Source organism: Tenacibaculum tangerinum (genome assembly GCF_029853675.1).
In the GTDB taxonomy this organism is placed as follows: Bacteria; Bacteroidota; Bacteroidia; order Flavobacteriales; family Flavobacteriaceae; genus Polaribacter; species Polaribacter tangerinum_A.
This window is the reverse complement of sequence record NZ_CP122539.1, coordinates 2,735,416-2,793,086: the sequence shown is the minus strand read 5'-3', so window position 1 is coordinate 2,793,086 and position 57,671 is coordinate 2,735,416. Positions and strand designations below refer to the sequence as shown.

The 57,671-nt window shown below is 34.0% G+C and carries 53 protein-coding genes and 2 pseudogenes (3 of these 55 cut by a window edge); 24 read left to right on the top strand and 31 right to left on the bottom strand.

What is annotated here, in order from left to right; translation table 11 throughout:
• The 5 genes from P8625_RS12465 to P8625_RS12445 form a co-directional block, all read left to right on the top strand.
• Positions 1–1,978: the 3' portion of a carboxypeptidase-like regulatory domain-containing protein gene (locus P8625_RS12465; RefSeq protein WP_279650776.1), read on the top strand. Its footprint begins 782 nt before the window's first position; only the last 1,978 of its 2,760 coding nucleotides appear in the window; its start codon lies beyond the left edge, outside the window; it ends in the stop codon at positions 1,976–1,978.
• Positions 1,979–1,989: 11 nt separating this feature from the next.
• Positions 1,990–3,957: a DUF5689 domain-containing protein gene (locus tag P8625_RS12460; RefSeq protein WP_279650775.1), complete on the top strand. Its 1,968-nt coding sequence runs from the start codon at positions 1,990–1,992 to the stop codon at positions 3,955–3,957.
• A gap of 90 nt (positions 3,958–4,047) precedes the next feature.
• On the top strand, positions 4,048–4,932 hold the full coding sequence (locus P8625_RS12455; protein ID WP_279650774.1) for a metallophosphoesterase: 885 nt from the start codon (positions 4,048–4,050) through the stop codon (positions 4,930–4,932).
• A 264-nt stretch (positions 4,933–5,196) separates the two neighbouring features.
• On the top strand, positions 5,197–6,399 hold the full coding sequence (locus tag P8625_RS12450; RefSeq protein ID WP_279650773.1) for a porin: 1,203 nt from the start codon (positions 5,197–5,199) through the stop codon (positions 6,397–6,399).
• A 72-nt stretch (positions 6,400–6,471) separates the two neighbouring features.
• Positions 6,472–8,733: an inorganic phosphate transporter gene (locus P8625_RS12445; protein WP_279650772.1), complete on the top strand. Its 2,262-nt coding sequence runs from the start codon at positions 6,472–6,474 to the stop codon at positions 8,731–8,733.
• A gap of 56 nt (positions 8,734–8,789) precedes the next feature.
• On the opposite strand, the gene P8625_RS12440 is transcribed toward P8625_RS12445, so the two are convergent.
• From P8625_RS12440 to P8625_RS12415, 6 genes are all read right to left on the bottom strand, one after another.
• Positions 8,790–9,662 (bottom strand): acyl-CoA thioesterase, encoded by an 873-nt coding sequence (locus P8625_RS12440; protein WP_279650771.1) that lies wholly within the window; start codon positions 9,660–9,662, stop codon positions 8,790–8,792.
• Positions 9,659–10,810 carry a GNAT family N-acetyltransferase gene (locus P8625_RS12435; protein WP_407704781.1) on the bottom strand — a complete coding sequence of 384 codons (1,152 nt, stop codon included), beginning with the start codon at positions 10,808–10,810 and terminating at the stop codon, positions 9,659–9,661. Before P8625_RS12435 ends, P8625_RS12440 begins: the two co-directional genes overlap by 4 nt.
• Positions 10,811–10,931: 121 nt before the next feature.
• Entirely contained in the window at positions 10,932–11,888 is a 957-nt protein-coding gene (locus P8625_RS12430; protein ID WP_279650769.1) for a hypothetical protein, read from the bottom strand.
• Positions 11,889–11,998: 110 nt separating this feature from the next.
• Positions 11,999–12,451 carry a hypothetical protein gene (locus P8625_RS12425; protein WP_279650768.1) on the bottom strand — a complete coding sequence of 151 codons (453 nt, stop codon included), beginning with the start codon at positions 12,449–12,451 and terminating at the stop codon, positions 11,999–12,001.
• Positions 12,452–12,556: 105 nt separating this feature from the next.
• On the bottom strand, positions 12,557–15,658 hold the full coding sequence (locus P8625_RS12420; RefSeq protein WP_279650767.1) for a leucine--tRNA ligase: 3,102 nt from the start codon (positions 15,656–15,658) through the stop codon (positions 12,557–12,559).
• A gap of 259 nt (positions 15,659–15,917) precedes the next feature.
• Entirely contained in the window at positions 15,918–16,568 is a 651-nt protein-coding gene (locus P8625_RS12415) for a hypothetical protein (protein WP_279650766.1), read from the bottom strand.
• A 245-nt stretch (positions 16,569–16,813) separates the two neighbouring features.
• On the opposite strand from P8625_RS12415, the gene P8625_RS12410 reads away from it, so the two are divergent.
• The gene (locus tag P8625_RS12410) at positions 16,814–17,815 is read left to right on the top strand and encodes an SAM-dependent methyltransferase (protein ID WP_279650765.1); all 1,002 of its coding nucleotides are present in this window, start codon (positions 16,814–16,816) and stop codon (positions 17,813–17,815) included.
• A gap of 65 nt (positions 17,816–17,880) precedes the next feature.
• On the opposite strand, the gene P8625_RS12405 is transcribed toward P8625_RS12410, so the two are convergent.
• The 9 genes from P8625_RS12405 to P8625_RS12365 form a co-directional block, all read right to left on the bottom strand.
• On the bottom strand, positions 17,881–18,423 hold the full coding sequence (locus P8625_RS12405) for a DUF2911 domain-containing protein (RefSeq protein WP_279650764.1): 543 nt from the start codon (positions 18,421–18,423) through the stop codon (positions 17,881–17,883).
• A 143-nt stretch (positions 18,424–18,566) separates the two neighbouring features.
• On the bottom strand, positions 18,567–19,346 hold the full coding sequence (locus tag P8625_RS12400) for an ABC transporter permease (protein ID WP_279650763.1): 780 nt from the start codon (positions 19,344–19,346) through the stop codon (positions 18,567–18,569).
• Entirely contained in the window at positions 19,339–20,046 is a 708-nt protein-coding gene (locus P8625_RS12395) for an ABC transporter ATP-binding protein (protein WP_279650762.1), read from the bottom strand. The genes P8625_RS12400 and P8625_RS12395 overlap by 8 nt, the downstream gene beginning before the upstream one ends.
• Complete coding sequence (locus P8625_RS12390) at positions 20,039–21,244, bottom strand: nitrous oxide reductase family maturation protein NosD (protein ID WP_279650761.1); 1,206 nt, start codon at positions 21,242–21,244, stop codon at positions 20,039–20,041. The genes P8625_RS12395 and P8625_RS12390 overlap by 8 nt, the downstream gene beginning before the upstream one ends.
• A 28-nt stretch (positions 21,245–21,272) precedes the next feature.
• Entirely contained in the window at positions 21,273–21,692 is a 420-nt protein-coding gene (locus P8625_RS12385; RefSeq protein WP_279650760.1) for a nitrous oxide reductase accessory protein NosL, read from the bottom strand.
• Positions 21,693–22,292: a hypothetical protein gene (locus P8625_RS12380; protein ID WP_279650759.1), complete on the bottom strand. Its 600-nt coding sequence runs from the start codon at positions 22,290–22,292 to the stop codon at positions 21,693–21,695.
• A 143-nt stretch (positions 22,293–22,435) separates the two neighbouring features.
• The gene (nosZ, locus tag P8625_RS12375; RefSeq protein ID WP_407704779.1) at positions 22,436–24,358 is read right to left on the bottom strand and encodes a Sec-dependent nitrous-oxide reductase; all 1,923 of its coding nucleotides are present in this window, start codon (positions 24,356–24,358) and stop codon (positions 22,436–22,438) included.
• A 51-nt stretch (positions 24,359–24,409) separates the two neighbouring features.
• Complete coding sequence (locus P8625_RS12370; protein ID WP_279650757.1) at positions 24,410–24,925, bottom strand: cytochrome c; 516 nt, start codon at positions 24,923–24,925, stop codon at positions 24,410–24,412.
• Between the two features lie 21 nt (positions 24,926–24,946).
• Positions 24,947–25,525: a fasciclin domain-containing protein gene (locus tag P8625_RS12365; protein ID WP_279650756.1), complete on the bottom strand. Its 579-nt coding sequence runs from the start codon at positions 25,523–25,525 to the stop codon at positions 24,947–24,949.
• Positions 25,526–25,578: 53 nt separating this feature from the next.
• Here P8625_RS12365 and P8625_RS12360 point away from each other — a divergent pair, with 53 nt between their 5' ends.
• Entirely contained in the window at positions 25,579–25,929 is a 351-nt protein-coding gene (locus P8625_RS12360) for a hypothetical protein (protein WP_279650755.1), read from the top strand.
• Positions 25,930–26,020: 91 nt separating this feature from the next.
• Here the strand turns inward: P8625_RS12360 and tyrS are convergent, their stop codons facing one another.
• Positions 26,021–27,325, bottom strand: coding sequence for a tyrosine--tRNA ligase (gene tyrS, locus P8625_RS12355; protein WP_279650754.1), 1,305 nt, complete (start codon positions 27,323–27,325; stop codon positions 26,021–26,023).
• 63 nt (positions 27,326–27,388) lie between these two features.
• Between tyrS and P8625_RS12350 the strand changes: the two genes are divergently transcribed.
• Positions 27,389–28,390 (top strand): NAD-dependent epimerase/dehydratase family protein, encoded by a 1,002-nt coding sequence (locus P8625_RS12350; protein WP_279650753.1) that lies wholly within the window; start codon positions 27,389–27,391, stop codon positions 28,388–28,390.
• A 2-nt stretch (positions 28,391–28,392) separates the two neighbouring features.
• On the opposite strand, the gene P8625_RS12345 is transcribed toward P8625_RS12350, so the two are convergent.
• From P8625_RS12345 to P8625_RS12335, 3 genes are read right to left on the bottom strand one after another with little or no spacing between them, the layout of a single operon-like run.
• On the bottom strand, positions 28,393–28,869 hold the full coding sequence (locus tag P8625_RS12345) for a DUF4296 domain-containing protein (RefSeq protein ID WP_279650752.1): 477 nt from the start codon (positions 28,867–28,869) through the stop codon (positions 28,393–28,395).
• Entirely contained in the window at positions 28,870–30,207 is a 1,338-nt protein-coding gene (locus P8625_RS12340) for a dihydroorotase (protein ID WP_279652959.1), read from the bottom strand.
• Between the two features lie 4 nt (positions 30,208–30,211).
• A complete protein-coding gene (locus P8625_RS12335; RefSeq protein ID WP_279650751.1) occupies positions 30,212–30,934 on the bottom strand; it encodes a polyprenol monophosphomannose synthase in 723 nt (240 codons plus the stop codon).
• A gap of 77 nt (positions 30,935–31,011) precedes the next feature.
• Here P8625_RS12335 and P8625_RS16415 point away from each other — a divergent pair, with 77 nt between their 5' ends.
• The 4 genes from P8625_RS16415 (at position 31,012) to P8625_RS12320 (ending at position 35,606) form a co-directional block, all read left to right on the top strand.
• Positions 31,012–31,650, top strand: a complete 639-nt coding sequence (locus P8625_RS16415) for a DUF4271 domain-containing protein (RefSeq protein ID WP_407704740.1) — start codon at positions 31,012–31,014, stop codon at positions 31,648–31,650.
• Between the two features lie 14 nt (positions 31,651–31,664).
• Positions 31,665–32,411 carry a uroporphyrinogen-III synthase gene (locus tag P8625_RS12330; protein ID WP_279650750.1) on the top strand — a complete coding sequence of 249 codons (747 nt, stop codon included), beginning with the start codon at positions 31,665–31,667 and terminating at the stop codon, positions 32,409–32,411.
• A gap of 126 nt (positions 32,412–32,537) precedes the next feature.
• Positions 32,538–33,422, top strand: coding sequence for a sterol desaturase family protein (locus tag P8625_RS12325; protein ID WP_279650749.1), 885 nt, complete (start codon positions 32,538–32,540; stop codon positions 33,420–33,422).
• A 90-nt stretch (positions 33,423–33,512) separates the two neighbouring features.
• Entirely contained in the window at positions 33,513–35,606 is a 2,094-nt protein-coding gene (locus P8625_RS12320; RefSeq protein ID WP_279650748.1) for a S46 family peptidase, read from the top strand.
• Positions 35,607–35,887: 281 nt separating this feature from the next.
• Here the strand turns inward: P8625_RS12320 and P8625_RS12315 are convergent, their stop codons facing one another.
• The 3 genes from P8625_RS12315 to P8625_RS12305 are packed head-to-tail and all read right to left on the bottom strand — an operon-like array spanning position 35,888 to position 39,068.
• Complete coding sequence (locus tag P8625_RS12315) at positions 35,888–37,120, bottom strand: POTRA domain-containing protein (protein ID WP_279650747.1); 1,233 nt, start codon at positions 37,118–37,120, stop codon at positions 35,888–35,890.
• Positions 37,121–37,172: 52 nt separating this feature from the next.
• A complete protein-coding gene (locus tag P8625_RS12310) occupies positions 37,173–38,177 on the bottom strand; it encodes a glycoside hydrolase family 113 (protein WP_279650746.1) in 1,005 nt (334 codons plus the stop codon).
• A gap of 21 nt (positions 38,178–38,198) precedes the next feature.
• Positions 38,199–39,068: a transporter family protein gene (locus P8625_RS12305; protein ID WP_279650745.1), complete on the bottom strand. Its 870-nt coding sequence runs from the start codon at positions 39,066–39,068 to the stop codon at positions 38,199–38,201.
• Between the two features lie 139 nt (positions 39,069–39,207).
• Between P8625_RS12305 and P8625_RS12300 the strand changes: the two genes are divergently transcribed.
• The 9 genes and pseudogenes from P8625_RS12300 (at position 39,208) to P8625_RS12260 (ending at position 51,166) form a co-directional block, all read left to right on the top strand.
• On the top strand, positions 39,208–40,551 hold the full coding sequence (locus P8625_RS12300) for an NAD(P)/FAD-dependent oxidoreductase (protein ID WP_279650744.1): 1,344 nt from the start codon (positions 39,208–39,210) through the stop codon (positions 40,549–40,551).
• Position 40,552: 1 nt separating this feature from the next.
• Positions 40,553–42,175 carry a 4Fe-4S binding protein gene (locus P8625_RS12295; RefSeq protein WP_279650743.1) on the top strand — a complete coding sequence of 541 codons (1,623 nt, stop codon included), beginning with the start codon at positions 40,553–40,555 and terminating at the stop codon, positions 42,173–42,175.
• Positions 42,165–42,641, top strand: coding sequence for a toxin-antitoxin system YwqK family antitoxin (locus P8625_RS12290; RefSeq protein ID WP_279650742.1), 477 nt, complete (start codon positions 42,165–42,167; stop codon positions 42,639–42,641). The genes P8625_RS12295 and P8625_RS12290 overlap by 11 nt, the downstream gene beginning before the upstream one ends.
• Positions 42,642–42,644: 3 nt before the next feature.
• Positions 42,645–43,349, top strand: coding sequence for a glycosyltransferase family 2 protein (locus tag P8625_RS12285; RefSeq protein WP_279650741.1), 705 nt, complete (start codon positions 42,645–42,647; stop codon positions 43,347–43,349).
• Positions 43,349–44,838: pseudogene (locus P8625_RS12280) on the top strand (cellulose synthase family protein). The gene P8625_RS12285 and the pseudogene P8625_RS12280 overlap by 1 nt, the downstream one beginning before the upstream one ends.
• Entirely contained in the window at positions 44,839–46,194 is a 1,356-nt protein-coding gene (locus tag P8625_RS12275; protein WP_279650740.1) for a mannosyltransferase, read from the top strand.
• A 424-nt stretch (positions 46,195–46,618) separates the two neighbouring features.
• A complete protein-coding gene (locus P8625_RS12270) occupies positions 46,619–49,624 on the top strand; it encodes a LamG-like jellyroll fold domain-containing protein (RefSeq protein WP_279650739.1) in 3,006 nt (1,001 codons plus the stop codon).
• Between the two features lie 276 nt (positions 49,625–49,900).
• The gene (locus tag P8625_RS12265) at positions 49,901–50,320 is read left to right on the top strand and encodes a transposase (protein ID WP_279650738.1); all 420 of its coding nucleotides are present in this window, start codon (positions 49,901–49,903) and stop codon (positions 50,318–50,320) included.
• A gap of 42 nt (positions 50,321–50,362) precedes the next feature.
• Positions 50,363–51,166 carry a transposase gene (locus tag P8625_RS12260; protein WP_279650737.1) on the top strand — a complete coding sequence of 268 codons (804 nt, stop codon included), beginning with the start codon at positions 50,363–50,365 and terminating at the stop codon, positions 51,164–51,166.
• 322 nt (positions 51,167–51,488) lie between these two features.
• Here P8625_RS12260 and P8625_RS12255 read toward each other — a convergent pair whose 3' ends face one another.
• The 7 genes from P8625_RS12255 to panB all read right to left on the bottom strand — a co-directional run bounded on the left by P8625_RS12255 (position 51,489) and on the right by panB (position 54,922).
• A complete protein-coding gene (locus P8625_RS12255) occupies positions 51,489–51,866 on the bottom strand; it encodes a hypothetical protein (protein WP_279650736.1) in 378 nt (125 codons plus the stop codon).
• Between the two features lie 11 nt (positions 51,867–51,877).
• Positions 51,878–52,159 carry a TM2 domain-containing protein gene (locus tag P8625_RS12250; protein ID WP_279650735.1) on the bottom strand — a complete coding sequence of 94 codons (282 nt, stop codon included), beginning with the start codon at positions 52,157–52,159 and terminating at the stop codon, positions 51,878–51,880.
• 71 nt (positions 52,160–52,230) lie between these two features.
• Positions 52,231–52,689: a DUF1801 domain-containing protein gene (locus tag P8625_RS12245; RefSeq protein WP_279650734.1), complete on the bottom strand. Its 459-nt coding sequence runs from the start codon at positions 52,687–52,689 to the stop codon at positions 52,231–52,233.
• Positions 52,690–52,713: 24 nt separating this feature from the next.
• Complete coding sequence (locus P8625_RS12240) at positions 52,714–53,652, bottom strand: 2-hydroxyacid dehydrogenase (protein WP_279650733.1); 939 nt, start codon at positions 53,650–53,652, stop codon at positions 52,714–52,716.
• A gap of 32 nt (positions 53,653–53,684) precedes the next feature.
• The gene (locus P8625_RS12235; RefSeq protein ID WP_279652958.1) at positions 53,685–53,837 is read right to left on the bottom strand and encodes a four helix bundle protein; all 153 of its coding nucleotides are present in this window, start codon (positions 53,835–53,837) and stop codon (positions 53,685–53,687) included.
• Positions 53,838–53,902: 65 nt separating this feature from the next.
• Positions 53,903–53,974, bottom strand: coding sequence for a four helix bundle protein (locus tag P8625_RS12230; protein ID WP_279652957.1), 72 nt, complete (start codon positions 53,972–53,974; stop codon positions 53,903–53,905).
• 129 nt (positions 53,975–54,103) lie between these two features.
• Entirely contained in the window at positions 54,104–54,922 is an 819-nt protein-coding gene (gene panB / locus P8625_RS12225; protein ID WP_279650732.1) for a 3-methyl-2-oxobutanoate hydroxymethyltransferase, read from the bottom strand.
• Between the two features lie 164 nt (positions 54,923–55,086).
• Between panB and P8625_RS12220 the strand changes: the two genes are divergently transcribed.
• The 3 genes from P8625_RS12220 (at position 55,087) to P8625_RS12210 (ending at position 57,191) form a co-directional block, all read left to right on the top strand.
• A complete protein-coding gene (locus P8625_RS12220) occupies positions 55,087–55,560 on the top strand; it encodes a nuclear transport factor 2 family protein (protein WP_279650731.1) in 474 nt (157 codons plus the stop codon).
• Positions 55,561–55,598: 38 nt separating this feature from the next.
• The gene (locus P8625_RS12215; RefSeq protein WP_279650730.1) at positions 55,599–56,171 is read left to right on the top strand and encodes a sigma-70 family RNA polymerase sigma factor; all 573 of its coding nucleotides are present in this window, start codon (positions 55,599–55,601) and stop codon (positions 56,169–56,171) included.
• 378 nt (positions 56,172–56,549) lie between these two features.
• Positions 56,550–57,191 (top strand): O-methyltransferase, encoded by a 642-nt coding sequence (locus P8625_RS12210; RefSeq protein ID WP_279650729.1) that lies wholly within the window; start codon positions 56,550–56,552, stop codon positions 57,189–57,191.
• 17 nt (positions 57,192–57,208) lie between these two features.
• Here P8625_RS12210 and P8625_RS12205 read toward each other — a convergent pair.
• Positions 57,209–57,671 (bottom strand): annotated as a pseudogene (locus tag P8625_RS12205) (IS982 family transposase); its annotated part runs 26 nt beyond the window's last position; the annotation flags it as partial.
• Positions 57,630–57,671, bottom strand: partial view of a transposase gene (locus tag P8625_RS12200; RefSeq protein ID WP_279652950.1) — the final stretch only. It continues 108 nt past the right edge of the window; the window shows 42 of its 150 coding nt (coding positions 109–150); its start codon lies beyond the right edge, outside the window; its stop codon occupies positions 57,630–57,632. The gene P8625_RS12200 and the pseudogene P8625_RS12205, both read right to left, overlap by 68 nt.

The window sequence follows — 57,671 nt, the reverse complement described above, 5'->3', positions numbered from 1 at the left end:
TGGAAGTAGAAGAGCAGGTAACGAAGGGTATGTTGACGGTACTTTTTACGATGCCAACTCTATCTTTTTAGCTATTGAAAAGAAAATCAGTGACGCCCACAGTGTAAACTTAACGGTAATTGCTGCTGAAAATGAACGAGGAAAATCATCACCAAATACACAAGAAGTATTCGATATTAAAGGTATTCGTTACAACTCTTTTTGGGGAAAACAAGGCGATAAAAACAGAAACTCAAGAGTTCGAAGAATTTATGAGCCTATTGTGATGTTAAATCATTATTGGAATCTTTCTGAAAACACCACATTAAATACAAATATTGGTTTCCAATTTGGAGAGATAGGAAATAGTCGTTTAGACTATAATGGGGCGAATAATCCAGACCCTACCTACTACAGAAAACTACCAAGCTGGTTCTTATCAGACCCTAACGGACCTGATTATGAAAATGCTTATAAATCATTAACTAGTTTTCAAAATGACGGACAAATTGATTGGGATGAGTTGTATATTGGTAATGAAGGAAGTCCAGAAAATGCTCGTGTGATTTTATACGAAGATAGAAATGACGATCAGCAATTAACGGCTAATATGATTTTGTCTTCTGAGTTAACTGAAAATATTACCCTTACCGCTAGTGGTGAATATAGAAGATTGCATTCTGAAAACTTTGCCACACCTATAGACATGCTAGGTGCGAACGGGTATTTAGATGTTAATACTTTTGGCAATACTTTCAACCAACAGCAAAGTAATGTATTAACTCCTAATAGAACCATTGGTTTAGGAGATCGTTTTAAATACAACTACAACTTCGAATCTGAAATATACGGTGGTTTTGCTCAATTACAATTCAAGTATAATAAAGTAGATTTTTATGTAGCAGGGCAAGCAAATAATACTACGCACCAAAGAGAAGGTTTATTTCAAAATGGCTATTTTCCTGATAATTCTTACGGAAAATCAGACAAGTTAGACTTCTTTAACTACGGAGCTAAAGGAGGGCTTACCTATAAAATATCTGGACGTCATTTAATCGATGTTAACGGAGGGTATGTTACCAAAGCACCATCATTACGCAACTCGTTTGCTAACTCGAGAGCCAACAATATTACCGTGGCAGATGTTGCTGAATTAAACAGTGAAAAAATCTTAACAGGAGATTTGAGCTATGTGTTTAGAAGTCCTTTACTAACTTCAAGAATTACTGGATATTACACAGATATTAAAGATGCTACCGAAATTTCTTTCTTCTTTGCCGATGGTATTGGAGGAGATACTTCAGCTTTTATTCAAGAAATATTAACAGGTATTGATAAAAGACACTTTGGTGTTGAATTAGGTATTGAAGCACAGGTAACTCCAACTATCAAACTAAAAGGAGCGGCGAACATAGGGCAATATACCTATAACAACAATCCAAACCTTATAATTACAACCGAAAATGCTTCTACCGAAGGTTTCGTTAATGGTAAAAGAGATTTAGGAAAAGCCTCTCTTAAAGATTATAAAATTGCTGCAGGTCCTCAAAAAGCCTATTCGTTAGGTTTTGAATATAGAGACCCAGACTACTGGTTTGTTAGCCTTACCGCAAACTATATGGATGAAGCCTATGTAGATGTTTCTCCTATTAGAAGAACGAGTAACTTTGTAAGTGATGTCGATGGGCAAGCTTTTGCTGATTATGACCCAGTATTAGCAAGACAATTGTTACAACAAGAACAATTTGACGATTATATTGTAGTGAATGCTATCGGAGGAAAATCTTGGAAAGTAGGAAATAGAAAATATATTGGTTTGTTCGCCAGTGTTACTAACCTTTTTAACCAAGAATATAAAACTGGTGGATTCGAACAAGGGAGAAATGCCAATTATCGCCAGCTTAGAGATGATCATGCCAACGGAACACCAAGCTTTGGCAACAAATACTGGTATGGTAGAGGTACTACCTATTTCGTAAACTTAAATTATAGATTCTAAAAAAACTCAAAATGAAAAAAATAAATTTATACAAGATTTTTGCAATCCTTTTTATTGCAATTTCTGCTTCGTGTGTCGATCACAACGATTTTGAATTACCAACCATTGGACCCGATAAAGAATACGCTAACTTACAATCGTTAGACGAAATTGTAGCCCAATACAACGGTGAACCTGTAGTATTTACAGAAGATGTTACTGTGTATGGATATGTAGTTTCTGATGACAGAGAAGGAAACTTTTTTAAATCAATCATTATTCAAGATAAACCAGAAAATCCAACCGTTGGTTTAGAAGTAAGAATAGACGATACCAATTTAGGCGCTCGTTACAATGTAGGTAGAAAAATATACATTAAACTAAAAGGTCTTGCTTTAAGCAAATACTTCACCTCTTTCCAAATAGGTGTTTTAGATGGAAATAGCACTGACAGAATCGATACTAATGAATATATTAATTATATTGATAGATCTTCTGAAATTGCAGAAATAATTCCTACCAATCTAACTATTGGTGAAATAACAGATAGCCATATTAACACCTTAGTTAAAATTGACGGATTACAGTCTGAAGAAAAGGGATTAACTTATGCAGATCCTGATAATACATTCTCAGTAAATAGATACTTCGTTAGTTGTGAAACTTTTGAGTCTATTATTATGAGAACCAGTGGTTTTGCTACGTTTAAATCGTATCCTATTCCAGATAAAAAAGGAAGTATCACGGCTATTGTAAACAAATTCAGAAGCGATTATCAGTTATTTATTAGAGACACCAACGATGTAAACTTTACAGAAGAATACGGTTGTAATAACAATCCTACAGAAGCTTCTTTAGCAGATGTAAAAGACTTGTATACAGGAAGTGAAACTACCATTACCCAAAACTTAAAAGTAAAAGTAGTAATTACTTCAGATCTTTCAACAGATAATATTTCGAATCAAAATGCTTTTGCTCAAGACGCTACCGCAGGTATTGCATTACGATTTAGCGATGCTTACGATTTAAAATTAGGTGATGAAGTAGAGATTGCTATTGGAGGTGCTAAATTGAGTGAATTTAGAGGTTTATTACAATTAAACATTGCTCCATCAAGTATTATTAGTGCATCAGCAGGTACCTTACCTACTCCAGAAACAATTACCATCGAGCAAGCTTTAACTGGAGACTATGAAGGAAAACTAGTGCAAATTGAAGGAGTACAATTCAAAGATATTACCGGAACTTATGGAGGTTCTAATACATTTACTTCAGACTGTACTAATGAATTAACAACCTTTGTAAGAAGTCAAGCTACGTTTGCTAGTAATGCTGTAAGCGATAAAAAAGGAACACTTACAGGTGTAATGTCTGACTTTAACGGTCCTCAAATTTACTTAAGAAATGAAGCTGATGTAAACTTTACCGAAGACTATGCTTGTGGTTCTACTGGTGGAGGTGGTTCTTCAAACACTATTTTCTTCTCTGAATTAGCTGATCCAAATAACAATCCAGCTGCTAGATTCATAGAAATATACAATGCAGGTACAGAAAGTGTTGATTTAACAGGATGGGTAATTAGAAGATACACTAATGGTAATCCAGAGTCTACTTCATCAATAGATTTAACTGGTAGTACAATTAATGCTGGTCAGGCATTTGTAATTGCTGCACAAAAAGATGCTTTTGAAACTGCTTTCGGCTTTGCTCCTGATTTAGCTGCTGAAACTGGAGGGCCTGCTGATTCAAATGGTGACGACAACATAGAATTAGTTGACCCAAGTGGTAATGTAGTTGATGTTTTCGGTGTACCTGGTGAAGATGGTTCAGATACAAATCACGAATTTGAAGATGGTAGAGCATACCGCAAAGCTTCAGTAACACAAGGGAATGCAACCTATACATTCTCAGAGTGGGATATTTGGAATGATACTGGGGCAGCAGGTACAACCAATGCACCTCAAGATGCTCCTGGAGCTTTTACTCCTAAAGTAAGATAATCCAACATTTTTTAAAAAAGTTAAAAACCCAAGTTTTAAAACTTGGGTTTTTTTATGCATCTTTATTCCCTACTATTAACTTTTACAAAAATGTTTTCCAAACAACGAATAACAAATGCTTTTAAAAATGCAAAAGAGCTTCCTTTAAACGAGAAGTCTAAATATATTTTATTTTCCGATTGCCATAGAGGCGACAACAGCTTTGCCGACGATTTTTCACACAACCGAAAAATATATCACTATGCGTTGTCTCAGTATTTAAAAAAAGGATTCACCTACATAGAGTTGGGTGATGGCGATGAACTTTGGGAAAATACGTTTGTAAATATTTTCAATACGAATAAAAACATCTATTTGCTACTTAGAGAATTTCATAAACAAAACAAGTTGTATTTTATTTGGGGAAATCACGATATGAGTTATAGAAACCCAAGTATAGTTGCCAAAAATTTCCACTCTTTTTACGATACTATTGATGGAAAAGAAAAAGAATTAATGCCCAATGTTTCTTTTTCAGAAGCCATTCGACTCGTACAAGAAGATGGTAAAAGTATTTTCTTGCTTCACGGACACCAAGCCGATTGGTTTAATTATAGTTTTTGGAAAGTAAGCAGGTTTTTGGTTCGTGTCTTATGGCGACCTTTGCAAATTCTGGGTATTAAAGACCCCACAAGTCCTGCACAAAACTTTACAGAGCTAATTAAAGTAGAACGCCGTCTTGAAAGATGGATGAAGAGTAATGATAACCAAATGACCATTACTGGACATACACATCGCCCCAGATTTCCTTCTAAAAATGAACTCCCATATTTTAACGATGGTAGCTGTGTACACCCTAGATGCATCACTGGTTTGGAAATTGAAAATAATGAAATTACCCTCATAAAATGGCATGTCATCACCCATAAAGACGGCACCATGCAAATTACCAAAACAGTACTAGAAGGACCACAAGAAGTAAGCAATTATATCTAGTAGCGTAACACTAATTTAACCAAAGAGACTACTTACATAACAGTTTTTTAAATTACACTTAATATTCTTTTCAAGGAAAGAAAATAACTTTGCTTTGCCTCGCTTTGAGGCGTACAGTCATTATAAATTTATTAGTTTTGTCGACTATTTATTTGACTTACAGCTACTGCCTTGTTTTCAAGGCAGTTTTTTAATGTTAGGTTAACACTAACTTAACATAAAGGTTGGTTATTTGCCGCGACAAAACTAATAAATACACAACTAATGAACATTAAAACAGCACTTACGTATGTAAGTATGTTTGTAGTACTATGCATTCAAGCACAACAAACAAATGCACCTAAATTTGGCAAAGGATTATTTAATTTAGCAGGAAAAGATAGCACATGGTCTATGAATATGAGTGCTAGAATTCAATTTTTGGCAACTGCTGATTGGGATTCTAACAAAAACGGACTGTACAATCCCTCTTCTTCAATGCTAATAAGAAGATCTCGTTTAAAATTTCATGGTTTTGCCTTCTCTCCAAAATTACAATATAAGATGGAACTTGGCTTATCTAATAGAGATATAAGTGGCGCTTCAGAGTATACAGGAAATGCCCCTAGGTATATTTTAGATGCGGTTTTAAAATGGAATTTTTACGAGAATTTTGTATTGTGGTTCGGACAAACAAAATTACCAGGTAACCGAGAACGTGTTATTTCTTCTGGTAATATGCAATTAGTAGATCGTTCTTTATTAAATAAGAGATTTAATATTGATCGAGATATGGGAATGCAGTTAAGACATCATTTTAAATTGTCTGATCAATTCATCGTTAGAGAAGCGTTCGCTTTTTCTCAAGGAGAAGGAAGAAATATAACGGTAGGAAACTTAGGGGGGCATCAATACACAGCCCAAATAGAGCTTTTGCCTTTCGGAAAATTTGAAGGCAAAGGAGATTATGTAGGAGGAGATTTAAAAAGAGAAGAAACTCCTAAACTTGCCTTAGCCATGAGTTATGATTTTAACAATAATGCCGTTAAAAATAGAAGTAATCAAGGGAGTTACATGGTAAATGATGAAGGGTATTACCAAACCAATATTACTACCTTCTTTATAGATACGATGTTTAAGTATAAAGGTTTCTCATTTATGGGAGAATATGCGTACAGAGATGCCGAAGACCCTATTGCCAAGAACTCAGACGGTACGCTAACAGGAGACATCGTACAAGTAGGTAGTGCATTGAACCTGCAATCAGGGTACTTATTCGCTAAAAACTGGGAAGTATCAGGTCGATTTACCAATATTTCTTTAGATGAAACTATTACAGGAAAAGGAAATGAAAATCAATACACAATAGGTTTATCAAAGTACATTGTTGGACACAAATTGAAAGTGCAAACCGATATTAGTTACTTAGATGTAGCGACAGCTACCAACGAATTAATGTATCGATTACAAGTAGATATTCACTTTTAAATAATAACATAAACATAACATAAGAGCGTTTATGTGTGACTAAATTTGCAAAACTTAATTAAAAACTAAAAAATGGGAGATCCATATATTTTAATGCTAGTCGCTTTAGCTGTTTTAGCTATAGTCGATTTGGTTGTAGGAGTTAGTAACGATGCTGTTAACTTTTTAAATTCAGCAATCGGTTCTAAAGCAATTAAAGTAAGAAATATTATGATAATTGCTAGTGTCGGTGTGTTTTTTGGAGCTGTTACTTCAAGTGGTATGATGGAAGTAGCACGTAAGGGAATTTTTAACCCTAGCATGTTTATGTTCCAAGACATCATGTTTATTTTTATGGCAGTAATGATTACTGATATTTTATTACTCGATATCTTTAACTCGTTAGGAATGCCTACCTCAACCACAGTTTCTATTGTATTTGAATTATTAGGAGCAGCAGTATGTGTTTCATTGATAAAAATTGCAGCCAATGATGCCCATTCAATTTCTGATATTTGGAGCTATATCAATCACAAAAAAGCCATTGAAATAATTAACGGTATTCTACTCTCCGTAATTGTCGCCTTTTCGGTAGGAGCAATCGTACAGTTCTTTTCCCGTTTAATTTACTCGTTTAATTTTGAGAAAAGACCTACCTATATAAACTCGCTATTTGGTGGTTTTGCCATTACAGCAATTACGTACTTTATCATCATCAAAGGAATGAAAGGAACTCCTTTTTATAGCGATGTAAAACACTTAATTGAAGGAAATACTGTACTTATTGTTGCTGGTAGTTTTGTTCTTTGGAGTATGGTATCTTATCTTTTAATACAATTTTTTAAGGTTAATATCTTAAAACTAATTATTGGTATTGGTACCTTCTCACTAGCAATGGCGTTTTCTGGTAACGATTTGGTAAACTTTATTGGGGTACCTATTGCTGCTTGGAACTCATACCAAGCTTGGGAAATCTCTGGTGTTGCACCTGATGCCTTTTCTATGGGCATCTTAGCTAAAAAAGTGCCTTCTAACGTATGGTTGTTATTGTTAGCTGGTGCCATTATGGTAATTACCTTATGGACTTCAAGCAAGGCTAGAAACGTTATTAAAACAGGTATCGATTTATCTCGCCAAGGAGACGGACATGAGAAGTTTCAACCAAATGCATTATCAAGAATTGTTGTAAGAGGTGCTATGGGAATTAATGCAGCTATTAGCTTTTTTATCCCTCAGAAAACGTTACAATTTATTGATTCTAAGTTTCAAAAACCCGTAATTGAATTACCAAAAGATAAAACTTATGAAATGCCTGCTTTCGATTTGGTAAGAGCAGCTGTAAACTTGATTGTCGCTGGTATTTTAATTTCTATTGCAACCTCTATGAAATTACCTTTATCAACTACCTATGTAACTTTTATGGTAGCCATGGGTACTTCGTTAGCTGATAGAGCTTGGGGACGTGAAAGTGCGGTGTATAGAGTAGCTGGTGTAATTAATGTAATTGGCGGATGGTTTTTAACTGCCATTACAGCTTTCTTAACAGCTGCTTTAATAGCTTACTTAATTAGCTGGGATATGGTAATGATTCCTGTATTATTACTTGTAGTAGCTCTTCTAATTGCTAGAAATACCTTACAACACAGAAAAAAATCGAAAGAAGAAAAGAAACAGGTATACATGGAAAGAGCTGAGTTGATTACCATTAACGGGGTAATTGAAGAAAGTTCTGACCATATTTCTGGTGTTGCCAAACGTATTAACAAACTGTATTCTAGCGTGGTTGATGACCTTGCAAAACACGATTTAGTTAAGTTGCGTAAAACAGATAAACACGTTACAAAACTAAACGATGAAATTGATAATTTAAAAGATGGCGTGTTCTACTTTATCAAATCACTAGACGATACGTCTGTGCAAGCCAGTAAATTTTACATCTTAATCCTAGGCTATTTACAAGACGTAGCACAATCTATTAGTTATATTTCTAGAGCAACGTATAAGCACGTTAACAACAATCATAAACACCTTAAAAAAGGTCAAATTAAAGATTTAAAAAGTATCGATAATACTCTTTCTAAGTTATTAGATGATATCAGTACTACTTTTGAAAATAGAAGTTTTGATAATTTGGAACATATTATTAACGAAAAGAAAGAATTGTTGAAAGATGTTTCTATGTCTATTGAAAAACAAGTAGATCGTATTAGAACAGATGAAACAAGTCCAAAAAATACTACTTTATACTTTAGTATTTTAATAGAAACACAAGATTTAGTTTCTGGAATCATGAGTTTACTAGAAACCTATGAAGAGTTTCACATTAGTACAAAATCTGCTGATTTAGAAAATTAGATAAACTAAAAAAGTCGAGCCTTACAGCTCGACTTTTTTTATAGTTATTTGCAAAATTAGTACACTTCTCTTATCGGGCGCATCAAACCCTCTTGCGCAACAGAAGCAATCAACTTTCCACTTCTTGTATACATATTTCCACGTGCAAAACCACGAGCACCATAAGTACTAGGACTTTCCACAGAAAACAACATCCAATCGTCAAAATCAAAATCGCGATAAAACCACATCGAATGGTCTAAACTTGCCATTTGTGTGTTTCCAAAATTAGCAACACTCGCATTCGGATTTAAACACGCTGTTAAAATATTATAGTCTGATATATAAGTTAATAGTTGCTGTTTAATACTTAATGGCAACTCCAATGCCTCTCCTTTTAATTTAAACCACACATCTACTAATGGAGGTAAATCTTTACGGTCTAACGGATTTACAATTTGTACAGGTTTAAAATCAACAGGACGTTCAATACTTAAAAAAGCCTTCATTTTTTTTGGTAAGAAAGCCCCGAATTGGTCTAACATATCTGTCCAACTTAACAATTCTTCAGGTTGTTTTACATCCTTTTTTATAGGTTTTTGGTGTTCGTATCCTTCCTCCTTTTTATGAAAAGAACACGAGAGAATAAAAATAGTTTTATCATTTTGGTGTGCCGTAACTCTACGAGTAGAAAAGCTACCTCCGTCGCGAATTGTTTGTACATTGTACGTTATGGGTAGTTCTAAATTTCCTGCCTCTAAAAAATAGGAATGCAGCGAATGTAATATACGCTCTTTTGGCGTTGTTCTATAGGCGGCATTTAATGCTTGAGCTAGTACCTGACCTCCAAAAACGTTTGGACTTCCTATATCTTTGCTAACTCCATTAAAATTACCTTCCCCTAAGTCGTCTAGAGTAAGTATCTGTAATAGTTCTTGTGTATTTTTCATTGGCTAAAAGACGATACGTTTTTATACTTTTTTTCTTTAAAAGGCTTAATTAACCTGAATTCTGTTGGTTGAATTTTCTTCAAAAATAAACTCAAAATACGATTTGGAATACTTTTTTTATGCCTTAAATAAATTGTTAAATTTTGAGGTACTGCACCGACTGAGCTTTTAATTTCACCAGCGGTTCTTCCAAAATTAATAGTTTCGATGTTATTTTCAATAGCTAATAGTATATAATCATAGAGCATACGTTGGTATATTGCATACGTTTTGTTAACAGTGTAATCAATTCCCACAAAATGGGCATCAAGGTTCTTATCAGTAATCATACCCGATAAAAAACCTGCCAATTTATCTTCTAACCAATACGCTTTAATCACATAGTTCTCTTTTAGGCTTTCTTTTAAAGAAAGGTAGGTTTCTATATTAAAATGTCCCAAGTTAAAACTCGCCTTATTAGACACACTTTTGTATAACGAATTCATCTCTGGTAACAGTTCCTTCAAAGACGCAGTGGTTACTTCCTCTATCCGCAAATGGGAACTTAATTTGAATGCTTTTTTTGCTTTTACCCTATATTTTGTTTTCAGTGCTGCCAAATAATCATCAAAAGTATGCCATTCTTTCTCTAAGGCTAATACCATATTTGAATCTACATTAAATGAATTATAGCCCACACTGTGCAGTGCATCGGTAATAAAAAGCGATTCATCTACAAAATCTTTCAGCATAAAAGCGTCGATTTTTTCTTTAGAAATGTCTTTTTCAAAAACCACTATAGCCTTTGCTAACTGTTTTACAACTTGTTTTTTATCTTGATCTTTTTTGATAAAAATACCGTGCTCTCCACTCACAAAAGTATTACCGCAAGTAAGTATTTTAACTGGTTTTCTTGATGAGTTCAACCGTAACTTTCTACCGACACATCGTACCCATTCTATTGCCGACTGTAGGTCGTTTTGAACATTATCTAAATAAAAACCGACTACCTGAATCGTGGCAAAAGCAATCGCTTCATCTTGTTCATTGTAAAGTAAAATATATGAAAACTGAAGCTGCTGATTATTTTTTTCTAACGCTTCTAAATAGGCTGGTTGAAAATATAAATTGTGCGAGCAATTAAGTTCTTTCCAAGCTTTTTCTGGTATCTCTTTTACCGAAGAAAAGTAGTGTACATCAAATGATTTTTTTTATACGATAAAATAATAACAGCTTTTACGATTTGCGCCTAAATTAGTAAAAGTTTGGCAAATACACTACGAATCTATTTTACGTCACTCCGTTATTCCAAACAGGTACTTTTAAACACCTACTTATGGTAACCATATCGCTTAGCAAGTACTCTTTGTCTCCGTGATTTAATAAATTGTAACGCTCTCCTTGTTGCGTGACCAAATTTACTTCGTAACAGTAGTAACTTCCCGATGTATTTCCCTCCACAAATTTTGATAATACTTGCAATGCGTATGCTTGCTGAAAGGGAATTACCTTGTTTTCAACTATAATTTTTCTCTTTTTAGTGTTGACATATACTTTTGCTCCGAAAGACACTAATAAAAAGGCGCCTACCAGTAAAAAAGGACCTCCAGATGTAAAAAAGAGTTTTCCTCCTTCCATAAATGTTAACGGTTCTTTTGAAAAATCAAAAAAAGCTATAAAAGACCAAACCACATAATTTAAACCCATTAAAAAGAAACTCCATGCTACGAATTTCAGATAAGAACTAGAGGTGATTTTATATCCAAAAGCCGTTTTTCGCAAGCGTTCACTTAAAAAATTACTTCCCGAACTCTTCATAGCATTCCAAGAAAGATGTTGCCCAATAGCATCGGTTGTATAATCGTCAAAAGTAAATTCTATCTGTTTGTTTTTTGGCGATTTTTTCTTTTTTTGCGCCCAATAACTAGCCCCAAACATTCCTGTAAACATAAAAGCCAACACCGCTAGCATACCGCCAGTTTTATAATACGTGTATTGCTCTTTTTTGATACCTAATTGATGGATTGGAACGGTAATTTCAAGACGCTTTATCGTATTCAAGTCTTTTCTTGTGGGGTTGGGAAGCTGTTTCAGCGAATCTAATTCTCGTACACTTTGCTGCATCGCTGTTTTTCTATGCTGGAATGAACTATACGTGTTTTGCAGTTGAGGTATGACTACAAAAACAAAAATTCCGATAGGTATGATTGTAAAAAGCCATGTACTACCAAAAGATACTTTTTTCATTTATTATATTTTGGAAAGCGAATTTGAGAAAAGTTTTGTTTTCAATTTTGAACCATAAAAAATACTTTTACATCAAGTCGTAAAAGTATTTTAATATTACATGTATTTTATTACTGACAATAAGGAACTGTAAAAAAGCCTTCTACCTCGTTATCAGCAGAGGAAATTGCTTTTATTTTTACGGTAAGTTCGGTATCTGTAATTCGTACGAGTTCAACAGTTCCATTGAAGTAGTTTAAAGGAGTAACTCCTTTCTTACGAAACACTACATTTACATCGTTGTAAATACCAAGCGCTGTACTCACATAGGTTGAAATTTCTAGATCGTAATCGAAAATATCAGAACTACAGTCAGCCGCTATATTCGTAATATGTACTGAAACTTCATTATTCCCAGAGGGGAATGCTTTTCCTCCTTTAGCTTCAAACCTTTGTCCTTGCACTGTTCCTGATAACTCTGTATTGGCAATTCCTGAGATATCTTTATCACTATCAGAACAACTACTCATTACCAAGGTTAAACATACTAAAACGGCATAGCTAATTTTAAAAATCTTTTTCATTCGATGAAAATTTAACGTGTTTTACAGTGAGCTAATTTAGTTTAAAAATAAAAATCCACAAACAAATTAATTGCGTGTGGATTTTCACTATTTATAATGTACGTTTTATCCTACAATATTAATAATTCTTCCTGGAACAATAATCACCTTTTTAGGGGTACGTCCTTGTAACTGTGCCTGTGTTTTTTCGTGTGCCATCACCGTTTTTTCAATATCGTCTTTGCTCATATCTAACGGTAATTCTAGCGTAAAACGCATTTTACCATTAAAAGAAATAGGGTAATTCTTCGAGCTTTCTACTAAATGCTTTTCTTCAAATTTTGGAAACGCTGCAGTTGCAATTGATTCGCTGTGCCCTAGCTGACTCCATAATTCCTCCGCAATATGTGGTGCATACGGAGAAATTAACACCAATAAGGGTTCTAAAATAGCACGTTTGTTGCATTTTAAAGCGGTTAACTCATTTACCGCAATCATAAAGGTAGAAACAGAGGTATTGAACGAGAAGTTCTCGATATCTTCTGCTACTTTCTTAATGGTTTTATGCAAGGTTTTTAACTCGTCTTTAGTTGGTTCTTCGTCTGAAACGTTGATACCATTTTCATCGGTAAATAATTTCCATAATTTCTTTAAGAAAGAATACACGCCTGAAATTCCTGAAGTTTTCCAAGGCTTGGTTTGCTCTAAGGGCCCTAAGAACATCTCAAATAGCCTAAGGCTGTCTGCACCATATTGCTCACATATCAAATCTGGATTCACCACATTATACTTCGACTTTGACATTTTTTCAACTTCGCGACCTACAATGTATTTACATGAACTATCAATTATATCTTCATTGGAATCAACAATAAAACCATCTTCTAATATGAAAATTGAATTATTATAATCTTCATATTTTTTGTCTTTAATAAATTTTTCTAGATCTAATTCATCTGTTGTTCCTTTCAGTAAAGAAATATCAACACGAAGTGGTATACATCTTCTCAGATTTATTTTTAGATATAGTTCTGATTCTTTTAAGTCGTTTGAAAATTTGGAATTAATTTCATCCAAAAGTTTATCCTTAATCAAATCATGATACCTCTTAGTATAATCTTCTGATATTGTTAACAACTCTACTTCTGATTTAGAAATTAGAACTGGTCTTTTAATAACATAATTAAATATTTCTTTAGTATCAATTCCTTTATCGCTAGCAACAATTGGTTTTATATCTGCCCTATATACAAAAGCACTTGTCCCTAAAATCATTCCTTGGTTGATGAGTTTTTTTGCAAACTCTTCTACAGGTACATAACCTCTATCAAACAAGAATTTTTGCCAGAATCGTGCATATAGTAAGTGTCCTGTAGCATGTTCCGATCCTCCGATATATAAATCTACTTCTTTCCAATACTCCACCGCTTCCTTGCTTACAAATTCTCCTTCATTGTTTGCATCCATATAGCGATTAAAGTACCAAGAACTTCCCGCCCATCCTGGCATCGTGTTTAGTTCTAGTGGAAACACACTAGTGTGATTTATTAAATCATTAGAAACTACTTGATTCTTTTCAACATCCCATGCCCAAACCTCAGCATTTCCCAACGGTGGTTTTCCATCTTCGGTAGGTAAATATTTTTCTACTTCTGGTAACTTGATTGGTAAATGTTCGGCAGCAATCATTTGAGGCATTCCGTCTTTGTAGTATACTGGAAAAGGTTCTCCCCAATAGCGTTGACGACTGAATACGGCATCGCGCAAACGATAGTTTATTTTTCCATAGCCAATACCGCGTTTTTCCAATTCATAAATCACCGTTTTCATGGCCTTCTTATACGGAAGTCCGTTTAAGAAATCAGAATTTGCAATGACGGTTTTTTCTTTATCGGCAAAGGCTTCTTCAGAAATATCTACGCCTTCAAAAATATTCGGAATTTCCAATCCGAAATGTTTAGCAAAATCATAATCACGTTGGTCACCACAAGGCACTGCCATTACTGCCCCTGTACCGTAGCTTGCCAGTACATAATCACCAATCCAAATAGGTACTTGTTTTCCTGTAAATGGGTGTAAGGCATACGCTCCTGTAAATACTCCTGAAATCGTTTTTACATCTGCCATACGATCACGCTCTGAACGTTTTGCAGTTGCCGTTACATACGCTTCTACCGCTTCTTTTTGTTCAGGAGTCGTGATTTTCGCCACCAATTCGTGTTCTGGGGCTAAGGTCATAAAAGACACGCCGAAAATAGTATCAGGGCGTGTGGTAAATACATCAATCTGGTGGTTGAGCGTAGTCGAAACCACATCTTGGTCGCTTCGACTACGCTCAGCGTCCAAATTAGGTACCTCAAAAGAAACCATCGCTCCTTGACTTCTTCCAATCCAGTTAATTTGAGAGTCTTTTAAGGGCTGTGGCCAATCAATCGTTTCTAAACCGTCTAACAAACGTTGTGCATAGGCAGAAATTCGCATGGACCATTGGGTCATTTTTTTGCGAACTACTGGGTGTCCGCCCCGTTCAGAAACACCATTTACAATTTCATCATTGGCCAATACGGTTCCTAAAGCGGGACACCAGTTTACCTCGGTATCTGACAAATAGGTTAAACGGTATTGTAACAGTATTTCTTGTTGTTCTTTCTCAGAAAAGTTGTGCCATTCTTCCGCAGAAAAAACAGGAATATCGTCATCAGAAACTGCATTCACATTTGCATTTCCTACTGCTTCAAACTTCGCAATTAAGGTTGAAATGTCTTCTGCTTTGTCAGTTTCTTTATTATACCAAGAGTTGAATAGTTGGATAAAAATCCACTGTGTCCATTTATAATAGTTCGGATCTGAAGTACGTACTTCACGCGACCAATCGAATGAGAATCCGATAGTATCTAACTGACGACGGTAGGTTTTGATATTCGTCTCCGTAGTAATAGCTGGGTGTTGTCCTGTTTGAATGGCATATTGCTCGGCAGGTAATCCGAAAGAATCATATCCTTGTGGATGCAATACATTAAATCCTTTATGACGCTTGTAACGTGCATAGATATCTGAGGCAATGTAACCGAGTGGATGCCCAACGTGTAAGCCTGCTCCTGATGGATACGGAAACATATCTAACACATAATATTTAGGTTTCTCAGCATTGTTTTCAGCTTTAAACGTACCTTTTTCTGCCCAGTACTTTTGCCACTTTTTTTCTATTTCTCGGTGATTGTATTGCATTGTTTTAATTTATTCCTGTCGTTACGAGAAATGATACGAACAAAGTAACCTTACAGACTGCTTCGTGTTCCTTTCGATTACGCTCAATGTAGCACTTCGCAATGACGTGATTTTGAAGCTGCAAATTTACAGTTATTGTTGGTAAGTAAAAAGTTTAACGCTTTAATCCTTTTGATATAACCTCAACGAACATAAAAAAACCTTGCAAATTGTAGAATTTACAAGGTTTGAAAAATTTCTTTCTCTTCGACTCATCAGACTATAGCAAGTCTGGATCTGTTAAAATTACTTTTAATGTTCCTCCTCTTCCTGAGCGTTGAATATTACAAATACGTTCTTTTTGAGCAGGTCCTAAGGGTAATGAAGGACAGGGTTTATCTCCTACCAATTGAATACAATCGGTACAGTTTACTGGAAATACTCCCGGGTTTTCTGAGTTTTGCTGTAGTGCTTTATTAAAAATTCTTGAAATAGGTGTTTTATTAGGACCATAATTCCAACCTCCATCGCTGTCTACTTCCATGGCAATAAAGCTATTTACACCATTCACGCAACTTATATCAAATGCTTCTGCACATGGGGTGTTGGGGTTAAGGGTAAACTCGGCAATACTGGTTCCTTGTGCACCGTGATTAAAATCTGCTCCAGATACAGGACATTGTGGCTCTATATAGAAACAGATATTGCCACTAAAGCATGCTCCTTTTGGGTCAAACTCTTGTGTTTTTCCTGCTCCTAATTCAAACTTTGCCATGAGTTTATTTACCTTGGTTAAAAAACTAAAATCTGAGATTCCAACAGGTGAAGGGCAGCATTTATTTGCGCTATTCGAAGCGGCAAAGGTTACGTACACCTCTACGGATTTTTGAGTTTGATTTGTAACAGATAGGGTAGTGTAGCTTGTAGACATAATTGTATGTTTTAAGGTTTGTTTTTTGATTTTGTAAGTTCTTCGAACTACTTGTATGCAGTTAAAGTATTCTTTTACATAGTTCGTACATACGAAAAAACCTCTAACGACGATTATTGGGTAATGAGTGTGTTTTATGCAGCCTTACGTATATCTCTTAAAAAAGAGAGTTATTATTCGGTGTTTTTTAGACTATTTTTATACCTTAGAACCCAACCATATATACATTATTAACCAAACTACTTATGAATAAACACACGAGCACTTTATCGTTAAAAGATTTAGTTTCAATCCTTTTAAAAAGTGCTATAGCACCATCGGAAATTAAAGATGCTATAGATTTGATTCACGAACAATTTCAGGAACTTACCCAAATAACAGCCTATGATAGTAAGGTTGAGTATTTGGCTGCTGTTCCAACAGCAAAAGGGAAAGCGTTGGGTTTAAGCCATGCCGCTCAATGCTTATTGGATTACAACAGAACTCATAAATTTTTAAAAGGAATGGTGGCTGCTATTAAAGAAAAACAGCAAAATCACCCCGATGAAACAATACATATATTGTATGCAGGTTGCGGTCCGTATGCTCCTTTTATGACGTTGGTTGCGCAGCTTTTTAGTCCTAATGAAATTCAGTTTAGTCTTTTAGAAATTAACAAACTATCTTTACATCATGCTAAAGAGTTGATAGAAAAACTAGAATTAACTGATTTTGTGGCTGATTTTTATGAAGCTGATGCGGTTACTTTTTCGATTCCGAATGCAGAAAAATACCATATTCTATTTAGTGAAACTTTAGATGCTTTATTGTATAGAGAGTGCTATGTTCCTATTCTTTTTAACCTAGTACCCCAGTTGCCAGAAGCAACCACCATTATTCCTAACAACGTACTAATTAAAGGACGGTTTTCGTTAACATCGGTGAACGACCCTAATTATAAGGTGATGCGGGAAGATGTTATTATAGATGTACGAAAGGAACTGGATGCTTATGAAACTACTAATACGATACCTGAACAACTTCCTGAAAAAACAATAGATGCAAAAGCAATCGACATTGAACAATATCATTTTTTCGCTTTAGATACTGAAGTTCATGTGTATAATGATATTTGGTTGACGAGAAATGAATCGTCTTTAACGCTGGCTCTTGAAATGGAGATTGAAAAACCTTTTACATTCAACTCCATCGTTTTTACTTATACGATGAAAGATGCTATTGAGTTAAAGTTTTCACTAAAAGACTAATGGGTAAAGAAACAACAAAGCCTTACCTGAAAAATCAAGTAAGGCTTTTTTAAAAGTTTACTTTTTTATCCTTTAACTGGTATGGTAACTATAACGTCATCCCACCCTAGGTACATGTTAAAATCATCTCCTTCGCCTTCAAACACCATAGAAAAAACTTCGATGGGTTCTTTTGCTTTTGAAACCGTTCCTTTTACACGTACAATATCATCCGATTCTTTATAAAAATAAGCACCCCATACGTTTTTTGCTGAATTCAAAATTACAGTCCATTCGTTATCTCCCGGAATGGTAAACAGGGTATATGTTCCTGCTTTTACTGATTTTCCTCCAAAAACTACATCTTTGTAAAACGTAATTTCTGCCGCCTCATCGGCTCCCGTTCTCCATACTTTTCCTACTGGAGCTAGCCTTGCTAACGATCTTCCTTTGAGTTGCGGACGGCTGTATATGATTTTTACTGTTTTGTCTGAAATTCTATAGCTGCTTGGGTAGGCAGCTGCATCCATAGGGCTTTTGTCTAGTTTTGGGAATTTTTGAGCCATTGCTTCGTTTGAAAACACAAATGCCATGGTTAAGAAAATAATGAATAAAATCGATTTTTTCATGGTGTTTTTTTTAATTGATACTTAGAGTATTTGTCGACAAAACTACGCATACTTCTACAAAAATTAAAATTTACACCCAAAAAGGCGGTAAAATTCCTTTTTAGCTTATACCATTTCTTGTTTTGGAAACTAAGTATTTACAGTTAAAAATCTTTTCGCTGTGCTTTCTTGTATATGAAAAAAACGGGAATCATTACCCATAGTATCAATACCAAAAATGATGTAACAAATCCTAGTGAGGTTCCGAAGAAATTTTTAAAAATTGCACCCGTATATCCTAGTAAGGCTGAAATATCTAATTTCAGTAAAATCAGAATTCTAGATAAATCTATGGGGTTGAATGCGGTGGCTATAAGCGATGCATTGTCTAGCGGATACTCTTGAAATACTACGAGTGAAATGAGAAATATACCGTCGTAAATAACTGCCATGAATAGCCATACTAAAATAGCATATCCAAACCCTTTGATTTTATTTTCGTGCGATAAAGCGATATTGTATGCCAAGGCTACAAAAATGAATGTTAAAAAAGTTCCAACCGTTAATAACATCAAAAAATTAGAGGTAGATTCCTGCATTACACCGTATAGCAAAAACGGAATTCCCAAACCTAAAATTAAACTTAAGCTTAAGGAAATTGCAACTCCTAAATATTGACCAATAAAAATGTGTGACCTTTTTATAGGCTGAGATAATAGCAGCTCTACAAATTCTCTTGAATTGTAATAATACATTACCCCAAATATGGTTCCTATTAACGGAGTTAATACGGTAATGATATTCATTAATGAAATGACTGCTTTAGAGGTGTCGTTATTTAAAAATAATAAAGCAGAACTCAGCAGTAAATAAAAACTGAAGTATACCAAACTCCATCTACTTCTTACTAAATCGAAAAAACAATATTTTATAATTTTAATCATGATGCTCTATTAGTAGGTTTGCTATCGCTTGCTCTAAATCTTGTTTGTTAGTTTTGCTGTACAACTGTTCTTTCGTCCCTTTGAAGTAAATTTCTCCGTCTAATAAGAATACTATTTCATCTGCCATTTCTTCTACAAAACTCATTATATGTGAGGTTATTAGAATTGTTTTTCCTTGTTTTTTTTCTTCTTGGATTATTTTTTTTAAAGTTATAAGTGAAATGGGATCTAATCCGGTGGTGGGTTCATCTAAGATGATGAGATCATTATCAAACATAAAAGCAAGTACAATATTTACTTTTTGCTTTGTGCCGCCTGATAAATTTCCTAGTTTTTTATCTAAAAACGCTTCCAATCCAAATTTTTCTATGAGTTCTTCTTCTCTAGTTTCTTTGGTGCGCAAGCTTTTAATAAGTTTTATAAGTTCGCTTACTGTATTGTTTGTTGGAAAGTTGGCAATTTGAGGTAAATAGCTAATTTCTTTTTTATATTCAAATTGATGTAAAACAGATTTTCCGTTAATTTTTATTTCTCCTTTATCGACTAAAACCATTCCTAAGATACTTTTTATCAACGTAGTTTTGCCAGAGCCATTAGGTCCTAATATTGCGAAAATTCCTTTGTTTTTTATGGTTAAGTCTAGTTTATTCAATACTTGAACTTTACCAAATTTTTTATAAATATTGCTAATTTCAATCATTGTACTTTTGCATTAGGGGTGCTTTATCTACCAAGTTTTTTGGTGTAAAAACTGGAGTTACTTTTTCAGAAAAGTTAATAATATCAACAAATAAGCTTCGTAAGAGTATGATGGTTTCTGGAGTTTGATTTACGATATATGAAAACAGTTTTACAGGTCGATACGGTACGTCTCCTATGGCATCTTTATTCAAATCGTATCCTGTATAAGAGCTCCAATAGTTTCCTTCAAAACTGTTGTCGTTTATTTTGCTGTTATAAGAAACATCGAATGAATTGTTTAAAAAATTATTTTTTGTGAAAATGTTTTTATAACAAGCACCTGCTACTTTTAGCGCCCATCCATTGTTACTAAAGGTGTTGTGGGTATAATTAATTCGAGTAGATCCTTCAAGATTCACAGCTACGGTATTTTCTGAAAATTCATTTTTTACGATTTCAGCATCGTAAATTTCTTTTAGCAACAAGCCATAGGAAGCTGTTCCCCAATTTTTTAAAAATTTATTGTGGGTCATCGTTATATATTTTGAAAACATAACTGCTACACCAGCTCCGTTGTTGTTAAATGTATTTTGAGAATACTCGTTGTTGTTTGAAAACATAAAGTGTAAACCGTATCGAATATTGTGATGACTGTGGTTGTTTTTTACTACACTGTTTTTTACAAATTCAAAATAAATACCATCTCGTAAATTGTGCAGTTCGTTTCCGTCTATTATTGCATTACTACAATGCCACAAATGAATTCCATTACCTGCTTTTGCTTCAGTTTTAGCCTCGCTAGAAATAGAGCTATTCTTAATGTGAATGTTTTTGCTTTTTTCAATTAACATTCCAAAGAACACATTTTCAAGGGTTACTTTCTCGATGGTCAAATTATTACTTCTCGAAACATAAATAGCTGCATAATCTTTCGTGTAGCTTCTTCCAACATTTTTAATTATAATGTTTTTTAATGCTACAGAATCTGATAAAATTTTGAATACGTATCCTTTTTTTTCAGCATCAATTATTACCTTTCCTTTTCCTATGATCGTAATTGGTTTGCTAATTGTGATATCGTGTTCTTTGTATACGCCTTCATGTATAACTAGGGTATCGCTTTTTTTTGTAGCCTCAATTTTTTCTTGTATTGTTTGTTGAGAAAATACACTACTTACTGAAATAAACAAAAAAAATAGTATAGGTAATCTAATCATTTGCTAAAAACTAATTATAACAATGCTATTACTGTATGTAATCGTTTATCTCGTTCCAGTTAAACTGTTGACCAGCAACTTTGATTGCTTCTCGGTTTGAAAAAGCAGAGAGATTGGCTCCCATCGGACTTTTTATTTCTTCACTAACCAAAAAAGTGGCTTCTTTTGCATTGATGAGTGTGGTTGGCTTTGTATAATCTGTAACTAAAAATAACGCAATAGAACTTACATCTCTTTTATCTAAATCTTGTAACATACATTCAATTGCATCGTATTTATAGGCTCTTCCTTTTTTGGTAACGATTTGTGATGCATGTGTTTGTTCGACAATGGTCATTTGACAAGAGTGACACATATCTGTACCGTACTGAATTTCTTGTGGTGCTATTTTACAAGAAATGAGTGATAGTACTACTGCTACATAAGAAAATTTGGCAAGTGCTTTCATTTAATTAGATTTTACTTTTTTGGCTTCTTTTTTGCCCAAAAGATAGGCAATAAAAGTTAAAAACATTCCGAAAAACATTCCATAGGCTCCAAGTCTTGGATAGGAGTGTGCTTTAAAATTTAAAATATCTTTACTGCCAAACAGTGGTGGTTGAAATCCCATAATACTTCCATCAGGATTGGTAAACTTCATAATTGCCTTGGGGTCTAAATCATGACCATAGTTATATTCCCATAAATAAAAATCATACATTCCAGCAATACCTAAAACCAACATAAGTATAAACCAAATTAAGTACCATTTATAGTTGGCTTTTAAGCCTATAAATACACCTAAAATAACCATTACGGCAATTACTACTGGAAATATTTTAAATTCAGGAATCGTTTCAGGAATGTATTTCATTCCTACATAATGGTTCATTAAATTGATGTTTTTAATATCATGTGGATGCATATCTTCAAACTTGTTGATATATATATCCATACCCAATGGTGTAGGATATTGTGGAGCCTCTAACGTGATATTCCATAACGGAAAAGCAAAAAGCAATAATAGTAGTAATGAACCTACCATCATTAATATTTTATGTTTTTTCATCTGTTTTGTTTTTTTATTATTTTACCTCTTCAGATGACTGAAAATTTCATTTTTTAAATGCTAAAAAGCTGCTTGAAAGGTTATTTTTACAAATTTTATTCAAACAGCTTTTCAATCTAAAAACTAAACCTTACTGGATACTTTTACTCGCCATCCAAAGACCAGCTTAATTTTATATCAGAATTTTGGGGAGATACTCTAATATATCCTTGCATTTCTTGGTGTAAAGCAGAGCAGAAATCTGTACAATAAAATGGCCACACACCTACTTGTTTTGGCTGCCAAGTAATTGTTTTTGTCTGTCCTGGCATAACTAAAATCTCTGAAGTGTTTGCACCGATCATAGCAAATCCATGGGGTACATCAAAATCTTGTTCGTGATTGGTTATATGGAAATATACATTATCACCTACTTTAATTCCTTCAATATTATCGGGTGTAAAATGGCTTCTGATGGTACTCATGTAAATATGCACATTACTACCTTCTCTAACAACCTTAGCATCTTGCGGTGCTTTAATCGCATAAGGATGCTTGTTTTCTTCCATCTTATAAAACTTCTTTGATTTTGGTTTTAAAAGATCTGCTGGGCAACCAGCAGCATAGTGAGGCTCACCATGCGAAGGGAAGTCAGATAATAATTCCATTTTTTCACCAGAGATATCATACAACTGTACAGAATGCTCTAGCTCTGGACCTGTAGGTAAATAACGATCTTTGGTAATTTTATTCATGGCGATTAGATACTTACCAAAAGGTTTTCTTGAATTACCTCCAGGAACCATTAAGTGACCTACTGAATAATAGGTAGGCTTTCTATCAATTACCTCCCAAGTACCAAGTTTCCACTTCACTACTTCAGAAGAGATAAAGAAAGTTGTATAGGCATTTCCTTTAGCATCAAACTCGGTATGTAAGGGTCCTAAACCTCCAGACTTCACAACACCTGCCACCACGTCATCGTAATTCATAATTGGAATACCGTACGCTTCACCATCAAATTTTTTGTCTTCAATAGCTTTGAGCATGTTTGTAAATGAGTGCACTGTTAAATCGGCAGAAAGTTTACCACTACCTATAATGTACTCTCCATCAGGGCTCACATCGCAACCATGAGGTGATTTAGGTGTAGGTAATAAATAAACGGCACCAGGCACTTCTGTAGGATCCACTACCAACACTTCTTTTTTCATCGTTGACGTTGCGTTATGGGTGCTCTCGTCGTATACATTGTGTGCATAATTGGCTGGCATTTTTTTACCACCACCGTTGTTTACATATTCTTCAATTTTTTTCCAGTTTATGGCTGCAATAAAATCTTTATCATTTTGTGAGGCATTTACTTCTAATAAGGTACTAGCTTCTTCGGTATTATAGGTACTAAAGAAGAACCAACCATGAGAGTTTCCTCTTCCTGGATGCGATAAATCATAATTAAACCCTGGCATAATTATTTGGAATTTAAGATCCATATGCCCGTGTTCAGGATCTACACTAATAAATGATAAAGCTCCTTTAAATTTACCTTTATACTCATTAATAGGCATGTCTACTTGTGGTACTGGAACAGAGAAACGAGTTCCTGCCACCACATATTCTGTGTTTTCAGTAACAAAAGAAGAACTGTGGTTTCCTGCACTATTGGGGATTTCAATAATCTCGGTAGTTTCAAATACACTTAAATCTATTTTTGCAATTCTAGGGGTGTTGTTACCATTGATAAAAATAAATCTTCCATCTAACTCTCCATTGGTTTGTGAAATGTCTGGGTGGTGAGAGTCATCCCAAGGAATAAATCCGTGTGATGTGTTTAACATTGGTTTTGTTTCTTCTGAATAGCCATACCCTGAAGTTGGAAATTGCGAAAAAACTGGGATTTCTTTAAGCATTCTTCCCGAAGGCAAGCCATATACGGTAACGTTACCACTATATCCTCCAGAGAGAAACGCATAAAATTCATCGTGCTCACCAGGAGCTACGTATACTTTTTCAGCAGCATTGCTTCCTAGCGCTCCTGCTTTTTCTTGTGTTTTATTCCCATTGTTGCCACAGCCCATCATAAACATGGAAACTGCAACCAACAATAAGGCACTTTTTATTAGGTTTTTCATGGTTACTTATTTTAAAGTTCTAAAATATTCTAAGATAGCTCTAGCCTCTTGCTCATTGATATTTTGATTTGCCATAGGCGAACCGTTATACTCTATTAATAACGCTTTTGCTATAGGGTCTTTTTTAGTCATCTCTTCAGGATTCATAATCATATTCATTATCCATTCTGGAGATCTCCTATCGAGTATTCCTGTTGGATTAGGACCAATAAATTTTTTATTAGATCTGTGACATGCCGAGCATTTGTTTTTAAACAACTCTTTGCCGTCCTCTACCATTTTTGGATCTATTGTGCTTGGAATTTCTACCGATTTAACAGGACCAATTCCTTTGTTGGATAAATCGATATTGGCCGTAGTGGTGCTAACCGCTGGTTCTTCTTTGGGCACCTCTTTTTGTACCTCTGTTTTTTCTGGTGCTTTCTTAGATGAATAATCTACCTGATTATTCTTTTTATCGTTTCCACATGAAAACAGTAAAAAAGAAAACAATAATAGTAATAATTGGTGTGTGTATTTCAATGTAATTGTTTTTATAAATTATTATTCCTGTGGTACAAGCACTTGATCGATAACATGTATCCAACCATTACTTACCTTTACTGTTTTGATAATTTCTATCCCATTTACAAAAATTTTACCTTCTTTATTTTCTACAGGAAGATAGTTACCAGAAGCCATGTATAACTTTCGTTGTTTCTTTGCTTCTTTTTCTAATTGTTGTATAGGATAGTTTGCTGGTGCTACATGGTTCGTTAAAATAAATGCGAGTTTTGATTTGTTTTCTGGCTTTAAAAGATCTTCAACCGTACCTGCTGGTAGTTTATCAAAAGCACTGTTTAGAGGTGCAAAAATAGTTAAAGGTCCTGCATTTACCACTGCATCTTCTACTCCAGCAGCCTCAATGGCAGCTACCAATGTTGAAAAATCTGCAATACTTTTTGCTGTTCTTAAAGCATCCGGATCCGAAACTTCATCTTTTACAGAAGATTGTCCACCTAACTTCACTTCTTCTGTTTTTACCTCTGGGCTTACATCAGAAGCATTGGTTTTACTATTCTCGCTTTTACAAGAGAAAAGCAACGATAATGCAACCAAGTAAATTATGTTAACTGTTTTCATTGTTTAGTAGTTTTATTAAAACCCAAATATATACCTAACTATGCTCAAAAAACATGACAAATATCATAAAAAAAGATGTTTTTATCTTTTTTGAATTTTTAAAATGGATTCCTCCTAAAAAGTTAATACAGTTCTCTTTAGAAAATACTTTATTTTTATTTATTCCAAATAAATTATATATTTGTGCAGATTTATTACGACAAATAATGATTGTTTTTTATTTAGAGACCAAGAAAATTACTGCTACAAAGCCTGTTAAAAAATTACAGGAAGCTACTATTTGTAACGCTATTTGTACGAATAATTGTGGAAAACCTAAAAGCAAATGCTGTAATAAATACCTCAAGAAAGGGGTTAACTGCAAAAGATGTCCTTTGACTTTTAATTTAAAAGCAGTTTCATAGAACTTTAAATTCCAAAAACGTTTGTTTATATATAACTTACAAAAGCCTTTACTTAATGTAAAGACTTTTGTAGGTTGTAGTTTTTATTTGCTTAAGCAATCTTTAACAAAAAATAGTTCTTTTTACCTCTTTGTAGCAATACATACTTGTTGGCAATTAAATCTTTAGAGGTAATTGTAAAGTCTTCTTTTACTTTTTCTTTGTTAACAGAAATCGAGTTTTCTTTTAAGGCTCTACGTGCATCTCCATTCGATTTTAAAAAACCTGTTTTAGCGGCTAAAGCAGCAATCATATCGAGTCCTTCAGTAATATCTTCTGAGGTAACCTCAGCTTGAGGCACTCCATCAAATAGATCTAAAAAAGTTTGCTCATCTAAACTCTTTAAATCTTCGGCGGTAGAGTTTCCGAATAAAATATTAGAAGCTTTTACTGCCTTCTCTAGCTCTTCTTTTGAGTGTACAAAAGTGGTTACCTCTTCGGCTAGTTTTTTTTGTAAAACTCTTTGGTGAGGTGCTTTTGCGTGCTCTGAAGTTAAAGCTTCAATGGTTTCTTTATCTAAAAAGGTAAATATTTTAATGTACTTCTCGGCATCTTCATCCGAAGTATTTAACCAAAATTGGTAAAATTTATAAACCGATGTTTTCTCGGCATCTAACCATACGTTTCCTCCTTCTGACTTTCCAAACTTAGAACCATCAGCTTTGGTAATTAATGGACAGGTTGCGGCATAGGCTTTGGCATCTTCTTCCGAAGTCATTCTACGAACCAATTCTGTACCTGTTGTGATGTTTCCCCATTGGTCAGAGCCTCCCATTTGTAGTTTACAATTGTAGGTTTTGTACAAATGATAAAAATCGTACCCTTGAATTAATTGATAGGTAAACTCGGTAAAACTCATTCCTCCACCTGCTTCTCCTGAAATACGTTTTTTTACGGAATCTTTTGCCATCATGTAATTTACCGTAATACGTTTACCTACATCACGAGCAAAATCTATGAAAGAAAAATCTTTCATCCAATCGTAATTATTCACTAAAATTGGAGAATTTTCTGCTCCGTTATCAAAATTTAAAAAACGTGCTAGTGTTTTTTTAATTCCTGATACGTTTTTTGCTAATGTTTCTTCATTGAGTAAGTTACGTTCGTCAGATTTTCCCGAAGGGTCTCCAATCATTCCTGTTGCTCCTCCTACTAAAGCAATGGGTTTGTGTCCTGCTTTTTCAATATGAACCAATAAAATAATAGGCACCAAACTTCCAATGTGTAAAGAATCTGAAGTGGGGTCAAAACCAATATAGGCTGCGGTCATTTCTTTTTGCAACTGTTCTTCAGTTCCTGGCATGATATCGTGTATCATTCCACGCCATTGTAACTCTTCTACTAAATTTTGGGTCATTTTATTCTATTTTTAAAGAAGCAAAGATAAGTTTATCAACCAAAAAAAACTAAATTCGCTCTTATGATTTTAGTTACAGGTGGAACAGGTTTAGTCGGCTCGCATTTATTGTATCATTTAGCTCAAAAAAGCGATACTATTCGGGCTATTTATAGAACAGAAGAAAAGCGAGAACATGTTAAAAAAATCTTTTCGTTATACACAACCGAAGTTCAGCTATATTTTTCTAAAATTGAATGGATGAAGGCCGACATTACCAACATCCCTTCTTTAGACCCCGTATTTACCAATGTTACTGAAGTATATCATTGTGCTGCTTTGGTGTCTTTTAGTCCGAAAGATTATAGAAAAATGCGCCAAGTAAATATTGAAGGAACTGCCAATTTAATCAATTTCGCTATTGATGGAGACGTAGAAAAGTTTTGTTTCGTAAGCTCTATTGCTGCTGTGGGTGATTCCATAAATGGAAAACCTATTAACGAAGAAAATGAGTGGGTAGAGAGTAGTGAAAATCACGGGTATGCTATTACAAAGTACGGTGCTGAAATGGAAGTTTGGAGAGGAAGTCAAGAAGGGTTAGACGTTGTTATTGTAAATCCTGGTGTAATTTTAGGTAGTGGATTTTGGAATGAGGGTTCGGGTAAATTATTTACTCAAATACATAATGGGTTTTCTTTTTACACAGAAGGTGTTACGGGCTTTATTGGAGTAAAAGATGTAGTAAGAACCATGATACATCTCATGACTTCTGATGTTATTAATGAACGTTTTATTTTAGTTTCTGAAAACTGCTCGTTTAAAGAAGTTCTTTTTACGATTGCTGATAGGCTTGATAAAAAAAGACCTTCCATTCGCATAGGAAAATTTGCCACTTCCCTTTTTTGGAGAGTTGATTGGTTTTTAACGAAAATTACGGGCAAAGAACCGTTGCTTACAAAGAATTCTGCAAAATCGGCGCATCATAAATCGTTCTATACAGCCGAAAAAATTAAGACTCAGCTCAACATTGATTTCGAGCCTATTACCAATGTAATTTCTGGAATTGCAAAAAATTTTAAACACTAAAATTATCGGCTTCTTTCCAACTCTTTTTTATCCAACTTTTTAGTGGTTCTTTCTAGTGGTTCTTCTAGAATTTCATCCAGTTCTTGTTCTTTAGCAGGTATCAGAGAGTCTTTTTTTATTATTTTGGTTCCTTGTATTGAGTCTTCAATCGCTCTGTACGTGGCTTCTAAAGAGTCAATATTCGATTTTACTTTTTTAAGAATATCTGAATATTCATCTACTCTAGAGGTGTAATAGGTATTACTAGCATCAAAACGAGTACTATCAATTTTATACTTTTCGTATACCAAAATCATATAATTTTTTTCTCTTTTAAGAAATTTATTTTTTTGGTTTTTTGCCGAAGATGCAATGTACATATCGGTTAACAACATTATCATTGAATCTTTAGAAATTAAATTTTTGGGTTTTTTATAAATCGTATTGCTGTTACACGATAGCAAAAACAACCCAATACCTATATAAATAAAGTACTTCATTTACCTATTAAATAACAATCGTTTTCCTTTAACCTCATCGTTAAAAACTCCTTCATTATACAGTAAGTTTCCATTTACAAATGTATGTGTTATTTGACTTGAAAACTCAACTCCTTCAAAGGGAGACCACCCACATTTATAAAGAATGTTCTCTCTATTAACCGTCCATTTTTTATCGGTGTCGACCAAAACCAAATCGGCATAAAAGCCTTCTTTGATAAACCCTCTCTTTTCAATTTTGAAAATTTTTGCTGGGTTGTGACTCATTTTCTCTACTGCTTTTTCAATAGAAAGCACCCCTTCTTTTACTTTTTCTAAAACAGCAATAACTGCGTGTTGTACTAACGGACCTCCACTTGGTGCTTTGGTATACACATTGCTTTTTTCTTCTAAGGTATGCGGAGCATGGTCTGTAGCAATAATATCGATTCTATCATCTAATAATGCTTCCCATAAACCGTCTTTGTCTTGCTGAGTTTTTACTGCCGGATTCCACTTAATATGTGTTCCTTTGGTATCGTAATCTGCATCGGTAAACCATAAATGATGTATACAAACCTCTGCCGTAATTTGCTTTTCTTCTAACGGAATATCGTTTCTAAATAGCTGTGTTTCTTTCGCTGTTGACAAGTGAAAAACATGTAACCTTGCGCCTGTCTTTTTCGCTAGTTCAATGGCTTTTGAAGATGATAAATAGCAAGCTTCTTCACTACGAATTAATGGATGATATTTTATAGGAATATCATCGCCATATAGTGCTTTATACTCTTCTGTATTTTTTCTAATGGTTGCTTCGTCTTCACAATGCACTGAGATTAGCATCTTGGTTGAAGAAAATATTTTTTCTAATACTTCTTCGTTGTCTACCAACATATTTCCTGTTGATGACCCTAAAAACAATTTGATTCCTGCTACATCTTTCGGATTGGTTTTTAACAACTCTTCTAAGTTGTCATTCGTACCACCGAACATAAACGAATAGTTCGCATACGATGTTTTACTAGCAATATCGAACTTATCGGCTAATAATTCTTGGGTCGTTGCCTGCGGAACGGTATTGGGCATTTCAATAAACGAAGTAATTCCGCCAGCAATGGCAGCTTTACTTTCAGTGGCAATATTGGCTTTGTGTGTTAATCCAGGTTCACGAAAATGCACCTGGTCATCAATCATACCAGGGATTAAAAATTTTCCTTCAGCATCAACCATCAATACATTATCTGTAGGAATTATATTTTCTCCTATTTCTTTAATAAATTCTCCTTCTATTAAAACATCGCCTTTAAAAATTTTGTTTTCATTAACGATGTGTGCATTCTTAATTAAGTACGATTGCATGTTGTTATTTTGGTAATCCATTAATTCTCATTTTTATAACGCCAAAGACAGCTTCTTTTATAATACCCTTGCTTAGTTTTGATTTTCCTAAAACTCTATCGGTAAAGATAACCGAAACTTCTTTGATATTAAATTGGTGCTTCCACGCTTTGTATTTCATTTCTATTTGAAACGCATATCCTACAAACTTAACTTTGTCGAACTGAATGGTTTCTAATACGTTTCGTTTGTAGCACACAAAACCAGCGGTAGTGTCGTAAATTGGTATTTGCGTTATTAAGCGCACATATTTTGAGGCAAGATACGACAACAAGACTCTACTCATTGGCCAATTAACTACATTAACTCCTACCGAATATCTCGACCCTATAGCTACATCGGCTCCGTTAGTAGCGCATTCATCATACAATCGAATCAAATCATTTGGGTCGTGTGAAAAATCGGCATCCATTTCGATAATATAGTCATATTTCTTTGAAAGTGCCCATTTGAATCCGTGAATGTAGGCAGTACCCAATCCGTTTTTTCCCATTCTTTTTTCAATAAAAAGTCGGTTTGGAAACTCGGTTTGCAAACGTTCTACAATCGCAGCTGTTCCGTCAGGTGAGTTATCATCAACCACCAATACATGAAATACCTTTTCTTGATTAAAAGTTGCTCGAATAATGGCTTCGATGTTTTCTTTTTCGTTATAGGTAGGAATTATGACTAGAGCGTCTGACTTCATGTAATTTTCATATAATTCTAGGCAAAGATACACTTATTTATTACTAATTTTGTGTTAATTAAAAAGTATAAAAACGATTGCAAGCAGTAGAACGAATTACACATAACGATAGTTGGATTGCCATAGTTATTATCGTAGCTATTGTACTGCTGGCTATGATGAAATTACTTAAACCTACCAAACTATATGGGTATGCAATTGCATTTGTTACTCCTGGTTTTTTTCATAAAAGAATAGAAGAAGGAGCTTCGTTTTTTTCTCCCTTTAGATTACTTTTATTCACTTATTCGATCATTGTCATCTCGTTATTTTTATTCTTAATTTTACCTTTAGAAATACATTCTCAGCGCTTTTTCGCCTTCTTACTATTGCTTTTATTCGTTACCTTATACCTATCTGCACGTTTTTTAATTGATCATATATTGGCGAATATATTAGGATTGTCTTCTATTATAAATTATTTCTTGTACACAAAATCAGGGTACATGTATGTACTCTGTATCTGGTTACTGCCTTTTGTAATACTATATCAATACACTTTTCATAATAAAGTTTTTTTACTTGTATCGTTCGTTATACTACTTATTTTTAGAGCACTCTTAATTTTGAACAACAATAAAAAGCTTGTAATTAGTAAGTTGTTTTATTTTATTTTGTACTTTTGCACCCTTGAAATAGCACCGCTATTAATTCTTTATAAATCAACAACTACGTAATAAAGAGAAAGTTTATGAAAGTTAAAACTATTTTAGTCTCTCAACCAGAACCAAAGACAGAAACTTCGCCTTATTTTGATTTGGCAGAAAAGCAAAAGGTTAAAGTTGACTTTCGCTCATTTATTCATGTCGAGGGAGTCCCCGTTAAAGAAGTAAGAGCCCAAAAAATAGACTTAAATAATTACTCAGCAATTATACTTACTAGTAGAAATGCTGTCGATCATTTTTTTAGAATCGCCGAAGAAATGCGCTTTACTGTTCCTGATGACATGAAATATTTTTGTCAGTCTGAAGCGGTAGCCTATTACTTGCAGAAATACGTTGTGTACCGTAAACGTAAAATTTATGTGGGTAACAGAACATTTCCTGAGTTAACAAAATTAATTAAAAAGCATAAAGATGAGAAGTTTTTACTTCCTTCTTCTGACAAATTAAAGCCTCAAATTCCTGAAGAATTAGACAAATTAAAAGTAGACTGGAAACGAGCAGATTTATACCGTACCGTCGTAAGTGATTTATCTGATTTAGAGAATGTTTTTTACGATGTTTTAGTATTTTTCAGTCCATCAGGAATTGATAGTTTATTTCAAAACTTTCCTGACTTTAAACAAAATGATACTCGAATCGCTGTATTTGGAAGCACCACCATTAAAGCTGTTGAAGACCGTGGATTGCGTGTAGATATTGCTGCACCAACGCCTGAAACACCTTCAATGACCATGGCTTTAGAAAAATATATTAAAGAGGTTAATAAGAAATAAGTACATCAACTTCCTGCATAAAATTAAAAGACTGTCTTTCTTAAGGCAGTCTTTTGTTTTTAACAAATCCTTGTAACTTAAGTAACATGATTACTTCATTTATTTCATTAATTTTACCGTTCGACAATGGAAAAATATATAGACATTATAAAAAGCTCGTACGCTGATTACTGGAACTACGTTAAGCAGTCTGTGTTAATGGAGTTAAACTGGGAAAATTATTTTTATGGTTTAATTATCATTTCTTTGGTTGTTTGGGCGTTAGAAATAGTGTTTCCATGGCGAAAAAATCAGCCGATTTTTCGCAAAGATTTTTGGTTAGATGCTTTTTATATGTTTTTCAACTTCTTCTTGTTAAACCTTATCGTGCTCATCGCTTTATCAAACACAGCCGAGCAATTGTTTAATGACATATTAGGAGTGGTGGGGCTATCGGTTGGCGATTTGGAATTGTTCGATATCAATACTTTTCCGTATTGGGTAAGAATTCTTGTTTTCTTTGTTATTATTGATTTTGTGCAGTGGTTTACCCATACGTTGCTTCATCGATATGAGTTTTTATGGAACTTTCATAAAGTACACCATTCTGTAAAACAAATGGGATTTGCAGCACACCTTCGTTACCATTGGATGGAACCCGTAGTATACAACTCTATGAAATATATTCCACTGGCTATTATGGGCGGATTCACAGCACAAGACGTGGCAATCGTTCATTTTTTTAACATTACCATCGGGCACTTAAATCATGCCAATATTAATTGGGACTACGGCTGGTTAAAATATATTTTGAACAATCCAAGAATGCATATTTGGCACCACGCGAAAGAACTTCCTGCTGATAAAAAAACAGGGGTAAACTTTGGTATTACCCTAAGCATTTGGGACTACATCTTTAAAACCGACTACATTCCGTATAACGGACGCGATATTGAGTTGGGTTTTAACGGAGATGAAAAGTTTCCGAAAGACTTTATGCATCAAGAACTATATCCTATAGGAAAAAAATAATCTTTTAAGTATTTTTTAACCTATTACTTCCTGCTTTCAACAAGCTGTTTTATTACCAATTTGTATCTTTAGCTTTTTAAAAATATTCAAATGAAGTATCTAAAAATTATATTCTTATTTATTGCCGTTCAGGTTACTGCACAACAAGGTGGTATGTGGATTCCTTCTCTTTTAGAAGGAATGAACGAGCAAGAAATGACTTCTTTAGGAAGTAAATTAACAGCCAAAGACATTTACGATGTAAACAACTCTAGTTTAAAAGATGCTATTGGGCATTTTAACGGAGGATGTACCAGTGAAGTGATTTCTACTGAAGGATTACTATTAACCAATCATCACTGCGGCTTCGGACAAATTCAATCACACTCTTCGCTAGAAAATGATTATTTAAAAGATGGTTTTTGGGCAATGAACAAAAGTGAAGAATTGCCAAATGAAGATTTGTATGTCGAGTTTATCGTTCGTATTGACGATGTAACGACCAAAGCACTGAATGGAATTACCGACACCATGACCGAACGTGAAAAGCAATCGGCTATTGATAAAAACATCAATGAACTTAACAAAAACGTAGCAAAAGAAACTTGGCAAGATGTTAAAGTAAAACCTTTTTATAAAGGAAACCAGTATTTCTTATTCGTTACCGAAAAATTTGAAGACATTCGCTTAGTTGGTGCACCACCTAGCAGTATCGGGAAGTTTGGTAGTGATACCGATAACTGGGTTTTTCCACGTCATACAGGAGATTTTTCGTTATTCAGAATTTATGCCGATAAAAACAACCGTCCTGCCAAATATAGCAAAGACAACGTTCCTTATACGCCAAAACACTTTTTACCCGTTTCTTTAGACGGAATTGAAGAAGGCGATTTTACCATGGTTTTTGGTTTTCCAGGTCGTACAAATGAGTATTTACCAGCCGTTGCCATTCAACATATTACACAAGAGTTTAACCCTAGTAATATCGCTATTCGTGAAGCGGCATTGAAAGAAATTGATGCGCAAATGAAAGCAAGCGATGCCGTTCGTATTAAATACGCATCAAAACAAGCACGTATTGCAAATGCTTGGAAAAAGTGGATAGGTGAAAATTTAGGAATTAAAAAAAGCAATGCCATTGCAGAACGTCGAGCTTTTGAAGTTGCTTTTAAAAAGGCATTGAAAGAAAAAGACTTAGAAAAAAACTACGGAAATATTCTCCCTGAGTTCGAACAATTATATGCCGATTTTGCAGATATCAATATTAAAAGAAGAAACTTTATTGAGGTTTTCTCAGTAACTAACGAGTTGATGCAAATGACTTTTAGAGCGTATCAATTAGAACAAGTTGCGTTAAATAAACCTGAAAAGCTTGAGGAAGTTAGAACTGCTTTGGTGAATAGATTGAAAGGAATTCACAAAAACTTTGATGCAACTGTAGACAAAGGGGTATTTAACAATGTAATGCCTTTATACAACCCTACTAAAGTAGATGCTTCAATTTACAACAAAACAAGTTTTACTGATATAGATAAGGCGATACAACTATTAGAAGGAGATGCTACAAAGGTGGTAGAAAACCTAAATAAAGATGCAGCTTACCAGTATGCAAAACCTATGATTGAGGAGTTTTATACTAAAATAGACCCTGAGTTTCAGTATAAAAATCAGGCAATTGCAGCTTTGCAAAAAACATATATGAAAGCATTAATGGAAGCATTGCCAAATGCACGATATTTCCCAGATGCTAACAGCACATTGCGTGTAACTTATGGTCAAGTTCGTGGATATTCTCCTAGAGATGCTGTATACTACAATCCTGTAAGTTATTTAGACGGTGTTATTGAAAAATATGTTCCTGGCGACTATGAATTTGATGTTCCGCAAAAGCTACTTGATTTATACGATGCTAAAGATTTTGGACAATATACAGACACGAACGGAAAAGTACCTGTATGTTTCTTAGGCACCAACCACACCACAGGAGGTAACTCTGGAAGCCCTGCCATTGACGCACACGGAAACTTAATTGGATTGAATTTCGACCGTGTATGGGAAGGTACCATGAGCGATATGAATTACGATCCAGAAATTTGTAGAAATATTATGGTCGATGTTCGTTATGTATTATTTATTGTTGATAAGTATGCAGGAGCAAAGCACTTAATTGATGAAATGAAATTAGTACACCCTAAGAAAAAATAAACTTATTTCTACATAAAAACACACAAAAAGCGAGATTGATAGTTTACATCTCGCTTTTTCTTTGTTGTTATACGATTAACGAATAATTTTTTTAGCAAACCGTCGGTTCGAGTGATTTTTAAGAATGGTAATGATTTAAAAACTGTACTTCGACTAGGCTCAGCAGAGCTATCGAGAATCATACTATCACTTCTCGATACAAAATTATTTTCATTTCATTCAACTCATTTTACTCGAAGATACAATAGACCTAAATGCGAAATAAAAAAACATAAATCGTATTAAAAATATTGTCCGATGCCAAATACAAAACCTTTCGAGGCATTCTTCGTAAGTCCATGCCCATAATCAATTCTAAAAATAGCGTTGAATATTTTTTTGTGAATCAAACGCACCCCAATACCAGAATATATTCTCAAGTTATCACTATCTATAAAATCACTTAACTCTCCTCCCGGTAGTCTCCATGTTCCTGCATCTGTAAATACATTTCCTTGTATAACAAACCAATTTCTTTCGTATAAAGTGTAACGATACTCGGTATTTAGTACAATACTTCCTGTTCCTCGATCGACCAAAATACCCACTCCTCGTAAATTCACATTATTATCTAAAGCAAATGGCGCAAATGGCGTATCGTCGTTAGATGATAAACCAACGCGCAATCTATTTGCCCAATTGCCTCTTTTACCAAATCTTTTAAAGTAAAAAAAATCGTTCCAAAAAATTAAAAAATCATCCTGATACTCATTTCCAGAAGTAACATACTGCCCGTAAAACTCGCTTTTAAATCCGTTGATGTATTGATAATGATAATCTAAATCATCAAATGTATATATTAACTTCAATAGCTTTTTGTTAATATCTAGTTCTGTAGGAATTTCTGTGGAAGTATTACCACTTAAATAGTTATATTTTTCTTTAAAAAAATTAATTCCAAACTGTACTCGGTTTTTAAAATTATGTTCGTACAAACCTAAAACTTCGTACGAAATATTTTGGTATTTATAATTGGCAGACTCATTACCAAAATACAGTGGCTCTTCACTTGTCCAGTTTTGATGATTCAATGCCAGTCCCCATTTTGCTGAAAATAAAGTAGGAGCTCTAAAATTAATACCATAAGAATCAAATCCGTTGTACTGATAAAATCCTCCTAGAATCATATTCCTCCCCAAAAAATTAAACTCCCCCGCTCCTATTCTGTAAGCAATGTTTTGACGAACCGTTTTGTGAAAATTAACTTCAGGAATTAAGGTGAAATTTTCTTCTACAGTGATTGTAATCTTACATTTTTTATCGAAACAAGATGTTTGAAAATACGCATTAGAAATTGCTGGCAAGCGTTTTAAACGAGTCATATCTTCGTGTAAAACAATCGAGTCAAATGGTTGATTTTCTTTTGAATTTAGTATTTTTTTTAAAACATGCGTTTTTGTTTTTTTAGCTCCTAGAAAGGCAATGCTCTCTATTCTTTTTTCTTGTGAGTACGTGTTTAGAACACCAAGAAACATTACAAGAATTAGTGTTTTCAACAAAGAAAAACATCTACTTTTAAAGCTCTTATTAGTTGCTTTCATATCTCTTTTTTATAGTCAATTCGCCAGGTTTATTTTGAGGCGTAAATCGATTGTTAGTAGGCCCTCCTACTTCTTTATGATTGTAAAACCATTTCCATACAAACCCACCTGCAAACCAATCTTCATTCCAAAATTGATTATACAAGGCCTGTAAAGCTTTTTGTTGATTTTCTAAATTAACATTGCCTTCAATTCTACTTGAAGTCCAAGGCTCTTTTCCTACAAAATTAATACTCCTATACCCATATTCGGTAAATAAAACAGGCTTACTGAACTTATTTTGAAGTTCAACAATTGTATTTTTGTGTGCTTGCCATCCTCTTTCTAGTTCTTCTATACTTGGTGATTTTTGATCGCTTAGCGGAAAGTAAGCATCAATACCAATAAAGTCTAACTCTTGCCAAAAATCTACTCGCTTAAATTCATCCCAATTTGCTGCGTAGGTTAGTTTCCCAGAATATACGTTTCTAATTTTTTTTATGAGTTTTTTCCAATACTCTGGTCTGTTTTTTATAAACTCTTCCAACTCTGTACCCACACAAAAAACTGTTGCGTTAATTTCTTCTGCTACTTTGGCAAAAACAAGAATAAAATCTTCATACGATTGTTCTAATTCTCTCCATTTCGCCTCAGAATCCATTTTTATAGTGCCTGTATATTGCCCTCTCCAAACCCAAATTTGTGGTTTCAACATAATCTTTATGTTACTTTTTTGAAACTCTTTTGCGTACTGTTTCACGCCTGCTTCTGTTTCTCCAAACCATTGATTTTTGGAATTGTAAATTACTTTTGGTGATGTTAAACTTTTAATAAAAGCAAAAGGCATCAACGCAACATAGTTTGCTGATACCTTTTTTACATGATGAAGATGTTGACTTGTTACCTCTTTTGAAGAAGCAACAAAGCTAATACCATTTATCTTTTTTGATTGGCTCGTACAAGAGCTACCCAAAAAAACACAGCTTACTAAAAGGAGAATTCGTATTTTCATGACTCCTCTAATTTACTGTTTTTAAAATAATGCTCTTACTCCTATATTAAAGCTTTGCCCTAATCCGTTGTTTGTTCCTCTAACAAAATTACTATACAATACTTCTAAGTTTAACACCTGCGTTATTTGATATTTTCCGCCTAAACCCAAAGCTGTATAATCTTGTGTAAAATCTCCAAATCGTTGTGCATGTTGCGTAAATGCTAATACGGTAGACTTCTCATTTGGAAAATAACTAAAGAAAACTCCTGGAACTACTAAAAAAGTATTGTTTGCAAAACTATCATCATTGGCAAAATTGTATTCTGTATTTAACTCTGTAAACAACTGCCATTTTCCACTAGAAAACGTATAATCGTAAAAGAATCGATTTTGAAAAGTCCATGCTGTTTGATCTAAAAACACTCCGTTTTCAGTTTCATTACTCAACAAAGGAATATGAACTGCTGATTGAACTGAAAAGTTTCCAACATTTTTTAAAGGTTGAAATTTAATCGCTGGTGCTATGGAGGTAATTCCTTTTCTTTCTGAATTCGGGTCGTCTTTTAAACTAAATACTGATAACGCCTGACGACCTCCATTAGTGTTAGAGCGATATTCTATAATTGCCCCTATATTAACACGGTTGTTTTCAGAAATTCCAGTAAAAACTTCTAAAGTTGAAGTAAAGTAATTTTCTCTTGGTTTTGAATTGGTACCACCATCGGCGTCTGCGAATTTTGTTTCTGTATACAGGTTATTAAACCATTTAATATCCCATTGCCCATTATTTAAAAGCTTAGATGGTGTGTACGTTTGAATATTTGACTTTTCTACTGTATCATCTTGAGCATTTAAAAATTGCACTGCAAAAAGAAATAAAACCGAAAAGCTAAGAAATTGTCGTTTCATAAAGTTAATTTTAATATGAGTCATAGGTCGCTAAAAAAAAACGTCACTTACAAAAGCTTTTTATTTAAAACTATTCTAAATTAAAACCTTCTATTAAGTTCTTAACTTTAACAACGACCTAAACTGCAAATCAACATTTATGGAGCACGTTGTAATTATTGGTAACGGTATTTCTGGAGTTACCGCCGCTAGGCATATCAGAAAATTATCTGATAAAAAAATTACTATTATTTCTTCTGAAACTGAAGAATTTTTTTCAAGAACTGCCTTGATGTATGTGTACATGGGACACCTAAAATTTGAACATACGAAACCTTATGAGTCTTGGTTTTGGAAAAAAAACAATCTTACTCTTAAAAAGGGTTTTGTTTCGAAGGTACATTCCTCAAGTAAAGAAGTAGAATTCGATACCGGCGAGAAATTGTCGTACGACAGCTTAATTATAGCCACAGGTTCTAAACCGAATAAATTTGGTTGGCCAGGACAAGACTTAAACGGTGTAATGGGTATGTACCATAAACAAGATTTAGAGGCTCTTGAAAAATATGCTCCTAACAACGAGGTATGCAAAAGAGCTGTAATTGTAGGAGGCGGTTTAATAGGTATCGAACTTGCCGAAATGCTTCATAGCAGAAATATTCCTGTTACTTTTTTGGTTCGTGAAAATAGTTTTTGGAACAATGTGTTGCCTGCAGAAGAATCTGCGATGATAAATCGTGAAATAATAGAAAACCATATCGATTTACGTTTGGGTGTAAACCTGCAAGGAATTACAGGGGACGAAAAGGGGCAAGTTACCTCTGTAATTATAAGAGAAACAGGCGAAGAAATACCATGTGATGTTGTTGGGCTAACCGCAGGTGTTTCTCCGAATATTGACTTTTTAAAAGATTCGGAAATTGAACTTGGTAAGGGAGTAAAAGTAAACCGCTTTTTAGAAACCAATATTCAAGACATTTATGCGATTGGCGATTGTGCTGAACAGCATGAAGCCATCGGCTTGCGCCGTCCTATCGAAGCCGTTTGGTATACAGGCAGAATGATGGGCGAAACCGTAGCTCAAACTATTTGCGGTAACCGAATTGAGTACAAACCAGGACATTGGTTTAACTCTGCAAAGTTTATCAATATCGAATACCAAACCTACGGTTGGGTATGGTCAGAACCCAAAGAAAATGAGGCTCATTTTTATTGGGAACACGAAAGTGGTAAAAAATGCATTCGAATTAACTACGATAAAAACACACAAGAATTCCTTGGTATAAACACCTTCGGAATACGCATGCGCCACGAATTTTTTGACAAGGTTTTGAATGAAAAGCAATCTGTAACTGCTGTTTTAGAGCATTTAGCAGATGCCAACTTCGACCCTGAGTTTTATAAACTTCATGAGTCAGAAATTGTAGCAAAATTCAACAAGGAAAACAACACCAATATTCAATTAAAAAAGAAAAGCTGGGAACGAATTTTCAGCAGAGTTTAGAATGAAAATAATAAAACAAACAGGATTACTTCTATTCTTAATAGGATTACTTATTTTTTCAGGAGTAATTTTTACAGGTTCTTTTAATTTAAGTCAATCAGAATTAGACGCTTTTATTACTGAAAAAGGATATAAAAGTGACGTTATAAAAGAAAAGCTTAGCAAAGCTATTGTTACCGATGAAAGCTTGAATATTTTTGAGTTTTCGAGTCGCGTTAGAAATGCCTACGAAGCATCTAACGAACATTACAATGCTTTAATTGCTAAATACGATGCTGAAAAAAACTGGGATAAAAAAGGAGCACAATACCAATATTTAATTTATGGTAAACCGCATACCCTAAGTTATGAGCTAGCCAAAAAATCAGGCAATGGTTTTGTAAAAAACAACCCCGGTTTGCTGTGGTTCCTCACTTTCGGGCTAGGTATTTTCGGAGCATTGTTATTCATACTGCCTAATTTTGTTTTGTTAGGCCCTGAAGGAATCAAGAACAATGGTATTTATTTTGAAGCCAGTACCAACCGAGGCTGGATAGCTTGGTTAGTTTTAATTTACTTAGTTGTTTTTTACTTATTGCTTTATTTTTTTCCTGATTATGTAGTAAACTGGACGTTTATACTCGATCCTATTAGCGAGTTTTTAAACGGAGGCAAAGCAAGTCAGTGGTTTGTATACGGTTTTTTATACTGTGTAATTATGCTCGTAATGGGTGTGAGAATGTATATCAAATACAGGCACAATAAATACCAAGTTATTAGAACTACTTCTGTTTTATTCTTTCAAATTGTATTTGCCTTTCTTATTCCTGAAATCATGGTAAGTTTAAACATGCCGGGCTACGATTTTAAAAATGCGTTTCCGTTAGATTACGACTTCTTTTTTGAATGGAATTTAGATAATTTGAGAAACAGTGGTGCCATTGGTTTGTTTATTTTAGTTTGGGGTATTGTACTTACCTTAGTCATTGTGCCTGTAATGGTATATTTCTTCGGAAAAAGATGGTACTGCTCTTGGGTGTGTGGTTGTGGTGGTTTAGCTGAAACTTTAGGCGATCCATACCGCCAGCATTCTAACAAAAGTCTAAACGCATGGAAATTAGAACGTTGGTTAATACATAGTGTGTTAGTATTTTCGTTAGTAATGACTATAGTAACGCTATACTGTTACTTTACAGGAGCACAGTCTTTTCTTGGAATTAACTCTCAATGGATAAAAGATACCTATAGCTTTTTAATAGGCGCTTGGTTTGCAGGAGTTATTGGCACGGGATTTTATCCAATCTTCGGCAACCGTGTTTGGTGTCGTTTTGGTTGCCCATTGGCTGCTTATTTAGGAATTGTGCAACGTTTCAAATCACGATTTAGAATTACAACCAATGGCGGTCAATGTATTTCTTGTGGAAATTGTTCTACCTATTGCGAGCAAGGTATTGATGTACGTGCATACGCACAAAAAGGAGAAAATATTGTGCGTGCCAGTTGTGTTGGCTGCGGAATTTGCTCGGCGGTATGTCCGCGTGGAGTATTAAAATTAGAAAACGGTCCAGAAAAAGGACGTATCAATCCAACAGAAATTTTACTAGGCAACGATGTAGATTTAATGAAACTCGTAAATGAAAAATAATATTTTCTTTTTATGCTTTTTTATTAGTTCTTCTTTAGTCGGCCAAAAAACATATCATAAATCATTTTATGAAAATGGAACAATAAAAGAAGAAGGCTGGCTTGAAAAGAACCAAAAAACCAACTATTGGATATTTTACTATAAAAATGGGACCGTAAAAAAAGAAGGACATTATAAAAACAATCTTCCTGTAAAATATTGGCATTTTTATCGCAAGAATTCTTCCAAAGAAAAAGAAGGACATTTTATGAACGGCGTTAAAAACAAATGGTGGATTTTTTACAATGCTGAAGGAACTATGAATCAGAAGTGTCAAATCAAAAACAATCAAAAAAACGGCTACTGCCTTTTATACGATAAGGAAAAATTAATAAAAGCCATGAAATTTAAAAAAGGAGTAAAACTAAAAGAATGGAATAATTTGTCTTCTTTTGCAGCAGAAAACAACCTCAACGACCTTAAATAAGTAATGAACCCTATTATAAAAGTCATCATTCCTGCCTATAACGAACAAGATTCTATTGCACTTGTTGTAAATGATATTCCATCTATAGTACATGAGGTAATCGTAGTAAGTAACAATTCTACAGACAATACCGAAGTAAATGCCAAAAATGCAGGGGCTACCGTACTTACTGAAAACAGAAAAGGATATGGCTATGCTTGCTTAAAAGGAATGGAGTATATTGCTTCGACTGCGCTCAGCAATCATGAAAAAACAGACATCGTTGTTTTTTTAGATGGAGATTATTCCGATTATCCTGAGCAACTCACCGAGCTTATCGCTCCGATTATAAATAATGATATCGATTTTGTAATTGGAGCTCGTGTAAAACGACTACGTGAACAAGGTTCGATGACCCCTCAACAAATTTTTGGCAATTGGCTGGCAACTACGTTAATGAAGTTATTTTTTGGAGCTAGGTTTACCGATCTTGGTCCTTTTAGAGCCATAAAATACAATAAGCTTCTTGCTTTGAATATGGAAGATAAAACCTACGGATGGACAGTAGAAATGCAGCTAAAAGCTTTGAAACAAAAATTAACATATACCGAAATTCCTATGAAATACAGAAATAGAATTGGTGTTTCAAAAGTTTCAGGAACCGTAAAAGGTAGTATATTAGCGGGCATTAAAATTTTAGGTTGGATTTTTAAATACAGTTTTAAATAATGGTCTTAGAATATATAATAATTACACTATACACCCTATCGTTAGTGCTTATATTACTATATGCCATAGCACAATTAAACTTGTTAATTAATTATTTAAAAGCTCAGAAAAAAAGGAAAACACCCCTTTACTAGATGTCTCTGACCTTACAAAAGTTCCGTATGTAACCATACAGTTGCCTGTGTATAATGAACTGTATGTAATGGAACGTTTATTAAACAACATTGCTACATTAAAGTATCCGCGTGAAAAACTTGAAATTCAAGTGTTAGATGACTCTACGGACGAGTCTGTAGAAAGTACCGCTGCACAAATTAAAGAGCTTCAAAAAACAGGATTAGATATTCAACATATTCGACGTGAAAACCGTCAAGGATTTAAAGCCGGTGCCTTAAAAGAAGGACTTACAACAGCTAAAGGGGAATTTATTGCGATTTTCGATGCCGATTTTCTCCCTAAAGAAAACTGGTTACTAGAAACGGTTCCTTATTTTGAAAATCCCGAAATAGGCGTGGTTCAAACTCGTTGGGGGCATATTAACAGAGATTACTCTACGTTAACAAAAATTCAAGCTTTTGCATTAGACGCTCATTTTACCCTAGAGCAAGTAGGAAGAAATAGCAAAGGACATTTCATCAATTTTAATGGTACCGCAGGTATTTGGCGTAAAGAATGTATTTACGATGCTGGTAATTGGGAAGGCGATACCTTAACTGAAGATTTAGATTTAAGTTACCGTGCTCAACTAAAAAACTGGAAGTTTAAGTATCTTGAAAATGTAGTTACGCCTGCTGAATTACCCGTAGTGATTAGTGCTGCGCGTTCGCAACAATTTCGATGGAATAAAGGCGGGGCAGAGAATTTTCAAAAAATGCTGAAGAGAATTATTACAAGTCCGAACATTCCTTTTAAAACAAAGCTTCACGGTACGCTCCATTTACTCAATAGTTCTATGTTTACTTGTATCTTTTTAGTTGCTGTGTTGAGTATTCCTATGCTGTACATTAAAAATGAATATGCGCATTTGAAAATTTATTTTTTGGTGATGAGCTTTTTCGTGGTAAGCACCCTTATTTTCTTTATTTGCTATTGGTTTATGTATAAAAAAACCTATGGAGGGGGCTTTTGGAACTTTATTAAATATATTGGTGCTTTTTTTGCGTTTTTCTCTATTGCCATGGGCTTTTCTTTACACAATACAATTGCCGTTTTAGAGGGGCACATCGGTAAAAAAAGTGAGTTTGTAAGAACCCCTAAGTTCAACATTAAATCGTTAAAAGACAGTTGGAAGAATAATAAGTACATTCGCAAAAAGCCTTCATTACATGTTATTATTGAGGGGTTATTGGCACTCTATTTTGCTTTTGGTATGTATAGTGCGTTTACTGTTGGAGATCAGGGGGGTGATTTTGGATTGTTCCCTTTTCACCTAATGTTATTTGTCGGTTTTAGCTATGTATTTTTTAAATCGGTTTTCTCGAAAGCTTAAATGTCTTTTCTAAAAAAATACCACTCAATTATACTAACATTGGTTAGTGTGGTATTGTATTTTTTGTTTGCTTACACTACCCAACGCACCGAATTTAACCAATTGCTTTTTTTATGGATTGGGTTATTTGCCTGTTATGTAGGTCTTTTAAAAAACAAACAATCGTCGTTTGCATACTTAGCAGGAATTGCGGTTTTATTTCGATTGATTTTCTTTTTTGCGCTCCCCAATTTATCTCAAGACTTTTATCGGTTTATTTGGGATGGACGCATGATTTTAGAAGGATTAAACCCCTATTTATCGCTACCCGAAACATTTATAGAGCAACACGACTATCCGATACCACAAGCGAAAGACTTGTATGCAGGAATGGGCACCCTAAATGGAAGTCATTACACCAATTACCCTCCAATGAATCAACTCTGTTTTTTTATCGCTGCAGTGTTCGCTAAAAACAGTATTATAGGAAGTGTTGTTGTAATGCGCACTATAATTATCTTAGCTGATATTGGTATTTTATACTTCGGAAAAAAACTCTTAAAGAGATTACAATTACCTGTTAAAAATATCTTTATCTACATTTTAAATCCGTTCGTAATTATTGAGCTTACAGGAAACCTACATTTTGAGTCAGTAATGTTGTTCTTTTTAGTTTTTGCCTTGTATAAGCTACACCAACAGCAATGGTTTTTGGCGGGTGTGCTATTGGCTTGTTCGGTTTCTGTAAAACTAATTCCGTTGCTCTTTTTACCGTTATTTTTTCAGTGGTTTGTAAAAAATGATGCTTCCGTTTTTAAAGGATTTCAAAAATTAGCCTTTTTTTATATAACTATAATTGCTACCGTTGTGTTACTTTTTCTTCCTTTTTACGCTCCAGAATTGATAGTAAACTACACCAATTCCGTTGGTTTATGGTTTCGAAATTTTGAATTTAATGCCAGTTTTTACTACGTTGCTAGAGAAATTGGTTACTTATTTAGAGGGTATAACGAAATAGCTATCATTGGTAAAATAATTCCTATCCTTACTAGTTGTTTTTTACTAATTCTTACTTTTTTCAGAAAAAACAAGTCTTTAAAGCAGTTACTTGTAAGTATGCTTTTTGCTTTGTCGTTCTACTATTTCTTAACAACAACTATGCATCCATGGTATATTGCAACCCTACTAATCTTATCGGTATTTACTCGATACCGCTATGCAGTTTTGTGGAGTTTCGTAGTCATACTAAGCTATCAAGCCTATGCGAACGCTCCTTGGAAAGAACATCTTTGGTTAGTTGCTTTAGAGTATATTGTTGTATACAGCTACTTTACTTGGGAGGTTTTTATAAAAAACAAAACCCACTCAAAAAATTGAGTGGGAAAAATTGCTATGAAAAAGAAAAAGAAAGTGGTTTTTAAACCACAATTCAAATATACACAACATTTTTATTTTACCAAACATTTTTGAAAAAAAATTTACATTTTTTAAACTTTATGTTAAAGTTTTCTTAACAAACTGCTTTTGAAGCACATTAAATCTGAACTTGATAGCGTATCGTATAGCCAAAGCTTTTAATTTTCAACCTTTAATAGTTTTATACTAAACAAATTGACAAAGAGTACTATTTTTTTACAAAAGGTTATCCTGCTTTTAATCATACGTTGTATTTTAGTAAAATAATAGTACAATTTAGATATGCTAAATTGATATAAGATAAAATTAAATAGTGACCCCTAAAAAGATTCCTGTTTTTTATGTTGATTTAGCTTTAATTTCCCCAATTAGTTTTAAAATCCTTATGAAAAATTTCATTCCCCTTTTATTTTTTTTCACTTTTCAACTCATTAATGCTCAAACCTTAGAAACTATTTATGCTAAACCGAACAGCAATGGCTGTTTAGACTATGCAGAAGATGCTGAAGGAAATAGAATTCCCGATTTTAGTCATGCAGGATACAAAGGTGGCGGTTTTCCTATACCAAAAGTACCCGTTGTTAAAACAATCTCTCCTATTTCGGGAGACAATACTGCCCATATTCAGGATGCTATAGATACTGTTGGAAAACTACCTTTAGATGAAAATGGTTTTAGAGGAGTTTTGCTATTAAACCCAGGAGAGTACGAGGTAAGTGGTCAACTATTTGTAGATAAATCTGGAGTCGTGTTAAGAGGCTCTGGAGATGGAAGAGATACGGATAATCCAACCATCATTATTGGTAAAGGCAATACTCCCCAACAAAGAGATCTAATTGTTTTAGGGGGTACTAACGCAGCAAACTGGGGCGAGCAAGTTCCTAATACACAACAAAACATTACAACAGATTTTGTACAAGTGGGTAGTAATACTTTTGAGGTGGCAGATGCTAGCACCTACGCTGTAGGTGATAATATTATTATTTTTCACCCAAGCACACAAGCTTGGTTAGATGCTATTGATAACGGAGGTGCTACAGACCCTGAACATGCTTGGCAAGTAAACCAACACAATATTATTTATAATCGACATATTGTTGCCATAGCTGGAAATACAATTACGATTGATGCCCCAGTATTTAATCATCTAGACAGGTCGTTATCTAAATCGTACATTTATAAATATGATAGGTCGAATTTGGCAACAAATATTGGGATAGAAAATCTTCGTGTGGATATAGAATCAAACGGAGGAACCGATGAAGCACATGCTAAAACAGCCGTACTTTTACAAGGCATAGAAGATGCTTGGGCTCGAAATATTACCGCAACAGGTTTTATGTTTTCTGGCGTAAGAACAACAAAAGCTACCCGAGTTACGGTAGTAAATTGTCGAGCTACAGACCCTGTTTCTATAGTGGATGGTGGTCGCCGTTACAATTTTTCAGCTGGTAAAACCTCCAACAATATTTTGTTTGACAGTTGTTACGGCAATAACGGCAGGCATACTTTTGCCGTAAGTACATCAACAGCATCTGGTATTGTATTTTTAAGATGTATTTCCGAAAACCCTCTTTCCTCTAGTGAACCACATAGACAGTGGTCTAGCGGAATTCTATATGATAATTTTAGAGATTTTGGCAAACTACCAAATAGTGGCAATGTGTTGGGCTTATACAACAGAGGAAATGCAGGTTCAAATCATGGCTGGTCTGCTGTAAATTCTGTATTGTGGAATGTAGATGTCTCTAGACCTGGAACAGATGGTAAAATTATACTAAACAAACCACCTATCGGACAAAATTGGGCAATTGGCACAAAAGGTATTTTCTCTTTAGGCTATGCCCCTGAAACTGTAACTTTTGGCTATATTGAGCATACAAACAAATTAGGTAAATTAATGCCTGAATCTCTTTATGAAACTCAATTAATATGCAGATCTAACAACGTTATTAGCGATTATACGGTTACTGAAACCCAAGTAGCCCCTAGTGAAACCTTAACGTTTACAGAAAAAGCACAAGGAACTATAACTTCATATTCGTGGGATTTTGGAAAAGATGCCACACCTGCTACTGCTACGGGTTCTGGTCCTCATGCAGTAAGTTATAGCACTGTTGGAAACAAAACAGTTAGCCTTATCGTGAGTAATGATACCCATAGTAGCGAAGAAGAGAAAATAGGGTATATCAAAGTAACTGACAATACCTTATTTGCTATAGATGATAAAACTACGTTAACTAAAAACTCAGAAGTTATTACTACTATTCTTCAAAATGATTTTTATCCAAACGCTACAGACAATTATGCGCTATCTTTTAATGGCGTCGATACTAAAGTAAGTAGAGGACAGACCAAAAAACAGTTGCTTGTAGACGCGTATCCTTTTACCATGACAGCATGGTATAAAACTATCAGTACTACTTATCAATTTATTATGTACAACGGGTTACCTGGCTCTAACTTTATAGGTAATAGTATTAGCATGAATAATGGTAAGATTACCTTGGAGGCATACGATTACATCGATAGTGCCATCAAAAGAGAAATCAATCACAACACGGCTACGAATGACGGAAAGTGGCATCATGTAGCGGTTGTTCATGAAAGTCCTACTTCTAGATTGTTGTATGTAGATGGGATTCTTGTGGGTAGCGATACAGAAAATTTGAATAATTTAGATGCTGGATTGTTCCGATTTAGCATTGGTGTTAGAGACGATAAAAGTCCTAATGGTTGGTTTCATGGAGAAATTGATGAGGTGAGAGTTTTTGCTGATATTCTATCTGAAAGTGAAATTAATGATATCATGATAGGACGCACTTCTTGTGAAAAAGAAGGGGTACTTTACTACGACTTTAATAACGTCGCTGCAACTAATGTGGTGGCAGACCAATACAATTTTTTTGACGCTATCGAAACAGGTACAAAAAGTGTTGCCAATAGCTTATCCATAGGAACTCTCGAAGCTACTATAATATCAGGTCCAAGTAATGGCATGGCTACCGTGACAAGTGATTTGGGAATACATTACAAACCAGACATCGACTTCTTAGGAACTGATGAAATAACCTATGAGCTACGTTATGGAGCATGTGAAGTGTCTCAAGCTAAAATTTTCTATACGGTTAACACTAATGAAAGTGGTATAAACGTATATCCTAACCCCACTCAAAATGGAATATTCCATGTTTATATGAACCCTTCTTTTGGAAAAGATGTAGCGGTTACAATACACAATCTTTTAGGGCGACAAGTTAGCTATACTAGCCTTAAAGAAAAAGACGATAATACAGTTGAAGTAAACGCTGCAAATCTAGCATCAGGAATTTATATTGTAACCATAAAATCTAACGATAAAAAATATATTAAAAAGGTTTTTATTGATTAATCGTGCTTTACAACCCATAAAAAAGCTCGGTGCAGTTTACACATTTTATGGGATAGTGTCTCTGAAAAGGCACTTTCATAAAATAGAAATCCCTTGTTTTTACAGGGGATTTGTTGTACCTTATCTTCAAAACAAACCCCGAAAATCACCTAAAAAGGCAAAAAACGGGGTTTTCACATTACTTAATTATGAAAATACGAAGAATTTCTGAAATGCAACACCGTATTTCAATTTTTTCCCCTAAGCGAGAATTATGATGCTCATTATGCACGTTTTTTGGAGGGAGATTTAGGCAAAATCCATGCTGCTATTCCTTGGGATGATTTGGTAAATACTTTTGGTATCCATGAACAATCAACAGGGCGAAACTATCTTTTTAGTCCTAAAGGGAGGCTTGGTTTAATGTTTTTGAAGCATTACGCTAATTGTTCAGATAAGAAATTAATAGAGCAATTAAATTCCAATCTTGATTATCAATTTTTTTGTGATGTTGAACTAGGATTTGAACGTTTGACCAATAAAATAGTAAGTCAAATACGTTGTGAATTATCAGAGAAATTAGAGATTAGTTCAGTTGAGAAAGTTCTTTTTTCTTTTTGGAAAGGTCAAATAGAGAGCGCCAATCAAATAGTTATGGATGCAACTTGTTATGAGAGTGAACTATCTTATCCTAGCATTAAAAAATTACTTTGGTAGTCTGTGCATTGGCTTTATAAACAACTACAAAAAACCTGCTCAGTGTTAGGAGTTAAAATGATTCGAAGTAAGTATTTGAAATGGAAGAAACGTTATCAGGGGTTTAGTAAAATGCGAAGAAAAACCAAATCAAAACGAATCTCATTAACTAGAGCATTATTAAAATTACTATTGAAGTTTATCAATTTTGAAAAAGAACTACAAATCCATTCTAAACTAGAGTTTACCCCACAATATTATAAGAGAATAGCTACAATTCAAAAGATTTACGAGCAACAAAAACATCACTTTGATACAGGAGAGAAAATAAAGGATAGAATTGTGAGTATTCATAAGGATTATATTCGTCCTATTGTCAGGGGGAAAGAAGTAAAACCTGTTGAATTTGGAGCAAAAGTGAACAAAGTTCAAATAGACGGGATTAGTTTTATAGAACACATCAATTTTAATGCTTTTCACGAGGGAAATCGTTTTATACAAACGGTTCAAAAAGTGCAAGGATTAACTCGAAAGAAAGTAAAAATAGCTGGAGCAGATAAAATTTATGCCACCAATAAAAACAGAAAATACTGTAGTTCTAAAGCTATACAAACAGACTTTATTCCTAAGGGGAAAAAATCTAAAAACCACAAAGAAAAACAGAAATTTAGAGCTATTATTTCCAAAGAAAGAGCTACAAGATTAGAAGGGTCTTTTGGTAAGGATAAAGAACATTATCATTTAAAAAAGATAAAGGCTAAAACTAAAAAAAATGAGATTCTTTGGATTTTCTTTGGAATACACACAGGGAACGCACTTGAAATTGGTCGTAGAAAAGCGAGAGAAATAGACAAAAAAACAGCCTAATTTTAAAGCCCAAAAATAAGGTTAATGGGTGAGGTATGTCTTGTCGGGTCTTTTTATGAAATTTTACCTTGAAGAAACTCAAAAAAGTCACTAAAATCAAAAATCGAGATTAAAATTGTAAAATTCGAATCCCGATTTTTCTTAAATCTCAGAAAACAATCTGTTTTCTGAAAGTGCCTGAAAAGTAAAACAACCTCTTTTTTATTGCGAATTTTTTAATAAAATATTTTTTCTAATAAAGTTTATTGTTAAATAGCCATTAATTCATCTGATTCTTTAGAAAGTTTCATTAAAAAGTCTTTTCAGACAGACTCCTACTTTTTTATTTTCTGAAAAGTCTTTGAAAAAAACTTTTAGTTTTGGTCTTGGTTTCTTTGAATTCTTCTTTGGCTTCTTCAGCACAATCTGCTATGTGTTCACTGGCTTCTCCAACTACTTCTGACGCTTTTTCGGTAAATTTGCTCATTGCTTCACTGGCTTCATCTACTAATTCACTGGCTTTCTTTTTTGCTTTTTGAACGTCTTCATCAGAAATTTTTTCTTGAATTTTTTCTTTGGCTTCTTCTACCATGTCAACAAAATGTTCTCCTGCTTCACCAGCCAATTCACTTGCTTTTTCTGTTACATTATCCATAAGCTCCTTGGCTTTATCAAAGCCTTCTTGCAAGTTGTCTTTTTTATTCTTTTTGTCTGACATCATCTAAAAATTATTTAAAACCAACCTCTTTCATTTAGTTGGTATGTTTGAATGAATTCTTCATCTGATTTGGTTAAATAGATAATTCCTTCAATTAAACCTATTAGTCCTGTTAAAGCTCCACCAATACCGCAGGTTAACACTGTAATTACTAACATTATAATGCCTTCTTTAGTATATCCTAACACAAATTTATGAACCCCTATTGAACCTAATAAAATTCCTAAAACACCTGCAATTATTCTTTTACTTTCTTGGTAAACTACTGGTTTTCCATTTTCATCAATTACTTCCATTTTTCTACTTATTAATTTATTATACAATGCTAAATTTATAAAAAAGCTTTTATCTGTGAATGCTGTTTACGTTATTTTATTTTAATACGAGATTCGTATATAGAAATCCATTCATCTACAGTGATTTTTGCGCACAATTCAGCAATTAATTCATAGGGTATAGCATCCGTTTTTTTTAAGCGAATGCAACTTTTACCCATATCGGGTTTTCTTGTTGATTGTTTCGAGTATTCTGCCACAAACCAATCGTGTAGTTCTTTTTTGGCATATATTCCGCTATGATATAGGTTGACGGAGTTTTTTTGTGAAGCCAAATTCATAAAAGGTAATGGTAATTTTGGATTACAGTGATAGCCATTAGGGTATTTTGAGTGTGGAACATAGTAGCATATCATACTACAATTGATTCCTTCTTCAAAGCCTTTGGGTAAATTTTCAAGAATAACTGCTCGTAATTTTTCAACTACCCGTTGTCTTTCATCAGGTAGTAAACTAATGTATTGCGCTACAGTGGTTGCTTCGTATTTCATGTAACATCACTTTGAAGCTACAAGTTAACAAAATTCCTCTTTAATTTTATCAACAATGGTTTGTGCTAGTTTTTCTTTACTTTCAACAGTCCAACCCGCCACATGCGGAGAAAGCAGCACATTTTCTGCATTCAATAAGTATTCAAAAGCCGCTGGAGTCGCTTGATCTGTGAATAGGTTTTCGAAAGATTTTTTTTCATACTCCAATACATCTAATCCTGCTCCTAAAATTTTTCCAGATTGCAATGCTGCAACTAAATCTTTGGTCACAACTGATTTCCCTCTGGCAGTGTTCAACAACCAAAAAGGTTTAGAAAAACGATTAATAAACGTATTATTTATCATATGTAAAGTAAGCTCGGTTTGAGGGGTATGCAAACTCAACACATCTGCTTTTTCTTGTAGCTCTTGTAGCGTAACTTGTGTACAATTTTCATCACCAACATTGGGTTTGATATCATAACAAAGTACTTCTAAATCAAAACCTCTGAGTTTTTTTGCAAATGCTTTCCCCATATTACCGTAACCAATAATTCCAACGGTTTTCCCGTCGAGTTCTATTCCTCTATTTTCTTCTCGTAACCATTTACCTTCTCTTACCTCTCTGTCCGCTTTATTAAGCTTGTTAAATAGCGATAACAGCATTCCTAATGTATGCTCGCCTACTGCGTTTCGGTTTCCTTCTGGTGCTGAGATTAAATAGATTCCTTTCTTTGCAGCATACACACCATCGATATTTTCTAACCCTGCTCCTACGCGTCCTATAAACTTGAGTTTTGTTGCTTTGTCTAAAAACGATTTATCAATTGTAAAACGACTGCGAATCACAATTCCGTCGTACTGATGAATTTTGCTTTCAATTGCTGATTTTGATGAGGTGTAGTCTTCATCATTTTCAAAACCTAGCTCATGCAATTGCTTGATTAAAAGCGCGTGGTTGGTATCTAAATGTAAAATTTTCATTGAATAGATTTTTAGACTGTTAGAAGTTTTGATTATTGAGATAATCTTGTATTAAACTTTGACATCATTTTAATTATACTCTTTAGGATTTCTATAGTTTCATCTAAATCTTTTTTTGAAGTAAAACCTAAATCATAACTGAGTAGTAATTGGGTTTCAATTTCGTAACACGAACCTAATGCTATAATTAAATATCTAGAAAAATCTTTTTTTGATATTCTCGCACATCCTCTGCTATATTTGAGGGTATTTAGATTGATGCTCTTCTTAATTGCGATACCAAACCATATTTTTCTTCTTCTGGAAATGTAGAAGTAAGCATATAAATATGTTTACAAAAAGTCCTGCTTTTTTGCCAAAATTTTAAATCTTTATACCTGTGCATTCTTCCTGAAAATTAAAGTAGCTCAAATTCCAACAATCGATACTTCTAACAATCCAATAATCTAAACTAATACTGTTCGTCTTTATTCGGGAAATCTTGACTTTTTACATCGGTAATGTACTGTTCAAACGCATTCGTCATCTCTGCATGTAAATCTAAATACCTACGTAAAAAACGCGGATTGAATTCGTGGGTCATTCCTAGCATATCATGAGTTACTAGTACTTGCCCATCTACTCCTGCTCCTGCTCCAATTCCTATTACAGGAATCGTTAAAGCTTCCGCTACTTTTTGTGCCAACTTCGCTGGTACTTTTTCTAATACAATAGCAAAACACCCTAATCTTTCAAGCATTAACGCATCTTGCATTAGTTTTTCTGCTTCTTCTTCTTCTTTGGCTCTCACGGTATAGGTTCCGAATTTGTATATAGATTGTGGTGTTAACCCTAAATGCCCCATTACAGGTATTCCTGCATTTAAAATCCTTTTAATAGAGTCTTTTACTTCTTTTCCTCCTTCTAATTTAATCGAATGCCCACCGCTCTCTTTCATGATGCGTATCGCAGAACGTAACGCTTCTTTTGGGTCTGATTGATAACTTCCGAAGGGTAAATCTACCACCACCAAGCAACGGTCTATTCCTCTTACCACAGAACTTGCATGATAAATCATTTGATCTAACGTAATTGGCAATGTCGTTTCGTGACCTGCCATCACATTAGATGCCGAATCTCCTACCAATATCACATCAATACCTGCCCCATCAACAATTTTTGCCATCGTGTAGTCATAGGCTGTAAGCATGGAGATTTTCTCTCCGTTTGCTTTCATTTCAACTAGAGATTTTGTAGTAATTCTTTTATATTGTTTTTTTGCTACTGACATTTCTTTTATTTTATGGATTGTAAAAATACATAATTATTCAGTGCGTTATTTACATTAACTTGTTTTTAGAATTGTACTCTTGGTTTAACACTCGTTAATCTTCTGTTAATTAAATTATATCGTTTTCTTTTTTTTATAGTTTTACCCTACTAAACTAAATATATATGCAAAAAATAATTACGCTGTTTGTTGTTTTTGTTCTCTCAACGGTAGTAAATGCTCAAGAAAATTTAGAAAGAAAAGCCATTAAAAATACCATTGAAACTTTTTTTGATGGATTGCATAAGGGTGACAGTACATTGGTAGCTTCTACACTTAATTCTTCAATTACTATTCAAACTACCTTTACTAATAAAGAAGGTGCTAAAATTTTAGTTACTGAAAATAAAGCTAAATTACTTACGAGTATTGCTACTAAAAAACCTGAACATACTTATTTAGAGAAATTACTATCGTGGGATATTAAAGTTGATGGTAATTTGGCTTCTGTATGGACTCCTTATGAATTTTATCTCAACGGAAAATTTAGTCATTGTGGTGCTAATTCTTTTCAGCTTTTTAATAATAATGGAAAATGGGAGATTATTTATTTAGTTGATATGAGAAGAAAAAATAATTGTGAAGCTATAAGTAAGTAGTGCTTTTCTTTTTTTAAAAATAGCTTATCTTTGATTCAATGAAACCAACGAATCCTTCACATATATTATCTCCTGATAAGTGGGTAGATAAGTACGCTGATTACCTGTTTAATTATGCTATTGCTCGTGTAAACAACTCTGATATAGCTAAAGATTTAGTACAGGAAACATTTTTTGCAGGGTTAAAATCGGCGAAAAATTTTGAAGGAAAAGCTACCGAAAGAACTTGGTTAGTTTCAATTTTAAAAAGAAAAATAATAGATTACTATCGAAAGATAAATTCAAAAAAGGGGCAAGCAGAAGTGCGAATGAGTTTTTATGATAGTGGAGAGAATGAGGGTAACTGGATTGAAGAGAGAGTTCCACAAACATGGGATAACGATGCTGATAAGGATATTGAAAACGAAGAATTGAAAAATCAATTAGATAAATGTATTGATAATCTTCCTGAAAAATATGCCATGGTATTCAAAATGAAAACCATCCAGCAATTTGAAACCGAAGATATTTGTAAGGAGCTTGATATTTCTCCGTCAAACTTATGGGTTATGATTCATAGAGCAAGGACACAATTAAGAGGCTGTATGGAAAAAAACTGGTTTAATAAGTAATTATAGTATGTTTAAATTTTTTAAGATTACATGTGATGAGGCTACTACCATTTGCGACAAAAGTCAGTATGGTGAAGCGACGGTATATGAAAAATTACAACTTAATTGGCATTTATTACTATGCAAGGTATGTGCTTTGTATTCTAGTCAAAATAAAAAAATGACAAAACTTTTAAATGTAAAAGTAAATAGTTGTAACAAAGATACAACTTGCATGTCGAGCAAGGATAAAGAAGAATTAAAAGAACAATTAAGTAAACTTAATTAAACAGATATGGTTTTTAAAAACCATATTTTTGATTTTTTGTTAGATTGAAACGGGATTTATTACAGCGGTAAATTCCGTTTTTTAAATTTTACTCATTAAATCTTTTTCAAATGCATTTTTTACCAGAAGATATAAATAATTATGTGGTTAACCACTCTCAATCAGAACCTAAGATACTACAAGAGTTAACAAGAGAAACTTGGCAAAAGGTACTGAATCCTAGAATGCTAAGTGGTGCCTTTCAAGGAAGGGTTTTGTCTATGATTTCAAAATTAATTCAACCACAATCCATTTTAGAAATAGGTACTTATACTGGTTATTCTGCCTTGTGTTTAGCAGAAGGGTTAAGAGCTGGTGGGCACTTACATACTATTGATAAAAATGAAGAGTTGGAAGAACTTCAGCATACCTATTTTCAAAAATCAGAATACAAAAATCAGATAACCCAGTATGTGGGCAATGCTATAGAAATTATTCCTACCATCGATACTAAATTTGATTTGGTTTTTATTGATGCTGATAAATCTAATTATATCAATTACTTTCACTTGATTATTGATAAAATGAATAAAGGTGGTGTTATTTTATCTGATAATGTGCTTTGGAGTGGTAAGGTAGTAGAAGAGCTAGACCCAAAAGATATTGATACAAAAATTCTTTTAGATTATAACAGGCTTTTAAGTACGGATGCTCGATTAGAAACGGTATTACTACCCATACGAGATGGATTGACTATTAGTAGGGTTATTTAACGTGAGTTCGGGATAGTTTACCCTATTCTTTGTAAGTTATCGATATTAATATTAGGTTTAGTTGGATAGAACGAATAAGCGATTAACCCTGCAACTAAATTTAAGATAAAGTTATCGAAGCTTCTGTGTCTTGTATGCTCTATTTGACATACGTTTTTCAAAATATCATTCACACTTTCAACAACAGCTCTTTTTCTAAGCATAATTTTATCATAGATATGCATAAGAGTATTTTCATATTCTTTCTAATTTAGATGTATTCCATCTACAAAAAGCTATTCAAACAGTTCTTTACCTACATACCCTCTGTCGGCAAATATTTTTCCGAACACACGATTATAAAAGGTTTTATCTTTAAGTGGTTGTCTGTCATCTATATTACCTTGAGTAATTAAAAAGTCAACAATATCACCCTTTTCATTGATAATAATATGAAGTTTAAAACCAAAGAACCACCCCATGGTTCCTTTCCCTTTTTTT

Excerpts from the sequence above, each read along its gene's own strand:
- P8625_RS12460 (WP_279650775.1), top strand. The coding sequence starts at position 1,990 with ATGAAAAAAATAAATTTATACAAGATTTTTGCAATCCTTTTTATTGCA.
- P8625_RS12455 (WP_279650774.1), top strand. The coding sequence starts at position 4,048 with ATGTTTTCCAAACAACGAATAACAAATGCTTTTAAAAATGCAAAAGAG.
- P8625_RS12450 (WP_279650773.1), top strand. The coding sequence starts at position 5,197 with ATGAACATTAAAACAGCACTTACGTATGTAAGTATGTTTGTAGTACTA.
- P8625_RS12445 (WP_279650772.1), top strand. The coding sequence starts at position 6,472 with ATGGGAGATCCATATATTTTAATGCTAGTCGCTTTAGCTGTTTTAGCT.
- P8625_RS12440 (WP_279650771.1), bottom strand. The coding sequence starts at position 9,662 with ATGAAAAATACACAAGAACTATTACAGATACTTACTCTAGACGACTTA.
- P8625_RS12430 (WP_279650769.1), bottom strand. The coding sequence starts at position 11,888 with ATGAAAAAAGTATCTTTTGGTAGTACATGGCTTTTTACAATCATACCT.
- P8625_RS12425 (WP_279650768.1), bottom strand. The coding sequence starts at position 12,451 with ATGAAAAAGATTTTTAAAATTAGCTATGCCGTTTTAGTATGTTTAACC.
- P8625_RS12420 (WP_279650767.1), bottom strand. The coding sequence starts at position 15,658 with ATGCAATACAATCACCGAGAAATAGAAAAAAAGTGGCAAAAGTACTGG.
- P8625_RS12415 (WP_279650766.1), bottom strand. The coding sequence starts at position 16,568 with ATGTCTACAAGCTACACTACCCTATCTGTTACAAATCAAACTCAAAAA.
- P8625_RS12410 (WP_279650765.1), top strand. The coding sequence starts at position 16,814 with ATGAATAAACACACGAGCACTTTATCGTTAAAAGATTTAGTTTCAATC.
- P8625_RS12405 (WP_279650764.1), bottom strand. The coding sequence starts at position 18,423 with ATGAAAAAATCGATTTTATTCATTATTTTCTTAACCATGGCATTTGTG.
- P8625_RS12400 (WP_279650763.1), bottom strand. The coding sequence starts at position 19,346 with ATGATTAAAATTATAAAATATTGTTTTTTCGATTTAGTAAGAAGTAGA.
- P8625_RS12395 (WP_279650762.1), bottom strand. The coding sequence starts at position 20,046 with ATGATTGAAATTAGCAATATTTATAAAAAATTTGGTAAAGTTCAAGTA.
- P8625_RS12390 (WP_279650761.1), bottom strand. The coding sequence starts at position 21,244 with ATGATTAGATTACCTATACTATTTTTTTTGTTTATTTCAGTAAGTAGT.
- P8625_RS12385 (WP_279650760.1), bottom strand. The coding sequence starts at position 21,692 with ATGAAAGCACTTGCCAAATTTTCTTATGTAGCAGTAGTACTATCACTC.
- P8625_RS12380 (WP_279650759.1), bottom strand. The coding sequence starts at position 22,292 with ATGAAAAAACATAAAATATTAATGATGGTAGGTTCATTACTACTATTA.
- nosZ (WP_407704779.1), bottom strand. The coding sequence starts at position 24,358 with ATGTTTATGATGGGCTGTGGCAACAATGGGAATAAAACACAAGAAAAA.
- P8625_RS12365 (WP_279650756.1), bottom strand. The coding sequence starts at position 25,525 with ATGAAAACAGTTAACATAATTTACTTGGTTGCATTATCGTTGCTTTTC.
- P8625_RS12360 (WP_279650755.1), top strand. The coding sequence starts at position 25,579 with ATGACAAATATCATAAAAAAAGATGTTTTTATCTTTTTTGAATTTTTA.
- tyrS (WP_279650754.1), bottom strand. The coding sequence starts at position 27,325 with ATGACCCAAAATTTAGTAGAAGAGTTACAATGGCGTGGAATGATACAC.
- P8625_RS12350 (WP_279650753.1), top strand. The coding sequence starts at position 27,389 with ATGATTTTAGTTACAGGTGGAACAGGTTTAGTCGGCTCGCATTTATTG.
- P8625_RS12345 (WP_279650752.1), bottom strand. The coding sequence starts at position 28,869 with ATGAAGTACTTTATTTATATAGGTATTGGGTTGTTTTTGCTATCGTGT.
- P8625_RS12340 (WP_279652959.1), bottom strand. The coding sequence starts at position 30,207 with ATGCAATCGTACTTAATTAAGAATGCACACATCGTTAATGAAAACAAA.
- P8625_RS12335 (WP_279650751.1), bottom strand. The coding sequence starts at position 30,934 with ATGAAGTCAGACGCTCTAGTCATAATTCCTACCTATAACGAAAAAGAA.
- P8625_RS12330 (WP_279650750.1), top strand. The coding sequence starts at position 31,665 with ATGAAAGTTAAAACTATTTTAGTCTCTCAACCAGAACCAAAGACAGAA.
- P8625_RS12325 (WP_279650749.1), top strand. The coding sequence starts at position 32,538 with ATGGAAAAATATATAGACATTATAAAAAGCTCGTACGCTGATTACTGG.
- P8625_RS12320 (WP_279650748.1), top strand. The coding sequence starts at position 33,513 with ATGAAGTATCTAAAAATTATATTCTTATTTATTGCCGTTCAGGTTACT.
- P8625_RS12315 (WP_279650747.1), bottom strand. The coding sequence starts at position 37,120 with ATGTTTCTTGGTGTTCTAAACACGTACTCACAAGAAAAAAGAATAGAG.
- P8625_RS12310 (WP_279650746.1), bottom strand. The coding sequence starts at position 38,177 with ATGAAAATACGAATTCTCCTTTTAGTAAGCTGTGTTTTTTTGGGTAGC.
- P8625_RS12305 (WP_279650745.1), bottom strand. The coding sequence starts at position 39,068 with ATGAAACGACAATTTCTTAGCTTTTCGGTTTTATTTCTTTTTGCAGTG.
- P8625_RS12300 (WP_279650744.1), top strand. The coding sequence starts at position 39,208 with ATGGAGCACGTTGTAATTATTGGTAACGGTATTTCTGGAGTTACCGCC.
- P8625_RS12295 (WP_279650743.1), top strand. The coding sequence starts at position 40,553 with ATGAAAATAATAAAACAAACAGGATTACTTCTATTCTTAATAGGATTA.
- P8625_RS12290 (WP_279650742.1), top strand. The coding sequence starts at position 42,165 with ATGAAAAATAATATTTTCTTTTTATGCTTTTTTATTAGTTCTTCTTTA.
- P8625_RS12285 (WP_279650741.1), top strand. The coding sequence starts at position 42,645 with ATGAACCCTATTATAAAAGTCATCATTCCTGCCTATAACGAACAAGAT.
- P8625_RS12275 (WP_279650740.1), top strand. The coding sequence starts at position 44,839 with ATGTCTTTTCTAAAAAAATACCACTCAATTATACTAACATTGGTTAGT.
- P8625_RS12270 (WP_279650739.1), top strand. The coding sequence starts at position 46,619 with ATGAAAAATTTCATTCCCCTTTTATTTTTTTTCACTTTTCAACTCATT.
- P8625_RS12255 (WP_279650736.1), bottom strand. The coding sequence starts at position 51,866 with ATGATGTCAGACAAAAAGAATAAAAAAGACAACTTGCAAGAAGGCTTT.
- P8625_RS12250 (WP_279650735.1), bottom strand. The coding sequence starts at position 52,159 with ATGGAAGTAATTGATGAAAATGGAAAACCAGTAGTTTACCAAGAAAGT.
- P8625_RS12245 (WP_279650734.1), bottom strand. The coding sequence starts at position 52,689 with ATGAAATACGAAGCAACCACTGTAGCGCAATACATTAGTTTACTACCT.
- P8625_RS12240 (WP_279650733.1), bottom strand. The coding sequence starts at position 53,652 with ATGAAAATTTTACATTTAGATACCAACCACGCGCTTTTAATCAAGCAA.
- panB (WP_279650732.1), bottom strand. The coding sequence starts at position 54,922 with ATGTCAGTAGCAAAAAAACAATATAAAAGAATTACTACAAAATCTCTA.
- P8625_RS12220 (WP_279650731.1), top strand. The coding sequence starts at position 55,087 with ATGCAAAAAATAATTACGCTGTTTGTTGTTTTTGTTCTCTCAACGGTA.
- P8625_RS12215 (WP_279650730.1), top strand. The coding sequence starts at position 55,599 with ATGAAACCAACGAATCCTTCACATATATTATCTCCTGATAAGTGGGTA.
- P8625_RS12210 (WP_279650729.1), top strand. The coding sequence starts at position 56,550 with ATGCATTTTTTACCAGAAGATATAAATAATTATGTGGTTAACCACTCT.